The sequence below is a fragment of the Hungatella sp. L36 genome, assembly GCF_014288035.1.
The window spans coordinates 1-57671 of the sequence record NZ_JACOPC010000023.1; the positions used below are offsets into that span (position 1 = coordinate 1).

Annotated in this window: 51 protein-coding genes, 2 tRNA genes and 1 pseudogene (1 of these 54 running past the window's edge); 7 read left to right on the forward strand and 47 right to left on the reverse strand. The window is 47.7% G+C overall.

Annotation, left to right across the window (positions count from 1 at the left end; genetic code table 11):
* Positions 1-160: 160 nt before the first annotated feature.
* Positions 161-1123, reverse strand: a complete 963-nt coding sequence (locus H8S80_RS30910; protein ID WP_070102369.1) for a S1 RNA-binding domain-containing protein — start codon at positions 1121-1123, stop codon at positions 161-163.
* A gap of 561 nt (positions 1124-1684) precedes the next feature.
* Here H8S80_RS30910 and H8S80_RS30915 point away from each other — a divergent pair.
* Both H8S80_RS30915 and H8S80_RS30920 read left to right on the forward strand, forming a co-directional pair.
* On the forward strand, positions 1685-2872 hold the full coding sequence (locus H8S80_RS30915) for a M20 metallopeptidase family protein (protein WP_006774519.1): 1188 nt from the start codon (positions 1685-1687) through the stop codon (positions 2870-2872).
* Between the two features lie 45 nt (positions 2873-2917).
* Positions 2918-3274 (forward strand): hypothetical protein, encoded by a 357-nt coding sequence (locus H8S80_RS30920; protein ID WP_006774518.1) that lies wholly within the window; start codon positions 2918-2920, stop codon positions 3272-3274.
* A gap of 388 nt (positions 3275-3662) precedes the next feature.
* Here the strand turns inward: H8S80_RS30920 and H8S80_RS30925 are convergent, their stop codons facing one another.
* The 21 genes and pseudogenes from H8S80_RS30925 to H8S80_RS31025 all read right to left on the reverse strand — a co-directional run bounded on the left by H8S80_RS30925 (position 3663) and on the right by H8S80_RS31025 (position 24843).
* Positions 3663-3869, reverse strand: a complete 207-nt coding sequence (locus H8S80_RS30925; protein ID WP_002591395.1) for a helix-turn-helix domain-containing protein — start codon at positions 3867-3869, stop codon at positions 3663-3665.
* Complete coding sequence (locus H8S80_RS30930; protein WP_006774517.1) at positions 3859-4299, reverse strand: sigma-70 RNA polymerase sigma factor region 4 domain-containing protein; 441 nt, start codon at positions 4297-4299, stop codon at positions 3859-3861. The genes H8S80_RS30925 and H8S80_RS30930 overlap by 11 nt, the downstream gene beginning before the upstream one ends.
* A gap of 1007 nt (positions 4300-5306) precedes the next feature.
* Positions 5307-6059: an inositol monophosphatase family protein gene (locus H8S80_RS30935; protein WP_039891960.1), complete on the reverse strand. Its 753-nt coding sequence runs from the start codon at positions 6057-6059 to the stop codon at positions 5307-5309.
* Between the two features lie 131 nt (positions 6060-6190).
* Entirely contained in the window at positions 6191-6961 is a 771-nt protein-coding gene (locus H8S80_RS30940; RefSeq protein ID WP_006774515.1) for a TraX family protein, read from the reverse strand.
* Positions 6962-7248: 287 nt separating this feature from the next.
* Positions 7249-7713 (reverse strand): VOC family protein, encoded by a 465-nt coding sequence (locus tag H8S80_RS30945; protein WP_006774514.1) that lies wholly within the window; start codon positions 7711-7713, stop codon positions 7249-7251.
* Positions 7714-7805: 92 nt separating this feature from the next.
* On the reverse strand, positions 7806-8567 hold the full coding sequence (locus H8S80_RS30950) for an MBL fold metallo-hydrolase (protein WP_039891959.1): 762 nt from the start codon (positions 8565-8567) through the stop codon (positions 7806-7808).
* Between the two features lie 99 nt (positions 8568-8666).
* A complete protein-coding gene (locus tag H8S80_RS30955) occupies positions 8667-9200 on the reverse strand; it encodes an IbrB-like domain-containing protein (RefSeq protein WP_002591378.1) in 534 nt (177 codons plus the stop codon).
* Positions 9190-10500 (reverse strand): phosphoadenosine phosphosulfate reductase, encoded by a 1311-nt coding sequence (locus tag H8S80_RS30960; protein WP_006774512.1) that lies wholly within the window; start codon positions 10498-10500, stop codon positions 9190-9192. Before H8S80_RS30960 ends, H8S80_RS30955 begins: the two co-directional genes overlap by 11 nt.
* A 133-nt stretch (positions 10501-10633) precedes the next feature.
* Positions 10634-11175, reverse strand: a pseudogene (locus H8S80_RS30965) (DUF3795 domain-containing protein).
* An 89-nt stretch (positions 11176-11264) separates the two neighbouring features.
* Positions 11265-11858 (reverse strand): VanZ family protein, encoded by a 594-nt coding sequence (locus tag H8S80_RS30970; protein WP_002591375.1) that lies wholly within the window; start codon positions 11856-11858, stop codon positions 11265-11267.
* Complete coding sequence (locus tag H8S80_RS30975) at positions 11851-12969, reverse strand: ABC transporter ATP-binding protein (RefSeq protein WP_117633449.1); 1119 nt, start codon at positions 12967-12969, stop codon at positions 11851-11853. Before H8S80_RS30975 ends, H8S80_RS30970 begins: the two co-directional genes overlap by 8 nt.
* A 16-nt stretch (positions 12970-12985) precedes the next feature.
* The gene (locus H8S80_RS30980; protein WP_117633450.1) at positions 12986-13825 is read right to left on the reverse strand and encodes a carbohydrate ABC transporter permease; all 840 of its coding nucleotides are present in this window, start codon (positions 13823-13825) and stop codon (positions 12986-12988) included.
* A complete protein-coding gene (locus H8S80_RS30985; protein WP_117633451.1) occupies positions 13822-14694 on the reverse strand; it encodes a carbohydrate ABC transporter permease in 873 nt (290 codons plus the stop codon). The genes H8S80_RS30980 and H8S80_RS30985 overlap by 4 nt, the downstream gene beginning before the upstream one ends.
* Positions 14678-15919 carry a hypothetical protein gene (locus tag H8S80_RS30990; protein ID WP_117633452.1) on the reverse strand — a complete coding sequence of 414 codons (1242 nt, stop codon included), beginning with the start codon at positions 15917-15919 and terminating at the stop codon, positions 14678-14680. Before H8S80_RS30990 ends, H8S80_RS30985 begins: the two co-directional genes overlap by 17 nt.
* Positions 15909-17855, reverse strand: a complete 1947-nt coding sequence (locus H8S80_RS30995; RefSeq protein ID WP_117633453.1) for an efflux RND transporter periplasmic adaptor subunit — start codon at positions 17853-17855, stop codon at positions 15909-15911. Before H8S80_RS30995 ends, H8S80_RS30990 begins: the two co-directional genes overlap by 11 nt.
* A gap of 22 nt (positions 17856-17877) precedes the next feature.
* Positions 17878-18489: a hypothetical protein gene (locus H8S80_RS31000; RefSeq protein WP_117633482.1), complete on the reverse strand. Its 612-nt coding sequence runs from the start codon at positions 18487-18489 to the stop codon at positions 17878-17880.
* A 33-nt stretch (positions 18490-18522) separates the two neighbouring features.
* Positions 18523-20652: an extracellular solute-binding protein gene (locus H8S80_RS31005; protein ID WP_117633454.1), complete on the reverse strand. Its 2130-nt coding sequence runs from the start codon at positions 20650-20652 to the stop codon at positions 18523-18525.
* A gap of 219 nt (positions 20653-20871) precedes the next feature.
* Positions 20872-22020 (reverse strand): sensor histidine kinase, encoded by a 1149-nt coding sequence (locus H8S80_RS31010; protein WP_117633455.1) that lies wholly within the window; start codon positions 22018-22020, stop codon positions 20872-20874.
* On the reverse strand, positions 22007-22714 hold the full coding sequence (gene vanR / locus H8S80_RS31015; RefSeq protein WP_002602308.1) for a VanR-ABDEGLN family response regulator transcription factor: 708 nt from the start codon (positions 22712-22714) through the stop codon (positions 22007-22009). The genes H8S80_RS31010 and vanR overlap by 14 nt, the downstream gene beginning before the upstream one ends.
* A gap of 232 nt (positions 22715-22946) precedes the next feature.
* Positions 22947-23528 carry an IbrB-like domain-containing protein gene (locus H8S80_RS31020; protein ID WP_117633456.1) on the reverse strand — a complete coding sequence of 194 codons (582 nt, stop codon included), beginning with the start codon at positions 23526-23528 and terminating at the stop codon, positions 22947-22949.
* Positions 23518-24843, reverse strand: a complete 1326-nt coding sequence (locus H8S80_RS31025) for a phosphoadenosine phosphosulfate reductase (protein ID WP_025531406.1) — start codon at positions 24841-24843, stop codon at positions 23518-23520. Before H8S80_RS31025 ends, H8S80_RS31020 begins: the two co-directional genes overlap by 11 nt.
* A gap of 388 nt (positions 24844-25231) precedes the next feature.
* On the opposite strand from H8S80_RS31025, the gene H8S80_RS31030 reads away from it, so the two are divergent.
* Together H8S80_RS31030 and H8S80_RS31035 are read left to right on the forward strand one after the other, a co-directional pair.
* Entirely contained in the window at positions 25232-26263 is a 1032-nt protein-coding gene (locus H8S80_RS31030; RefSeq protein WP_117633457.1) for a threonine aldolase family protein, read from the forward strand.
* Between the two features lie 62 nt (positions 26264-26325).
* The gene (locus H8S80_RS31035) at positions 26326-27768 is read left to right on the forward strand and encodes a phospholipase D family protein (protein ID WP_117633458.1); all 1443 of its coding nucleotides are present in this window, start codon (positions 26326-26328) and stop codon (positions 27766-27768) included.
* 86 nt (positions 27769-27854) lie between these two features.
* Here H8S80_RS31035 and H8S80_RS31040 read toward each other — a convergent pair whose 3' ends face one another.
* From H8S80_RS31040 to H8S80_RS31085, 10 genes are all read right to left on the reverse strand, one after another.
* The gene (locus H8S80_RS31040; protein WP_025531404.1) at positions 27855-29156 is read right to left on the reverse strand and encodes a S41 family peptidase; all 1302 of its coding nucleotides are present in this window, start codon (positions 29154-29156) and stop codon (positions 27855-27857) included.
* Between the two features lie 23 nt (positions 29157-29179).
* A complete protein-coding gene (locus tag H8S80_RS31045) occupies positions 29180-30382 on the reverse strand; it encodes a murein hydrolase activator EnvC family protein (protein WP_038257747.1) in 1203 nt (400 codons plus the stop codon).
* Positions 30383-30394: 12 nt separating this feature from the next.
* Positions 30395-31306, reverse strand: coding sequence for a permease-like cell division protein FtsX (gene ftsX / locus H8S80_RS31050; protein ID WP_002602301.1), 912 nt, complete (start codon positions 31304-31306; stop codon positions 30395-30397).
* Positions 31296-31982, reverse strand: a complete 687-nt coding sequence (gene ftsE, locus H8S80_RS31055) for a cell division ATP-binding protein FtsE (RefSeq protein ID WP_002602300.1) — start codon at positions 31980-31982, stop codon at positions 31296-31298. Before ftsE ends, ftsX begins: the two co-directional genes overlap by 11 nt.
* Before the next feature lie 211 nt (positions 31983-32193).
* Positions 32194-33282 carry a PucR family transcriptional regulator gene (locus H8S80_RS31060; RefSeq protein ID WP_002602299.1) on the reverse strand — a complete coding sequence of 363 codons (1089 nt, stop codon included), beginning with the start codon at positions 33280-33282 and terminating at the stop codon, positions 32194-32196.
* Positions 33283-33385: 103 nt separating this feature from the next.
* Positions 33386-34498, reverse strand: coding sequence for an ABC transporter ATP-binding protein (locus tag H8S80_RS31065; protein ID WP_002602298.1), 1113 nt, complete (start codon positions 34496-34498; stop codon positions 33386-33388).
* A gap of 335 nt (positions 34499-34833) precedes the next feature.
* The gene (locus H8S80_RS31070; RefSeq protein ID WP_002602297.1) at positions 34834-35418 is read right to left on the reverse strand and encodes a class I SAM-dependent methyltransferase; all 585 of its coding nucleotides are present in this window, start codon (positions 35416-35418) and stop codon (positions 34834-34836) included.
* Between the two features lie 28 nt (positions 35419-35446).
* Entirely contained in the window at positions 35447-36286 is an 840-nt protein-coding gene (locus H8S80_RS31075) for a CvfB family protein (RefSeq protein ID WP_002602296.1), read from the reverse strand.
* Positions 36283-37014: an acyl-[acyl-carrier-protein] thioesterase gene (locus H8S80_RS31080; protein WP_002602295.1), complete on the reverse strand. Its 732-nt coding sequence runs from the start codon at positions 37012-37014 to the stop codon at positions 36283-36285. The genes H8S80_RS31075 and H8S80_RS31080 overlap by 4 nt, the downstream gene beginning before the upstream one ends.
* A gap of 199 nt (positions 37015-37213) precedes the next feature.
* Positions 37214-37285, reverse strand: a tRNA-Gln gene (locus H8S80_RS31085).
* 199 nt (positions 37286-37484) lie between these two features.
* On the opposite strand from H8S80_RS31085, the gene H8S80_RS31090 reads away from it, so the two are divergent.
* On the forward strand, positions 37485-39173 hold the full coding sequence (locus tag H8S80_RS31090) for a methyl-accepting chemotaxis protein (RefSeq protein WP_117633459.1): 1689 nt from the start codon (positions 37485-37487) through the stop codon (positions 39171-39173).
* 22 nt (positions 39174-39195) lie between these two features.
* Here the strand turns inward: H8S80_RS31090 and yicI are convergent, their stop codons facing one another.
* From yicI to H8S80_RS31115, 5 genes are read right to left on the reverse strand one after another with little or no spacing between them, the layout of a single operon-like run.
* Positions 39196-41556 (reverse strand): alpha-xylosidase, encoded by a 2361-nt coding sequence (yicI, locus tag H8S80_RS31095; protein ID WP_117633460.1) that lies wholly within the window; start codon positions 41554-41556, stop codon positions 39196-39198.
* A complete protein-coding gene (locus tag H8S80_RS31100) occupies positions 41553-43703 on the reverse strand; it encodes a glycoside hydrolase family 3 C-terminal domain-containing protein (RefSeq protein WP_117633461.1) in 2151 nt (716 codons plus the stop codon). Before H8S80_RS31100 ends, yicI begins: the two co-directional genes overlap by 4 nt.
* 54 nt (positions 43704-43757) lie before the next feature.
* Complete coding sequence (locus H8S80_RS31105) at positions 43758-44588, reverse strand: carbohydrate ABC transporter permease (RefSeq protein ID WP_373266135.1); 831 nt, start codon at positions 44586-44588, stop codon at positions 43758-43760.
* Entirely contained in the window at positions 44585-45463 is an 879-nt protein-coding gene (locus H8S80_RS31110) for a carbohydrate ABC transporter permease (protein WP_002602290.1), read from the reverse strand. The genes H8S80_RS31105 and H8S80_RS31110 overlap by 4 nt, the downstream gene beginning before the upstream one ends.
* Before the next feature lie 24 nt (positions 45464-45487).
* A complete protein-coding gene (locus tag H8S80_RS31115; protein WP_117633462.1) occupies positions 45488-46810 on the reverse strand; it encodes an ABC transporter substrate-binding protein in 1323 nt (440 codons plus the stop codon).
* A gap of 382 nt (positions 46811-47192) precedes the next feature.
* Between H8S80_RS31115 and H8S80_RS31120 the strand changes: the two genes are divergently transcribed.
* A complete protein-coding gene (locus H8S80_RS31120) occupies positions 47193-48866 on the forward strand; it encodes a cache domain-containing sensor histidine kinase (protein ID WP_243010382.1) in 1674 nt (557 codons plus the stop codon).
* A gap of 117 nt (positions 48867-48983) precedes the next feature.
* Positions 48984-49739, forward strand: coding sequence for a response regulator transcription factor (locus H8S80_RS31125; protein WP_002602287.1), 756 nt, complete (start codon positions 48984-48986; stop codon positions 49737-49739).
* Positions 49740-49874: 135 nt separating this feature from the next.
* On the opposite strand, the gene H8S80_RS31130 is transcribed toward H8S80_RS31125, so the two are convergent.
* From H8S80_RS31130 to H8S80_RS31175, 10 genes are all read right to left on the reverse strand, one after another.
* Positions 49875-49946, reverse strand: a tRNA-Gln gene (locus H8S80_RS31130).
* 139 nt (positions 49947-50085) lie between these two features.
* Positions 50086-51621 (reverse strand): anti-sigma-I factor RsgI family protein, encoded by a 1536-nt coding sequence (locus H8S80_RS31135; RefSeq protein ID WP_029466941.1) that lies wholly within the window; start codon positions 51619-51621, stop codon positions 50086-50088.
* A 34-nt stretch (positions 51622-51655) separates the two neighbouring features.
* Positions 51656-52228, reverse strand: coding sequence for an RNA polymerase sigma factor (locus H8S80_RS31140; protein ID WP_002602284.1), 573 nt, complete (start codon positions 52226-52228; stop codon positions 51656-51658).
* Positions 52229-52305: 77 nt separating this feature from the next.
* Positions 52306-53484 (reverse strand): cation diffusion facilitator family transporter, encoded by a 1179-nt coding sequence (locus tag H8S80_RS31145; RefSeq protein ID WP_181988050.1) that lies wholly within the window; start codon positions 53482-53484, stop codon positions 52306-52308.
* 1 nt (position 53485) lies between these two features.
* On the reverse strand, positions 53486-54238 hold the full coding sequence (truA, locus tag H8S80_RS31150) for a tRNA pseudouridine(38-40) synthase TruA (protein WP_002602282.1): 753 nt from the start codon (positions 54236-54238) through the stop codon (positions 53486-53488).
* Positions 54222-54695: a VanZ family protein gene (locus H8S80_RS31155; protein ID WP_002602281.1), complete on the reverse strand. Its 474-nt coding sequence runs from the start codon at positions 54693-54695 to the stop codon at positions 54222-54224. Before H8S80_RS31155 ends, truA begins: the two co-directional genes overlap by 17 nt.
* Positions 54692-55858, reverse strand: a complete 1167-nt coding sequence (locus tag H8S80_RS31160) for an aminotransferase class I/II-fold pyridoxal phosphate-dependent enzyme (RefSeq protein ID WP_002602280.1) — start codon at positions 55856-55858, stop codon at positions 54692-54694. The genes H8S80_RS31155 and H8S80_RS31160 overlap by 4 nt, the downstream gene beginning before the upstream one ends.
* A 292-nt stretch (positions 55859-56150) precedes the next feature.
* Positions 56151-56747, reverse strand: coding sequence for a cytidylate kinase-like family protein (locus H8S80_RS31165; protein WP_002602279.1), 597 nt, complete (start codon positions 56745-56747; stop codon positions 56151-56153).
* 188 nt (positions 56748-56935) lie between these two features.
* Positions 56936-57622 (reverse strand): deoxyribose-phosphate aldolase, encoded by a 687-nt coding sequence (gene deoC, locus H8S80_RS31170; protein ID WP_117633466.1) that lies wholly within the window; start codon positions 57620-57622, stop codon positions 56936-56938.
* A gap of 21 nt (positions 57623-57643) precedes the next feature.
* On the reverse strand, positions 57644-57671 hold the end of the coding sequence (locus H8S80_RS31175; RefSeq protein WP_117633467.1) for an iron-containing alcohol dehydrogenase. The gene runs 1136 nt beyond the window's last position; the window shows 28 of its 1164 coding nt (coding positions 1137-1164); its start codon lies off the right edge, out of view; it ends in the stop codon at positions 57644-57646.

The window sequence follows — 57671 nt, forward strand, 5'->3', positions numbered from 1 at the left end:
ACAAAAAACTACATAATCAACGTCGTGGCGAATCACTACATTCGCTCTTTTGTTATGTGATTTTTTATTTCAAGTCCATTATACACTATCTTGGCCGATTTGCGAAGTTTCCTAGAAAGTAAAAAAGACAGCATCTGGTACTGTCTCAGGTACAAAATTCCTATTTTCTTTTAATAATTCTTGTGATAATCCCCTCTGCCACTTCCCGCTCATCGTTAATTCTGGTTACCAGAAAGCCGACCTCATCTCCCTGCCCCGGAAGGCTGGCTGTATTACAGGAATGTGCCACCGCATTGACCCTGCAGTCCAGTTGGATAAAATAGGTGCCCTTAAATACATCTGTTATTTTTCCTACATATTTTCCCTGGCGGCGCAGGCGCATTAAATTTTCCTTGTTGACATTGGTCTTTGCCTCTTTGGCACTTACCTCTACCTTCAGATTCTCAATCGAATCTCCGGATATCTTCTTCATCATCACGCTGACAACATCCCCGATGGAGAATTTCTCATTGGCATCTGCCATCCATTCCCAGGACATATCCCTCGCTTTTAAGGAGCATTCCACGCCAAAGACCTCTAACCGGACCGCTTTCTGTGCCACGGCAATAACTCGCGCTTCCACAACACGGCCAGGCACAATCATAGGGGGGCCCTCCTGTTGTCCCAGGTAAAACTGCTGGCGTTTACGAAGCATTGCCTCTTTTCTGGACGCAACCACGCTCCTTGACTTTTCCTCCATCTCCCGGATTATAAAATCCAGTTCTGCGCCCAGCATGTTGTTAGCAAGACGGGTCTGGCGGTTTAACGTATTGGAATTTTCTCTTCCGTCTCCCTCCAAGTTAATCATCATTTCTTCCATGGGGATTAATACACGGTAATCTTTATAGTAGACGACTGCTACTACCCATCCGCCATCCAGGCGCTCGATACCACTTAATCCTCCAGACAGGATTTTCTTTGTGCGGTAGGCATTCACCATCTCATGCCAGGTTATATCCCCGCTCTCCTGCCTTGCCGCTGCTCCGGAAGCATCTACGGTAAGGATTCCCATTGGCTGGACATGTACACGCTTTTCCCTCTCCTGCACCTCCTCTGCCAGACGACCTTCACTGTCTTCCCTCATGCATATACCACCTTTCTTGTTTTTTGAGTCAGAAAAAGCAGCCGGCGAACCAGCTGCTTTCTCTATCCAGATTTTCAAATCCGATGATATCATTATAAAAGATTGAAAATCGCATGTCAATTCATGTCAGGACGCAAATCAGTCTCTTTTTGGTCCTTTTTCGGTGACATCAATCAAAAACTTATCAATGCAGTTTAGAAAGGGTTTGGACAGTTCCTGATATAAATCCTCCTGTCCCTCCAACGTCAGATGGACAATATTTACATTTCTTGTAATCATTCGCATTTAAATGCAGCATTCTATCATCCCTTCCTCCTTGTTATCATTCCCAGTTACTACCTTTATTTATATGTTCTGCTGAATACGGCTCCAACTCGCATACAACTCGTGCTATTCATACATACTATTCCAGACACTTTCTTTTTTAATTCATTGTTTTATTTATCATATGACTTCACATTCTTTTCACTTTTTATGATATACTTCATAAACAGAAACATGTGAAACAAACCATTTTCATATTCTTAAAATTCAGTCAATATTAACCCGGAGGATATTAATATGAAATCAATTTTTGAGTCTGCAAAACAGCTAACCCCAGAACTTATATCAATCAGAAGAACATTACATCAATATCCTGAAATAGGTTCTATCTTACCACGAACCCAATCATTTGTTTTTAGTAAATTGGAAGAGTATGGATATTGTCCTCAGAAAATATGCGAAAGTGCTGTTATTGCCACTATATCTGGTAAGCAGCCCGGCAAAACAATCCTTCTTCGCGCTGATATGGATGCTCTTCCGATTAAAGAAGCTGCTCCCGTTCCATTTGCCTCTGAAAATGGCTATATGCATGCATGTGGACACGATATGCACACAACTATGCTTCTGGGCGCAGCTAAATTATTAAAACAATACCAGCAGGATCTGGTTGGAACCGTCAAACTGATATTTCAACCTGACGAAGAGGGATTCACCGGAGCAAAGGCATTGCTTAAGGCCGGTGTTTTGGAAAATCCCCATGTAGATGCAGGCATTGCTTTCCATGTTGTTTCCGGCATTCCATCTGGAACAGTTATGTGTGGTTCAGGCACCTGCATGGCTGGGTGTACTTTATTTCAGATCCATATAAAAGGTACTGGCTGCCATGGTGCAATGCCGGAAACCGGAGTTGACCCCATCAATATTGCGGCCCATGTTTATCTGTCTCTCCAGGAAATCATTGCAAGAGAAATTGCTCCCACCCAACCTGCCGCACTTACCGTTGGCAGGTTTTCTGCCGGCGAAGCTCCAAATATCATCCCTGAAGATGTGATTCTGGAGGGAACCATCCGTGCAATGGATTGCAAGATATCCAAATATATCTTTGACAGAATTGAAGAAATCTCCATTCAGACAGCTTCTCTCTTTCGCGGACAAGCTTGTGTGAAAGAAATTGCTTCCGCACCACCGCTGCAAAATGACAGTGAAATGGTCAAGGAGCTTGCCAGCTACATGAAGGAATGCTATGAGCCTTATAAAATAGAATTGTTTACACAAGGCGGTATGGGGTCAGAGGATTTCGCCTCTTATACTTATGAGCGGCCATGCTGCTATATGTTAATAGGCGCCGGAACCCCAGAGGAAAATCCGCTATTCGGCAAACCGATGCATAATGACCACGTTGTATTTAATGAGGAGATTCTTTCCCTAGGCAGTGCACTTTACGCATCAAATGCCATAAACTGGCTGCGAAACCATAGCCAATAACTTTTTCTTTGTTTACTGAATATACTAATAAAAAAGGTTATTCATATGCGTACAAAACGATATACCGTTGTCATTGCGGGACTAATACCGGAAATTGCCACTCAGAACATCCTGGTTAAGATTTGGGGAAAGGCCGCCAAAAAAGTATACGCGAGTACAGGCATATATGTAAATGCATGGTTAAGCGAATCTTATTTCCTTTGTGGGGATAAACGAGGACCTGATTTGGATGGTTTGACCGCTAACTTTATAATTATATGGAATCCTGTCGAAGTGGAAAGTTATGAAAAATTCCATGAAGCGTTCACACAGGTTGTAAACGGTGTAAGGGACATATTGGGCAATCCATATGTGTGGATTACGATAGATGACATAGAGTTCTACTATTTTGTAAAATGCTGAAAGCTAGGAGCCGCCTTTGGGCGGCTTTCCTAGTCCCCAAAGCGCTGACTCATTAAGTTGTCTGCCGATTCAGACAGGCGTCCTGTTTGTATTGCACGTAAAATGAGCGTGTAAAGCTAAGTTTTAGAGGCACAAAGATAATTCTTCTTAGTGCTTGTCTAGTCTTTATTATGGTCCTGACTCCCCCTATTGCTATTAAGCTGCTTAAGGGACAAGTATCAGATACCCTTGAAATAAATGTAGCAGCATACATAAAGATAATTGCTATTAAAGGAAAAGGGAATACCCCTGCCTCTGCATGCTGTATTCCCTTACTCTCTGTCTCCTTAAAGACTCATAGTTACTGGTCCTCCTGTCGTTAACTGCGGATTAAGAAGGAAATTCAGTCTTATTTTTGCTCGTTTTCAGTCCCCTCAATAGAAAACTGTTCAATACAGGATACAAAGGTCTTAGAAAGTTCCTGATATAAGTCCTCTGAAAATATTCCTTTGATTCTGGACCTGCTTAACACCATGGGACGGTACATCAAAAACAGTTCCTCCCTTGCCCCCTTGTCTCCCTGCTTAGCCTTCATTAACAGTTCTTTAAAATTCATTGCGTATTTTCCATCCTTTCCTCATTTTTTTCTTCGCATAGTTGAAAACAGAGGCGGCCTTTTTATAGTCCATGCCCAAATGCCTGCCGATTTCTTGATATGTCAGCTGTCTAAAAACCTTCATAAACACTACAAGAATTTCCATATCTGTCAGAGCATCAAGCGCCGTTTCTCCTGACTCACCAATCTGGCTTTCCATATACTGACGAACTTCATCCGGTATCAGTGGAATCTGCTCCGTTTCTTCCCATAAAAATGGCTTACTGTCCGTTATATCACACAACGGTTCTGGAAGCAGCTTCTCTAACGGGCTTTCATGATTGCTTATTTTTATTTCACGGCATATGTAATCTCTCTTGGCACGTTTTAAAGCTGCTAATACATACCCCGTAAAACGGTATCTGATATTATCTTTCTTTTTCACTTTCATAGTCCCTCCGAATGTAGAATTATCTCTTTTCAGAAAGACTATGGTGGGCCACGGACCTTTGTCCTATATATTCCCCTGCTCATGAGGGTGTATACTGTTATTTTGAAAACAAAAGAGGAACAGCTTTGTACTGTTCCCCTTAAAAAGAATTGTTGATATTGGCTTTTTGCTATATCGCATTCTTTAAGTCTTTGGCTCTTTGCTACTCTTCCTTTCTCTAAGTTATATACCTTTATATTTAGGGATAATAGTTTATGTTTAATTTCCGGTTCTATATTAACTTAATAAAATAATGTCCATCATCCATAAAGAGGTAATGTACTTGAAGAGTCCAGACCATCAGCTAATTTATTGGTTTTTGATACGCTGCTTTTTCTACAACACCCGTAAGAAATACCGACAATTCTTAATTAATAGCATAGGCAAAGCCTACAAATCAATCCATAGAGGGATAGCAGTTGGTTTTGTCTCTCAAAGCCTTTCATAACGCCTCCAAAAACAGATTACCAGCCCGCTCTTTGATAAGCCAATTTTAGATAATCATCATAACATTTGAACTGCACACACGGTCTCATAATTCGCTCAGGCTTAATAAATTATCCTAATAGTCATCTGCTCACATTTTTTTAGTCAGTATACTATAGGATTTTCAACGAGGCTCTATCTGTTCAAATTCTCAAAGGAAATGAGACTCAAAGGAACTCCAGTACTCTATTATAATTCTCCTCCTCCCTAAGGACAGAATAGTTTCCACACAACAAAGCACCTGACTACCAGCAGCTAGAATCTTATCCTATCTAAAGTTACATTAGCCATGACTGATAGGATGTTCGCGGCTCTTGCAATTGGTAAACCGCCTCCACATTTAAGTCCGCATTTTCCGAGAATTGAATAGAACATTGTTAGTTCCACCACTTTCTGGACTGGCTTCTGATTTTTCGCTTCGAGATGATGATACCCAGAAGTTAACCTTCTCCTACATCAGGGTACCCAAGTGAACACATAGCTTACAGTAACTTTAACAGTTCTGTATGGATAAATCCATTTGTTCCCACCACACTGCTCCCCTTTTTCGGTTCAAGCGGTTTTCCTGTAAAATCAGTTACCTTGCCTCCTGCTTCCTGAATCATCAGCATGCCGGCTGCATAGTCCCAGGGATTTAGATATATCTCGAAATAGCCTCCCTGTCTGCCGCAGGCGGTATATGCCAGTTCCAGAGCGGCAGAGCCAATCCTGCGGACATCCTGGCACTGACCGAACACCCTGCGGAACCGGGCAAAATTTTCATCGGCCACTTCTCTTTTTGCTGTTCCCAGCCCAATCATTGTGTCGGATAGTTTTTCTGCATTTGATACATGTATGGGCTGCCCATTTAGAAAGCTGCCCTTTCCCTTAATTGCAGAAAACACTTCATCGCGGAAGGGATCGTATATAATTCCCATAATAATATCCCCCTGGCGGCAAAGGGCTAAAGATACAACGCTGTGCTGATAGTCGTGCATAAGGTTTGTCGTCCCGTCAACAGGGTCTAAAATCCAAAAGCTATCCGCTTTTATTTCCTGCAATCCGGTTTCTTCTCCAAGGAATTGAATATCCGGCGCAAGGGCAAACAGTTCCTTTTTTAAGAAATTCTGTACGGCAATATCTACCTGCGTTACATAATCTGCAAGACCTTTCTCTTTTACATGAGCGGCCATTTCACGGTTTTTAATTAGCCCTTGCGTTTTTGTTACTAAACTGATAATTTTCTGAATATCCATATGCGTTTCCTCCATAGGCATCAAATACCTGGTTGCAAAATAGAGATTTGCAAACCATGCTTATTAATTTAAAGGGTTAAGAAAATAAGGTTTGAAAGAACACGACAAACATGAATTGACAAAGCTTAACATTATACCTTGAGAACCAGCCGAACTAGGCCAATAATTAGCAAATGAATCGGATAAAAGGCATAGAATAACCAACGTGGAACCTTCAGGTTTGTATGGGTACAGGGGAAGATAAACAAAGCGGCAAAGGCCATTGCAAAAGTCCAATCAAATGTAAGACCACCCAAGGTGAGATTCCGAAAATCACCGGGGCGGGCGAAAAGCGCTGGCAGAACTGTAAACAGCAGATAGAACATGGCCCCTACTACCGGATTGTTGCGGCAAAGATAGAACACCAGCATCAAAAAAATTCCGTTGCTGGAGTAGTCGAAGTTCCACCATGAAATCACAAAAAAGGTCAGTGCGAACAGCCACCATTTGCGTTCTTTCCATCCATACATCGCCAAAAGGCTTAGAAACAAAGTAAAGAAGATATTCCAGTTAGTAAACTGCGACCAAAAGTCATACGGATGAAAGGCAAAGATATAACAGGGTTGAGAAATCAGTGCAAATATTCCCAAACGGAATAAATATTTCTTGATATCATGAGTATATAGCAGGCCCACTGTCATGCAATAACAGAAAATCGGAAACGCCAGCCGTCCGATCCAACGCAGCACCCTTACCTCCGGGAAAAAGACGCTGCCGATGTGGTCGATGAGCATTGAAACAATGGCGATTAGTTTGAGAAAATCAGTATCCAGATTCGTTTGCAGTCGGGCCTTATTATCTGAAAACGTGGGTGGGGTAAGCAATAGCTCCTTCACCCGCATTAAATTTTGTGTTGTTTTCATATGGTTTCTGTCCTTTTGTTTTCATATTCATTGCAGATAAATCAATTCAAATTTTTCAGTTCAACAAACTGGAAGTTATTATTCTGACAAATTACTTTCTCCACTCCACTACATCATCAATCTTCTTGCGTGGCCTTTCTTTAGGAAATTCATTTGGATATGCAAAACTGGTGTAGTGGTTAAATAACGATCACACCGAAGAATAGCGTTATAAAATGGTATCGTCCTGTCTAACATTTAATTTTACTCTCCTCAAAATTTCAATTTATTTATATGCCCGCTGCACATTAGCTATTTAGAAGTTTTGTTAAATCCTCAATGGATACGTCCATTTTTGCAGAGACTTCTTCCATAGTCATTCCAGAAGCAAGGAACCGCTTTACTACCATCTGCATATCCTCTCCAACCTCTATGAGATGCTCGTCCAAATCGTAGAACCGGATTACACGTTGTCCCCAGCTATGCTCAATGACTTCTCCCAAATATTCGATGTCCGAGTATGCTTTCAGCTTATTCAGGAAACCATCAAAATCCTGTTCCTCAAAGACGATCTCCGCATTGTTGGATTTCTTCAGTACCTTTTCCTTTGGTATACTTACCAGCCAGTCAAAATCCTGCTGTAATGCCAGACCGCAGGTAAAAGCGATATTCCTTCCGTAATCCTGATAGACTTCTACCCCGAACAGTTCCTCATAAAACTTTCTTGCGGCGCTGATGTCCGCTACCGATATTACTGTACATACATACTTCATATAAACGCTCCTCAATCTATAGCTGTTCTTTATTTCTGATAAAGCCTTTTGTATAGCACGCAACTAAATAAAATTATACTGCTTCCTTCTCTTTATAACCATACTGCCCAATCTCCATAGTCAAATGTACCGCTGCCGTGATGTAATTTACCATCTTCCCGTAACTGCCTGAACGCATTTCTCATTCTAATTAAAATCTCCGGCTGAATATCCAAACTATGATGCGCAGGAAAAACCTTTTTGACCGGAAGCTCCGAAATCTTTTCAAGAGAAGCAAGGTATGCGTCCGGGTCTGTTGACGGATAATAGGCAAATAAAGTGTCCTTGTAAACCAGGTCTCCGGTAAACAGATAACCTCTGTCTGATTCCCAGAAACACATATGCCCCGGAGCATGGCCCGGTGTATGCAATACCTGTATATTCCGTCCACCTAATTCAATGTTCTCTCCATCCTCCAGTACCTTTGTTGGCGTTCCCTGGAAAAACTCATAAAAGCCTGTATCGTAACCGTCTGGTAAATCGCAGCGGTCTGCCACCATCTCTCTGATTGTTTCTATTGTCAGAGGAAACTCACCGTTCAGCCAGCTCAATTCTTCCGCATGGGCATAAAAGTCCGGAAAAAACTTATGACCCCCAATATGATCCCAATGAATATGGGTGGCAACGGCCGTAACAGGCTTATTTGTCAGCTTCATTACTTCATCATAAATATTGCAGATTCCCAGACCCGTATCAATCAATAAGCTGCGGCTGGATCCATTTAACAGATAGCAATGCGTCTCCTCCCAATGCCGGTATTCGCTGATAATATATGTATCTTCATCAATCTGATCAATCGTGAACCATTTATCCATTTGCAAGCATACCTCCATAATTAATATCTGATTCCCTTTGCAGAACATCACTTATTTTTCTGCCAAAGGGCGTTTATTACTTTCACTCATTAATATTATTTACTCTTTTTCCGTCTCTTCCTCTACAGGGCGCCACGCCTCTCCAAATTTTATATCCCTGAATAGCGCGGCAAGACCTGTAATCTGCTTGAGACGCAAAATTTCATCTCTATCCATTCCCAAATGCTTTGAGATCCAGGCGTCTGATCGCCCAAACTCATGAAGTTCCTTTACGATGTTGCTCATCAGATCCACATCGTGAGTGCCTCGTGCCCTGTTATGGCGAACGGTGCTGGCCATACGTTTATCAATCGGTTTCTCAATGACAGAAACCGGCAGCAATCCCTGTTCTCTCTCGTAGATATCCGGATGATCCATCATCACCTGATACCGGTGGAAGCCGTCCACAATCAGATAAATATCCTGCGATTTTACATAATAGCATACGACCGGCATCGTATATCCGTCTTCTTTGATGCTCTCATAAAGCAGCCTCATTTCCGGCGGAGCAACCTTATTTGGATTGTAGTTATTGGGCCGTACCTTCTCTATTGGAACAGCTATCACATTATAAACTGGGCTTTTATACTTCATAATCGAATTCCTCTATACTTTTGTATTTACGGCGTATCATATCCAACCGTTTCTGTTGCTGCCGTGTCATCCCAAATCCCATGAAGCGGCAGATATGGTCATTTTTCAAAATGCAGTAACACATCCGCTTCCAACTGGGGATATCCTTTGTGGATTTGATATCGTCCGTGTGATCCGGTATGGGTCCCACAAATACAATCCGTGATTTTTGGTTCAATGTATAATTGGAAACACCGTTTCGTCTAATTTGATACCCCTTCTCCTGAAGCTCCTGAATTACAGACTCGTCCAACCCACCGCCTGTCCCATGCCAGAACTGGATAGAGGTATTGAATTTCTTAGCGTAGTTATTCCGCAGCCTTTTGGGCAGTGTATCCAATAAAAACTTCGTATAAGATTTCCATGTATGCCCCTCTGGCAAAGTAATATTCCGGTAGCCCATCGCTTTGCTCTTTCCATAAATGGAAGCGAAATTTGCGCCTTGTACACGCCCTACAAGCTTGCACCAAATCTCCGGGTCTATGACGCGGTATAGATTCAGGGCATCCTTCGCATAGTCATTAAACGGGGAGGCCACACGCATCTGCGAGGGCTTCAGTCCAGCCATATAATAGAGATCATACAGGCGGTTATAGTCATAACCAAATAAATAGGTGGCGTGCCATACATCATCCGTAGACCAGTCGTATAAAGGGGAGGCACACCAGACATCTTTAAACTGTTTGCTGATCCAGCAGGTATCCTTATAGCCATATTTTTTATTCAAAAACCCGCTGTACCGCTGTAAAGATTCATCTGCCCGATTTCCAAGCAGGCATACTGTTTTTCCGCCGTCATGGGCGTCCCGGTACCAGCGCCCGAATTGTTTTGCCAAATCTTCCTGGTGCATCCGGTAACGATATGTAGTCATTCTATTATTTTCCAGATTGATGACATATTCTTTTTGTGGCATCTCCCGGACCCAGAGTTCCTTCTTCGTATCATCCCATGGATACCAGTACATCTCATAGCTGCTTAATGCGGTTCTGGTGGCCATGGGCAAGCAGACCCAATAAAGCTCAACCTGATCCTGAATCCGTTCAAAGGTGCGTTCCACATACTCAGTCGTCACCGTATACTGTGCCTCAAAGTCCTGATGAAACACGCCAATGGCCCTTTCCGGATAATGCTGATTCCGATAATCCAGAACCAGATTGAGCAGCAAACCGCTGTCCTTGCCTCCGGAAAAAGAGACATAGATATGATCAAACTCCTCAAAGAGAAAATGCATCCGCGCTAAAAACGCATCATAAACATTCATATGCAGATACTCTCTTACCAAAAATACACCTCTCTTCTTCTGTCCTTTCCAAGAACCGGATACATTTCGATGAACTCACTTCGATTCTCAATTCCTCACTATCCATTAATGAACGATGTCTGTATCCAAATTCTCACTTTTTCTTTCGCAGTTTCAAGTCAATATTATTCTTTTCTGCTTCCGCCTTCAGCAACCAAGCAGTAAAAGCGCTTTTTCTTTGAGCGTCAGGTTTTCCAAATCGGATCTGTTCTCAATTTTTCCAAGTACCGCTCTCAGTTCATGAATCTTCAGAAGGTTTACTGCAACACAAAATAAGGTCTTTTTACGGCCATCATTATATCCTGCAAGAAGAGTGCCCAGTATTTCTACCTTTTCTTCCTGCTCTGCATTGTAAGCTTCAATCCCAATCTGCCGGGCCTTCTCTAAATCGCTCTTCTGGTTTCGATGTGAAATAAAAGAATCAAATTTGTCTATCTTCTCGTATTTTTCGCAGGGGTATTCATTGCATTGAAAGCAATACTCTATCCCATTATGTTCCATACTGCACCTTGCTATTTTACATGAGTGATTTTCCTCACCACAACCGAGACAATTTTTATTCAAATACATAGGGCAAAGCCCACAATTCAATCCACAGAGAGAAAATAATTTATTTTGTCGATGGAATCCTTTCATGCTGCCTCCCTAAACGGTTTACACACCTGTGTTTCCCTCTTTCCTTGTTTTTTATCATTGTAACATCTCCTGTGCTGCCAGGCAATTCCCTATAAAGAGAAATTACCTAATACAGACTGAATAAACGGCTGGGAAAAAAACATTACTACGCCAACCGTTACATATAAAAGATATAACTCACGTTCCTTGCAGCCAAGCCAGTTTAATTGTGGAAACCGATTAATAATCAATTTTCCTATTAAATATCCTATCATTGTACCTGCCACATTCGTTATCACATCATTTATATCGGTTGCGCGAAAGGTAAATATCTGCAGTATTTCAATACCCAGTGATGTCATCAGGCCCAAGCCCACTGTTTTCATCATACTTCTGTATTCGGGCCATAAGCATGGAACAAATATACCTAATGGGATAAAAAGCAAAACATTCAGATAGCTGTTCGTTATATCGGTCAACATCCCACGCAGAGGAATAAAGTTATGAGATAAAACGATTCTCATCCCTGCTATATTGGGAAATCCCACTAAAAAGCATATTGCAGCCAGATATAATGAAAAAAGTATATAGGCTGCCGTCTTTTTTATGTTATGAAATATAAATATATGATATAAAAAAAGAATCGGTATCAGTATCGCTGATGCAGCCGCAGTTTCTATCCCTGTTGAATATATTCTATACATAAACATCTCCATATGCACATCCTGTCTCTGTATTAAATAGAAGTATCTTTTCCGGCTTTAGCCGAATATATACCTCCTGCCCGGCCCGGCCTGAGAAATCCGCGCCTGTTACCATCGTCATATCCGGTATATCAGCCCCGGTGAGGAAAACTGCCGCTTCACGCCCGGTATTTTCTAAAATGCTGATTTTCATCCGCACTGCATGAGGATCGTCCGGTGCCGCCGGCACAATGTGTTCGGGACGGATACCTGCCTTAATGGGCCCCTGCAGTCCTCTTGCGTCCAGACCGCTTTTACCCATCGGAATACGGGCATTTCCCAGGGTCAGATAATGTTGTCCGTTATTTGAAATAAGCTCTGTGTCCCACACATTCATATTGGGTGAGCCTATGAACCCAGCAACAAACAGATTCGCCGGATTTCTATATATTTCCTGCGGTGTTCCAAATTGCTGTAAAACACCGCCGCTTATTACGGCGATGCGCGTCCCCATCGTCATTGCCTCCGTCTGATCATGGGTGACATATATGGTTGTTACCCCCAGCTCCCGTTGGAGCGTTATAATCTCCCGGCGCATTTCTGTGCGGAGCTTCGCATCGAGATTGGCTAACGGCTCATCCATGAGAAACAGTCCGGGTTTTCTTATCATGGCCCGCGCAAGGGCAACACGCTGGCGCTGGCCGCCGGACAAGGCCCCCGGTTTCCTTTCAAGCAGAGCATCCAGCTCCAGCTTTTGCGCCACTTCTGCTACCCTTTTCTCCCTTTCCGTTTTGCCGATATGCTGCATTTTAAGGGGAAAAGCAATATTATCTTTTACTTTCATATTGGGATAAAGGGCGTAATTTTGGAATACCATGGCAATATCGCGGTTCTTTGGCGGAACCTTGTTCACAATCCTGCCATCCATAACGACCTCGCCGCTGCTTATACTCTCAAGTCCTGCAATCATGCGCAGCAGCGTTGTCTTTCCGCAGCCGGAAGGGCCTACAAATACAATAAATTCCCCTCTCTTTATTTCCATATCCATATCCTTAACAGCATGAACATCTCCAGGATACCATTTATTCACCTTGCTTATCTGCAGATCGCCTGCAAAATTCCTGTTTTCCATAAATTAATCCCCTGTGTTAATCTTTCATTCCGGAAGATATAATGCCCTGCTCCAGATATTTCTGACCGAACAGGAATATCAAAAGAGGAGGCATCAGTGTAATCAGTGACGCGATTAATGATACCCCGGCATTATCCGCTGTGATGTTTGACATATATAATGACAGCGGCCAAAGCGCCTGGGTTTTTAAAAATGCCTGAGGCGCCTCTATTGCGTTCCAGTATTCCAAAAAACCTAATACCACAGCCGACAGGATTCCCGGCGCGCCAAGCGGAAGCCCAAATCGTAAAAATGTCTGAAATGAGGAAGCCCCATCCACGGCTGCCGCCTCCATGACCGCCTCCGGTATGTCCATAAAAAAACGTGTCATTATGAATACCGGAAGCGTTGATACCGCACCAGGCAGAATGACCGCCCATACGGTATCAATCAGGCCCAGCTTATTCAGGACAAGATAGCTGGAAACCATGGTCACCTGAAATGGCATCAGCATCAGGACAATATACAAAGTATAGAGTATCTTTTTTCCGCGAAAGTGAAACTTAGCAAATGCCCATGCCGCAGGTGCGCCCAAAAGGACATGACCAAGTATGATTGGAAAAACCTGCATGCAGGAATTCCAGAATACCGTAAAAAACTGGGGAGTATCCAATAATAGTTCCACATATGCCGCCACTGTCGGATAACGCGCAATTACAGGCCATACAGCCGTTCCTCCCCTGCCTTCCAGGACTGGCGCAAGATTTTCAGACAGCTCTGCCCCTCCCATAAAGGTACCGGATATCAGCAGCCAAAGAGGCAGCCATATAAAGACCGCAATCAAAACAAGGGGCACGCCAAGAAGCCATTTTTTCATATCCTATCTCCTCTGTTCATAATTTTTTGCAGCAGTAATATTAAAATAAATACCAGAATTGCCATCATCACAGCTCCGGCACACATTTTATCCACATCCAGATTGCCGTACCAGTTATTAAATAAATGCTGAAGCATGTAAATACTGTCATCCGGATAACCTCCCGCAATCAGATAAGCCTCCCTGAACACCTTAAAGGAATTGAGCAGCGACAGCACGGTAATGGTAAATAATGTGGGCATTAGATTGGGAAGTGTAATCCTTACAAACCGCTGGAGGCTTCCTGCGCCGTCTATCTGCGCCGCCTCATATAATGCCGGATTTATGGCGCTGAGTCCTGACAGCCACAGCACCATATCATATCCGAAATTCTTCCACAGATAAGCAAACACCAACACACCAAAGGCTGCCTTACTTCCAATCCAGTCAACCGGAACCATACCCCAAAGTGCAAGGAATGCATTGAGAAGTCCATTTTTATGAAAAATCACCCGCCACAAAAGAACAATCGAAGCAACGGGAATCGCCATGGGCACAAGAAACGAGGTCTTGAAAATGCTGCGCTTTTCCCTGAAGGAGGTCAGCATCAAAGAAACAGCCAGGGAAAAGAGTAACAGAAGCGGTATGCAGACTAAGATAAATCTTGCTGTATTGGCTGCCGCCAGCTTAAACGCATGGTTTTTCAGTACTGCCAGATAATTTTGAAATCCCACAAACCGGTCACTGGCAGCCAGGAAAAAGGAACGGCGCAGAGCGTCCAGCATAGGAATCAGCACCATAATACTTACGAACAGCAGGCTCGGCAGCAAAAACAGCCATGGTACCATTTGTTCCCGGATCGGAACACTGTATTCACGTTTTTTCCTCATCCAAAATCCTCCCTTCACGAACATCGGCGGCAAGCGTTTCTTTCAGACAGTAAAAGAGAAAATCCACACATATCCAAAGACATGGCAGAAGATACATTGCTTTACAAAAGGTCATATTGTGAGCAGAGGCTATCTTGAATGAAATCAGGCAAAGTGTCAGCGTATATGCCGCACAATAGACAATCATTCTTTTGTAAGAGCGTATGGATACCAGCATTGCTGCGGCGGCCGTAAAGGCAGAGGCACACATAGAAAGCAGCACTGCCATAAATGACGAGATCCAAAGCTCCATATCCCGGAAGGCAGGTCCGGCCGCCATCCAGGAGACCATATTTTTCCCCTGCTCCTTAAACAGATTTCCCCAGAACTCAAAATCAGACCACCTTGTGGGGATAAACTCGGAAGGAAACTCAGGCAGGTCTATACAAAACCATAATACGGCGCTTATACCGAAAGCGATTAAAAGATAAAGAGCCAGCAGAAGGGGATAATGGCATAGCCTTTTTCCATGCCCGATCACGCGTCCAAGGATACCAATTGCCAGAATGACCGCAGGAAGCCGGAATATCATGTCAAGTACCCATGCAAATAATGTCAGGTCAAGAATCCGTCCCTCCGGAAAACCTGCCGATGAGAGATACTGACTTGCCCTCTCCCCTGCTCCCGGACCTGTAAATGTCAGCTGCATATTGGATAAGAGTTTTTCCGATTCCGCCTGTGCCTGTAAGAACAGCCTGGGTTCTTCCTCCTCAAATATGCCGCGGACATAGAACTGCTTTCCTTCCACCTTTACCGGCATCCCAATCACATTGGTACTGCCCCACAGGGAGAATGCCAAACCGGTACTGACGGCACATCCAGACGCATCCGATCTGGCCGGATACGCACCGGCAGCCATCATGGAGGAGACAATATCCCCGCAGTCTCCAAAGGCGGCAGCTATATCTGCCTTTATTTTCTTTTTATCTGAAGCCATTATCTCCTGTTCCGGGTATGTCTCCCATAAGGTGACCTCCGGCTGGTTTCCTGCTCCATCCTGCCTTGCATACGTCTGCTGCCTGATAAGCTCTGAGGGGCTGACACCGCCCTTTTCCCATTTAATGCTCACACTTGTACAGTGACCGATGGCCGTACTATAGAAAGAACAGGCGAAACACCAAAGAACCGCTGCCAGTAATGCTGATATTGTCAACGCCCGGTAATGGGCAAACCTGTCAATTTTCAATGCGGACTCTGTCTCCTTCCGATATGATCTTATTCGAGCTTATGACTACCTGATCCGAATACGTAAGCGCGCCATCAACATACATCATCTGACTGTCTCTTTCCTTTACTGTTATATCTACCCTTGCAATGACCCATTCTGTTCCCAGTACGGAGCTTTGTCTGCGGAGTACGAAAACGTGATCCCCGCCGGAATCACTTCTGAGTGCGGTAAGAGGCAGACAATTTTGATACGTCTCGCTCTTTCTGCTCAGAAAAAGCTGTGCCGGCATACCGGAAGAATAACTTCCCTCCGGCAGAGCCGCAGTTACTAAAACCTGGTCCGACTCGTCGGGCGTGCTGATAGACTGAATCTCCACATCTGTTCTTTGTGAGCTTCCATCCAATTTGTAATAAAGCTCTCCCTTGTCCCCGGCTGAAAAGCGGCGCGCTGAATCTTTATCCAGTTTTCCTTCAAAAACAAATCCTCTGTCAGCAGAGGAAAGTATGACTGCATCTTCCCCCTCCTTTGTTTGATCCCCACGTTCCAGCGTCCTTACCACGGTTCCAGGGGCCGGAGCCAAAAGGCAGCCCCCATTATCCAAAATTTCCTGCAATGCAGCACGCGATTTTTCCTTATCTGACCGCTCTGATTCATTGGTAAGCCTGTCAATCTCCTCTTCCTTCTGCAATAGATCAGACTGTCTCCGGGCATCTTCCAATGCTGCCTCCGCGGTCTCAACTGCCCTTCCCGCCGCATAAAGTTCTTCCTCCTCAGAATATTGGTTATCCTCAGACTCACGCCGGGCACGGTTTAACGCTTCTCTTGCAGCATCAATGGCAGCCTGGGCCTCACTGACTGCGGACTCACCTGAAAAATCTTTTCCTTCCCTGACTGCTTCCAGCACTGTTTCTGCTTTATAAAGAGCATCTTTGGCTTTTTCAATTTTACGTTTCCAGCGACTCTTGATGGAGTCCCGGTTATCGTCTGCCCTGTCATAGGACGATGAGGTATAGTCTGCTTTTGAAAGCTCCTTTTTTGCCTGGTTAAATGCCTTTTGCGCAATGGAAAGTTCTTCTTCCGCAGCCTTCAGCTCCTCCGTATAATCCGTGGCATCGTCCGGCTGCTTCCCTGAAATTGCTTCCTTTATTTCGCTGACTCTCTGGTTTGCCTTATTAAGTTCCTCTTTCGCCTGCTCATACGTTTCTAATGCCTGCTGATAACTATCCTCTGCATCATCAAGATTTTCTGATTCCTCATCCAGTGCCTGTTCCGCGGCACGGATGGCGTCCTCCGCATCCTCCCTTACGTTTTCCAGGTTTTCCCTAGCTTCTTTCACAAGCTCTTCTGCCTTCTTAATAAGATTTTTTTCCGCATCTTCCAGTGTTTCTTCGAGTTTTGCATAATCTTCTTTTAATCGTATATCTGTCCTGGCATACTTCGCAGCAATGCGCTCATACGCCTTTTGGGCATCTGCAAGCTTACGCTGTGCCTCAATCACATCATTGCCGCCATTGTCTGCTGAAAGATCGATTCTCAGGTTAAGGATATGGATTTCTTCTTCCAGCTTCTTAATCTGTTCTTCTACGGAAGGTTTATCAAATTCTATCAGTATTTCACCTCTGTCTACCGGTTTGCCCTCCCCTGCATTGACGGACACGACCTTAAGGCCATCCGGAAGGCTAATCCCCTTTTCTGCTGCCGCATGGATAATCCCTTCCATTTCAGCCCTGTTCATTAACGTTTTGCTTGTCATGGAAGACACTGCAACATGGGCAGTTGTAAAAGAATGGGATGCACGGGAAATGATTGTGCATACAAACATAAATGTGAAAAATCCAATCATAAGATATACAGCCATGCGCTGTACACGTTCTTCTATAAGGGGCCTGTATTTCTTTCCGGAAATAAGCATGGCCTTTTGCTGTCTGATTTTTTCCCCAATATGTAAACGCATAGCTGTATCATCTCCTGTCAGGTTAATTGAATACAATCTTAATGATTCTGTCTGCCAGGTAAGAGCCGTCTGCCTGCTGCTTTCCAAAACACAGTACAAAATCGTTATCTCCTATCCCGTCTTTTTCACTGCCCTCCAAAGAATAGCTGCTGCCATCCGATTTCACGGTTCCCCTTTGAAATACTGTGTCTTCTGAATAAGTAACCGTTATACTGCCTCCATCTCCGGAAGATGAAGTGCCATCCGCAAAGGGGGATGTATTAATCACGCACCCGGTATCCGAGCATTCGCCGGCTGTGCCGCTCAAATCAGCAGACTTCATCATGTCATTCGCATCTGCAAACGTATCCATTGTATCTAAGTCCTCATTCCCGGCACCGCCCTGAATTTGCAGAAGCGATTCATTTTGGACCTCCTCCTGCTTCTCAGGGACTTCCCCCTCAGCCTCCTTACTGGCAGTATTTACAGGTTTACTTTCCTGACTCTCTGTCACTTCTATTCTTTCTGTTTCCTTTTTTACATTTGGCTCCGTACCTGCACATCCGGTAGCCAAAAGCATCCCCGCGCAGATAGCTGCATATATCCCCATCATTCCTCTTTTCATAAACTGTCTTTTCTTAAGCTGTCTTTTCATCATATTGAATCCTTTCCATTGCATATAAAAATTTTACATTTGCTCGTTGATATAAAGACTGGCCCGGCTCTGAATTCTTTCAGCCGTTTCCTGAGCGCTCCTTGCCCCTGAAAAATATTCCCCGGCCTCTTCCAATATAAGTGTTTCCAGTGTCTGATTGTCATTCTCCACATAGGCTGCGCTGTTTAAAAGCTGCTTTGTCAGCTCCGCATCTTCTTTTGCAGCCTTGCCATCTTCGTAAATCCATGTCCAGATAGATTTCCCTTCCACCGCCGCCTGCGTGACCTTATCAAACGCCCTTCGATGAATCGGAAGCATCATACAGGACATCTGGTGGTCCTCTGTCAATAGTGTTCTGACGAATTCCCATGCCCCTTCCTTCCGGGTGCTGGACGAGGAGATTCCAACCTTCACTTCAGGTTTGATTGCATGGTATTCACCGCCGTCTCCGGGAAGTCCAAGAAACTTCAGGTTCCCATTGAAGTAATTTCTGTACTTGGTGATGTGGTAAACGCTCAGCACTGCTTCATAGGCCGCTGCATAGGTATCACTCATCTCCGTTCCTCCAAAGCCGTCCTGGCTGCTTTCCTGTATTTTACCGGCAAATTCCAGCATTTTTACAAATTCAGGCGAATCAAAAGAGCACTTACCCAGGTTCCAGTCAATAAAACTGCCATCTGTCTGAAGCATGATTTTCAGGAAGGAAGCACCAGACAGATTGTTTATGGAATTGGCTCCGTAAGTATCAAGGACCTTTTCCAGATCCTGAATGGTCCAGCCATTGTTTCCATCCACAACATCCGCGCCAGCCAGCATAGTGGATATGGCTACTCCGTCTGTAAGATAAGGTAACTTTCCATCCAGGCTGATCGCTTCAAAGACATTTTCAAAATAATCCTCTGTCCGGATTTCCGGATCATTTTCCATATATGGATAAAGGTCTTCCAGGAGCCCCTTGCTTTGATAAATCTGTACAGACAAATTACTCATATCCAGGATATCCGGCATATCACCAGAGATGATCCGTGTATTAAGATTCAAAATGGCATTATCCCATTCCTCGTTGGAAACATTTTGTGCATACGGAAAATACTCTGTCAGCTCAACCTTATACCTGTCGTTTGTTTTGTTAAAATCGGATACGGCCTGGACAAGGCCAGGAGTCGCAGTCAGGCTCACCATACTCAAAAGTTCTCTCTCATCCACACCCTCGGTTAGCACCGCCATTTCATATGACAGTACCTCTGTCTGATTGGATGAGGCTGTCAGGACCACAAAACGCCCATCCGTGCATTCTCCAAGCTGAACTTCTGATGTGCCAAGTCCCATATCCGACCAGTTAAAGACAGGGATGCCCTCCTGTGCTCCCGCAGCATACCCATACAAAACGGAAGAATCAAACCGATAGAAATCTTTGTTCACTCCTCCATACAGTCCTGCTGTTGCTCCCAGACAGATTTTATCTTTACTCCAATCCTGAGTCTCCATGTCCACGGTAAGCAGATCATAGTTCATACGGTCCGAGGAAGTCGCACAAATACCAATCTTTCCTTCGGCAGTCGTTGTGGTTGTCATAAGATTTCCCTCATAATCAAGAGAAAATAAGAAACGGCCGTTATTGTCGAATAGATAGACCAGCGTATTACCGCCTTTTGCAGCTACACAGATATTTCCCTCCATATCAATGCTAAGGAACAAATCTCTTCCAACTGCCGATATGACCGGGCTGTCCATCACACCGGCCAGGTCAACCGATTGGACCTGTGAACCACTGTTGTCAAATTTCCTTAAACTATAACCGCCTGCCTTCTCCAGGCAAACCGCCCAGATACTGTTATCCGGGGCAAAGCCAAAATCCAGAAGCGAGACAGAAGCATCCAGATCCAGATTCTGTTTCAAAAACTTGCCGTCATCAATATCCATTGCTGCCAAATAGGACGTACCATCTTCCTCCAGGCAGCACAGATAGGCCATATCATCTTTGAGCAGAAGCCTTTCGATTCCTGTCACGGTGTCTGGAATATCAAAAAAGTCTGCAACATAGGAAGCCGCAGGCTGCATGGTATCCATGCGGTTCCCACAGGCTGTTACGGTAAAAATCATTGCTGTTGTTCCCAGAATTGTAATAATCCGTCTTATCTTCTTTCTCATAGCCACCTCCATTCTCTAAAATTACCTCCTTTCATATAAATATTGCCTGCTCTATCAGGCAGTTTAAGCATACCATTCATGAGCAGGCAGTTTTTTAATTTGAAATAATTGATTTTCTATGGAATGGTAAAAGAATGATTAAGAAATTCCTAAGGCGAATTGCCTGTTCTATCAGGTAAATCCAGCATACCATTGATGAACAGGCAATTTTCATACTTAAATTGATTTTTTCTAAGATGCTGTGACAGAGATTTTAGATGAATCTGATGGGATTTCAACGATGAAAGCAGTGCGTCCATTACTGCTTTCAGCCTTTATCTGTCCGCCATGCAGTAAAATAATATTTTTTGCAATAGCAAGTCCGAGGCCGGAGCCTCCCGTTTCGCTTAATCTCGCATTGCTTAAACGGCAGAATTTATCAAAAATCACATTGAGCTTATCCTCCGGAATTTCCCCGTCATTTTCAAATTGAATCACAGTCCATTCTGAAAGCTCTCTGGCTGATACTTTGATAACGCTGTTTTCCTCACTATAAGAGATGGCATTTTTCAGGATATTATTAAATACTCTGGCCAGCTTATCAGAATCTCCATATACAGATATATCCTCATCTACATGATTCTCTATAATTTTTCCACATGCATTTAACTGCGGATACAATTCATCTGAAATCTGTGCAATCATATAGTAAAGATCAACCTTTGTCTTTTGAAGCGGAAGAGATTCTGAGTGACTGCGGGTAATCTCAAAGAACTCATTAACCAGAGTCCTGAGCCGGTTCGCCTTTTCCCATGCAGTGTGGATATATTTTGCTTTCTCCTCATCGGGCATATCCGGGGTTTCATCCAAAAGGCTGAGATATCCGATTACAGAAGTCAGTGGGGTCTTGATATCATGAGCCAGATATACCACAAGATCATTCTTCTGCTGCTCTGCCCTCTTGGCCTTATCCGCCCGTTCTGCAAGCGTCCGCTTTACATCAGACAGTTTGTGCTCCACACTCTCCAACTCCGGAGACAGGGAAATGGCTGCCCTTTCTTCCATAAGCTTGTCAATCCCTGTTACTACCTCATCAAAATATCGTTTATATGTATCCAACAGCATATGGAATAACAAAAAAACAAATATGATTATGACCAACGCAAGAATAAACTGCATATTAGCAGTCACCATCTGGAAATATATTAAATCAGCTTCATTCTCACTGATTGAAAGAATGCGTGCAATCCACTCAACAATCGCATCTGCCAGGTGTCCGCGTGTCAGCATCCGCAGTACAAAGACTGCAGCAACTGCTCCCACTGTAATCCATAATCCCCGGATAAACGTAATACGGCCGAGCTTTGAATAGTTGTACTCTGCTTTTTTAAATTTCACCAATTTTATATCCAACCCCCCATACCGTTTTTATATATCTGGGATTTTCCCCGGTATCTTTCATCTTCTCACGAAGATGGCGGATGTGTACAGTAATCGTATTGTTACTCTTGGTATAGTATTCTTCCTGCCAGATTTCATGAAATAATTCTTCGGCACTGACAACACTGCATCTTCGCTCTAAAAGTATCCTTAGTATGGAAAATTCTGTAGGAGTCAATGACAGCGTCTCTCCATTAAGCCGACATTCATACGTCTTAATGTTCATCGTCAATCCGGCATATTTAAAGATTTCATTCGCTGCCGGAACCGCTGAGCCCACATTGTATTTCTTGTAACGGCGAAGCTGGGCCTTTACCCTTGCTACAAGCTCAAGAGGCAGAAACGGTTTTGTAATATAATCATCTGCTCCAAGCGTAAGCCCGGTAATTTTATCCGTCTCTCCATCCTTTGCCGTAAGCATGATTACCGGATATGTGTACTCCTTACTTCGTATGGACTGACATATCGAAAGTCCACTGATATCCGGAAGCATGATATCCAATATAGCCAGGTCAAAGTCCGTACTCCCAATACAGACAAGCGCTTCCTCCCCTGAATAAAACTTATATACATCCATATTTTCATTTTGAAGATATACTTCAATCAGATCCGCAATTTCCTTCTCATCATCAACAACAAGTATTTTTTCAAGCAAAGCATGACACTCCTTTCAGTTTAAATCATCTATATTATACCGAATTTGTGGCACCAATGTGTTTATATATACTGGATAAATGATTAATTATTTCCTAAGATACACATAATTACCATTTAAATCTCATGTAGGAGAAAAAGAAAAAGACGGCCTGAAAATTAATTCAAAACCGTCTGTGGAGTTTGAATGGTTAAAACTCATATCCAGTTTTTTACCAATGCTATCATTCTATTCACTGGTAATCTGTATCTGTTTTCCCACTGCCAGAGGGCTCTTCATCTGGAACCGAATCCTCCCCGGGCCGCCATGCCTGTCCAAACTTCACATCGCGGAACAGGGCAGCCAGGCCAGTAATCTGTTTGAGCCTCAAAATCTCATCCCGGTCCATCCCCAGGTGTTTGGAAATCCATGCATCGGAACGTCCTAACTCGTGCAGCTCCTTAATGATATTACTCATTAAGTCCACGTCATGTGTTCCACGGGCGCGGTTATGACGGATGGTACTGGCCATACGGTCGGACAGCGGTTTATCGATTATCGAAACCGGCATCATCCCCTTCTCACGCTCATAAATATCCGGGTAATCCCGCATTACCCGCCAACGATGAAAACCATCTACAATCACATATTTATCATTGCTTTTTACATAATAACAGACGATCGGCATAGTATAACCGTCCAACCTGATGCTGTTGTACAGCAGCTGCATTTCCGGCGGAGCCACGTTGTTCGGGTTATAGGTATTGGGTACAATCTTTTCAAATGGTACCGCAATGATGCTGTATACTGGGCTTCTGAATTCCCTATTTACCATTTATCATCCCTCCGTACTTGTATTTAATAATATCCACACGTTTTTGTTCCTGCCTCGTAAGCCCAAATCCCATAAATCGACAGGTATGGTCATTTTTCAAAATACAGTAACACATTCGTTTCCAGCTTGGTATATCTTTCGTGCTTTTGATATCATCGGTATGATCGGGAATCGGTCCAAGAAAAATAATACGGGAATTTTTGTTAATTGTATAGTTAGAGATACCATTTCTCCGAATGTGGTATCCCTTTTCCAGAAGCTCAAGGATTGTTTCCTCCGGTAATCCACCTCCGGTCTCATGCCAGAAATGGATGGAAGTATTAAACTTTTTCACATAATTATTCCGCAGTCGGGCAGGCAATGTATCCAGCAGAAAATGAGTATAAGATTTCCATGTATGATCTTCCGGTAACGTAATACTGCGATACCCCATCGCTTTTGTCTTTCCATAAATCGCACCAAAATTTGCTCCGCGCACCCGCCCCACCAGTTTCGCCCATATTTCCGGGTCGATGACGCGGTATAGATTCAAAGCATCTTTGGAGTAGTCGTTAAAAGGCGATGCTACCCGCATTTGGTCTATTTTTAATCCTGCCTTATAATACAGATCATATAAATTATTGTAATCATAATTGAAGCGATAATTAGCGCACCATACGTCAGAATTTGACCAGTCGTATAAGGGTGAAGCACACCATACGTCTTTGAACTGCCTGGAAATCCAGCACTCGTTTTGATATCCGTATTTCTTATTGACAAAACCGCTGTACCGCTGTAAAGATTCATCCGCCCGCAGACCAAGCAGGCAGACCGTACTGCCATTCCCATGCTCCTCCTTGTAAAACCGGCCAAACTGCTTTGCCAAATCTTCCTGATGCATCCGGTAACGATAGTGGGTAAAAGGCTTCGCCAAATTAATGACATAGGGATACTCCGGTATCGGACGCACCCATATATCCTGTTTGGTTTCATCCCAGGGATACCAATACATCTCATAACTACTCAGTGCTGTCCTGGTAGCCATAGGAAGGCAGACCCAATAAAGGTCTATGCCAGATTCGTTTTCCAGTCGCTTAAAAGTGCGGGTAATATAGTCCGTAGTCACGGTATACTGCGCCTCAAAATCCTGATGAAATACGCCAATCACGCGATCTGAAGCATACTTATTCCGGTAATCCAGCAGCAAATTCAAAAGAACACCACTATCCTTGCCGCCGCTGAATGAGATATAAATATTTTTAAATTCCTGAAATAAAAACGCAAATCTCTTCTGCAGTGCATCGAATACATTCATATTAATGTATTCTTTTCTCATGTCTCTAATAAACTCCTTATCTTTCATATATAAAACGTACAATAGCGCCTGTTGGGCCGCCATATATCCTTCTAACGTTACCAGACTATGACTGCCACTATCATTTTGTCTTGTCTCATTTATCATGTACCTTACTAAAATAATAATATGGAGAGCAGAAAAATTCAACATAATATGTACTCAATTTGTGAATAATTTGATGGATGTAGTGCTGCCCTGATGCCGGTTCGGCAGTTAAGGAGTTCATCAAGCCCCATACTTCCTTCCCCAAACGCTACGATCGCGTCCACCTTTTAAGCCCCCCTCCGCTTTTCCTCTCCCACCTTGCAATTCCCCCTCATTTGGTATATGATTAGTCTCAGACTATCAGATACAGGGAGGACTGTTTATGTACAGTTTTAACAACGATTACAGTGAAGGCGCTCATCCAAAGATCCTGGAAGCGATGATGAACTGCAACTTAGCACAGAACGGCGGATACGGACTCGATATTCACTGCGAAAATGCGCGCCGCTTAATAAAAGAAGAGATTGGACGAAACGATGCGGATGTCCATTTTATCACCGGCGGAACCCAGACGAACTTAATTACCATCGCCGCCGCGCTTCGCCCGTGGCAGGCTGTTATCGCCACAGACAAGGGCCATATCAATGTTCACGAAACAGGAGCCATCGAGGCTACCGGCCATAAAGTTCTGGCCATGCCGTCTAAGGATGGCAAATTAACCCCGGCAGACGTTTTAAAGGCGCTGGATACGCATACCGATGAGCACATGGTTCAGCCTAAGATGGTCTATATCTCCAACTCCACGGAGATCGGGACCCAGTATTCAAAAGCCGATTTAGAGGCCCTGCACCATATCTGCCGCCAGAATGATCTCTATCTTTTCCTGGATGGAGCCCGCATGGGAGCGGCACTGACCAGCCCGGTCAATGATCTGACCCTACGCGATATTGCGGAGCTGGTGGATGTATTTTACATAGGCGGCACCAAGGCCGGCGCACTGTTCGGTGAGGCGCTCATCATCTGCAGAGACGAATTAAAGCAGGATTACCGCTTCATGATCAAACAGCGCGGCGCCATGATGGCGAAAGGCTGGCTTCTGGGAATTCAGTTCGAAGAGCTGTTCCAGAACCATTTATTCTACGATATGGCGGCACATTCCAACGATATGGCATCCATCTTAAGAAAAGGGATTGAACAGTGCGGTTACGCCTTTTTCTCGGAATCCATGACAAACCAGCTGTTCCCCATCCTTCCGGATGCGGTCATCGAAGCCTTAAGCGCGGATTTTCTCTTTTCCATTCAGGAACGCGGCACCAACGGATCCAGTGCGATTCGTCTCGTCACTTCCTGGGCCACGAGAGAAGACGCCTGTCACGCCTTCGTCGCAGCCCTTCAAAACTGCAAAAACAAATAACTGCATCTAACGATACTACGGAGTGTAGTACCAGGGCATGTTTAAAAAAGGATTGATGTGTTATGAAACGGCGTATTTTCGTCATCCTGAGATGGGCTCTGCTGCTCTATCTGCTTTACCTGGCGGCAGGGGCCCTGCTTCCCTTCGTACATACAAAGAAAACGGGAGAAGAATTTAAAAATAATTTTGAACCAGCCTCTTTTTATTCAGAGACAGAAAGTGTTGACAGGGCCCGCGTCGTAGAGACCAGCATGGATGCCCTGGAAAGCCGCGTTTTAATGATCCATCAGGCGGAGAAACGCATCGTGCTCTCCACCTTCGATATCCGGGACGGCTCCAGCTGCCGGGATATCTTCTCTTCCCTGCTGGAGGCCGCGGACCGTGGCGTAAAGGTCCAGATTCTGGTGGACGGATTGTACGGAACCCTTCATATGCAGGGAAACCCGATCTTCTACGCGGCAGGGACCAATCCGAACATTGAGATAAAATTTTATAATATTCCCAACCCGCTGAAGCCGTGGACCATCAACGGACGCATGCATGACAAATATCTGCTTATTGACGATAAGCTCCTGCTGCTGGGCGGCCGCAACACCTTTGATTACTTCCTTGGAGAATATAACCTGCGCAATCTAAGCTATGACCGTGACGTGATGATCTATAACACGAAGCATGGCCAGGAGGAGGCATGGTCCTCCAGCGTTCTGTCGGAAGCAGACGAATATTTCGAGGCGATGTGGCAGTCCAGGTACTGCAAAACCGTGTTTAACGCCCCCTCTGCGTCCATGAAGAAGAAACTGCCTGCTGCAAGGGCGGAGCTGGCCGAGTATTACCAAACCCTGAAAGAAGCCATGCCGGAGCTGGTTCTGGCCGGTCACGACTACGGACCGGAGACCGTGGCAATCAACAAGGCCACCCTGATCTCCAATCCCACCCACATTCTTGCCAAGGAGCCCTGGGTCTGGTACCAGGTCCAGTACCTGATGGCACACGCAGAGAAACAGGCTTATATCCACACTCCATACGCTGTCTTCAGCAAAGACATGTATGAAGGAATGAAGGAAATCACCGATTCCGTACCGGAGGTCACCATGCTTTTGAATGCGACTTCCGTAGGCGACAATTTTATGGCCTCCTCCGATTACACAAGAAACCGCGGAAAAATACTGGATACAGGAGTCTCACTCCGTGAATATTTCGGAGATCACTCTTCCCACGGAAAATCGATCCTGGTGGACGACCGTCTCTCTATCGTGGGGTCCTATAACCTGGATATGAGAAGCACCTATGTGGATACAGAGACCATGCTGGTCATCGACGGAGAAGCGTTCAACCGACAGCTTAAGGCCTGCATCGACGATCTGGAAGCCGATTCCCTGGTGGTACAGGCAGACGGCACCTATGTCCCGGACCCGGACGTTCCGGTGATTCCGGTCCCTCCGAAAAAGAAATGGATCTTTGCCGTTACCTCCCGTCTCTTCCAGCTGTTCCGTTACTTAATATGAAGTTAATGAAAAAAGGATCAGAATCCGGGGCTTTCATGCCTTCGATTCTAATCCTTTTTTCTTTGTTTTCTTATATTTCGAAACAGTTATTTATCCAGCGCCTTCAGAGCCGCCTGAATCTGGTTATCTTCCTTCACATCCACCGTAATCTGATTCTTTAACTCTTCTTTCAGCTCCACTTCCACGTCCGGTTCAATTCCCTTACCGTGTAAATCGAAGCCTGACGGTGTATAGTAGTGAGCCGTAGTCATCTTGATGGCAGTTCCATTGTCCAGAGGAATCAGATTCTGCACGATTCCCTTGCCAAATGTCTTTGTTCCCACAACTGTCGCCCTGCCGTAATCCTTCATGGCTCCCGTAAATACCTCGGAAGCGCTGGCGGACTCTCCATTGACCAGAACAGCCAGCGGAATATCGAGAGAATGGCCGTCGGAGGCGTATTCCTGCCCTCCCTTGCCATTCTTGTCGGCCATATACACAAGCAGCGTCGCTTCCGTGTTGGTACGCACCAGATCCTTATCACCCTCGATAATTAAATCATCCGGAAGGATATAATCCAGCATATCCACCACCGTATCCAAAACGCCGCCCGGGTTGTTCCTTAAATCAACCAGGAGCTTCTTCATGCCCTGTTTCTCCAGATCATCGACCGCGGCCTTAAACTGATCGGCTGTCACTACATCGAACTGGCTCACCGCAATATACCCTACATGGTCTTCCAGCATCTGGTATTCCACCGTCTGTACTGTGACATTGCGGCGTTCCATCTTCAAATCGACGTATTCGCCCTCATCCTGCCGGAAGACAGTAAGAGCCACTTCGGAGCCGTCTTTTCCCTTGATATAATCCTTTACCAGAATATCCATATCCATTCCGGTAACTTCCATGTCGCCTACCTTATAGAGAACATCGCCCGGCCTCATGCCTGCTTCCGCCGCCGGAGTATCCTTAAATACCTTGATCACTGTAATAATTCCGGTGCTTCTGTTCTGGCTGATCATGACACCGATTCCATGATACTCGCCTTCCGTATCCTCGCTTAACTTCTGGTACTCCTCAGCGGTGTAATACGTCGTATACGGATCGTTTAAGCCATACATCATGCCCTTGTAGATCCAGTCTTCCACCTTCGTGGCATCTTCATCGAAAAGATAATATTTATCTATAATCTGTTGAAGCGTAGTGATCTTCTTCGTGATCCGGTTTAAATCCAGCGAACCATCCTGGTTTTCTGCCTGATTCGATTCGGCCGCCTGCTGTGGCCCGTCGATCGCGGTTCTCCCAATCAGAAATATTCCGAGGGACATGCCCACGATGATCAGTCCTGCAAATGCTGTCAGAAGTGCGCCGACCAGGGCGCCTTTCCAAAATTTATTTTTGTTTTCCAATGTTATTCTCCTTGTCTTTCGGGTTATGGACTTACATAGTTTATGGGATTAACGTAACTTCCATTCACCCGGATGCCAAAATGAAGGTGGGGGCCGGTAGAATAACCTGTAGAGCCCACCTTAGCAATTACCTGCCCCTGTGTCACCTCCTGCCCTGCAGAAACGAGAAGTTCCGAACAGTGCATATAAACGGTGGAGACACCTCCTCCATGATTGATCATGATATAGTTGCCGGCAGAATAACTGTATGTAGATATGGTTACGGTACCTGAAGCCGCCGCCAGAATGCTGCTGCCCGTGGATGCGCCGATATCGATGCCCTGATGGCTGGACGACGCGCCTTCCGTCGGAGATTCCCGGTCTCCAAACGAGGAGGTGATCCTGCTGCTGGCCGGACATGGCCATATGAAGTTAATATTCCCAATACTAACGGTATTATACTTCTGCCCTGCCTCTAATGCGGCCTTCTTCGCTTCCTCTTCTTTTCGTTTGAGTTCAGCCTCAATAGCCTTAATTTTATCTTCCTGCGCAGCGATGTCTTTTTCCAAATCCGAGAGACTTCCCTCGCTGGCTGCGATCTTACTGTTATAGGATTTCAGTTCCGCTGTCTTTTCATTCATCAGACGCTCAGCGTCCTTCTGCTTTTCTTCCGTATTAGTCTTAAGCGTTACCAGCTCCTCGTGTTCTGCCTTTAGGTCTGCCTCTCTGGCAGCCACCTCTTCACTGGCCGCTTCATACTGATCCAGCATTTTTCTATCATATGCCGCAATCTGACTGATATATTCCGCACGATTAAAAAGCTGGGTGAGATCGGCCGACTTAAACAACAAGTCTAAATAACTGGTCTCACCCTTTTCATACATATATTGGATTCTAAGCTTCATGCTTTCATACTGACGTCTCTCATCTTCCTTCGAGGCGGCCAGCTCTGCCTCCGCCTCCTCGATCTCCGCTTCCTTCGCCGCAACGCGGGAATTAAGGGCGGTTACCTGCTTGTTTAAGGAATTCAGTTCCGCATCCAATTGATTTACATAAGATGCGGTGTCAGATTTCAACACTTCCAGTTTTTCAATCGTCTTCTCTATTTCTTTCTTTTCGTTTTCCAGATTTGACTTGCTTTCTCTGGCCGCATCTACATCAGTCTTTGTACCATAGGAAGGAAATATACAGGATACGGTAAGGACTGCGGTCATGACGGCCGCCTCTATCCGTTTTCTGTATTTCATATGCAGTTCCCCTTATACCTTTAAATGTTTACGAATTGTAAAGAAACTTACAAAAAATCCGATTCCGACGCCCAGCGCCAGCGCGGTTCCCGCCATATACGGGAATATCTGCTCAACCGGCAGAAACTGGAACAGGCCGGACAGGATGCTGAACTTCTCCACCACATATCCCACCGCGTTCCGGTAAAGATAATAGATGGCAACGAGGGGAATCAAAGCTCCAAAGATTCCCAAAAGCACCCCTTCTACTACAAACGGCGCACGAATCATATAGTTCGTGGCTCCGATTAATTTCATAATTTCGTTCTCATGCTTCCGGAATGCAGCCGCAACCGAGATCGTATTGCTGATCAGGAAAATGGCAACCGCCAGGAGAACACCGATAATCATCACGGACAGAACACCAATTACCTTATTGATGCTGGTAATTCCTTCCGCCGCGGTGCTGGAATAGTTCACCCTTCTGATAATGTCCTGACTCTTCAGCCAGGTAACAAATTCCTCCTGATTTTCCAGATCATTCAGGAAAATATCGTAAGAAGCAGAGTTGGCAAGCGGATTGTCGTCACGGAAGCCTTCCGCCAAATCCATCTTATCCTCTCCGAAATAATCACCTTTTATCTCTTCCCATGCTTCCTCGGCCGACTTGAACTTGATCTCTTTTACTTCCGGTCTTGCTTTCAAAGTCTCGCCGAACTGGGCAATTGTCTCATCCGTTGTACCTTCATTAAAAAATACGGTGATTCCCACCGTGCTTTCCGTATTCTTAACCACATACTGCACATTGACTACGATGGAAAAGAACAGGCAAAACAAAAAAATACACGCAGAAATCGTCGCGATCGAAGCAAGCGAAAACAGAATATTTCTGCATATATTATTTACGCCCTGTTTCAGGCAATACCAAAATGTACTAATCCTCATGTGTATATCCGCCCTTTTTCTCGTCGCTTACGATGGTTCCACGATCCATGGTGATAACCCGCCTCTTCATGCGGTCTACGATTTCATGGCTGTGGGTAACTACGATTACCGTGGTCCCTCTTTTGTTGATCTCATCTAACAGCTTCATGATCTCCATAGAGTTGTGGCCATCTAAATTGCCCGTAGGCTCGTCGGCTAAAAGTATCTCCGGGCGGTTAATCAGTGCCCTTGCAATCGCAACTCGCTGCTGTTCGCCTCCTGACAGCTGCTGCGGATAAAATTTGTATTTCGATGAGAGTCCCACCATGGTCAGCATGGTTGGAACCGATTCTCTGATGCTCCTTGCGGAAGCGCCGATGACACGCTGCGCAAATGCCACATTCTCATAGACATTGCGGTCCTTTAACAGCCGGAAGTCCTGGAATATCATGCCCAGCCTCCTGCGGTATTTTGGAATGTAGCGCCTGGGCATCTTCCCTAGGTTCATATCGTTAACAATAATCTTGCCGGACGTCGGTTCCACCTCTTTTAAAAGAAGCTTTAAAAGCGTAGATTTTCCAGAGCCGCTCCGGCCGATGATGAAAACGAACTCCCCGTCCTCAACTGTGATGTTGATGTTACGCAGAGCCTTGTTTCCGGTTTCGTATGTTTTATTTACATTCCACAGTTCGATCATCTTTATCCTCTGAAGTCTTTTAATTTCCTTTGTCGCGACCCACTCCCCCGCAGTGCAAACCTCGATTCCGCTTCGCTTCATACCCGATGAAGCGGGGCACGCTGTCTCGGTTTCCGGGCTTTGCCCTATGAAAAGAGCCAGCAGGAAATCCGCTTTTGTGCCAGCACAACGCTGATTTCTTACTGTCTCTTTTCGCACTGCTCATGCATCACTAATAGTCCTGGTTCTCCATGTACTTCATGTACTTGACAACCATTAAGGCTATCTTAAACGTAATTGCATCCTCAAATACTCTCAAATCAAGCCCTGTGCTCTTCTGTAACTTATCCAGCCTGTATACAAGCGTATTTCTGTGAATGTATAACTGTCTCGATGTCTCGGATACGTTTAAGCTGTTCTCGAAAAACTTGTTGATCGTGGTGAGTGTCTCTTCGTCGAACTCGTCAGGGGATTTGCCGTCGAAGATTTCTTTGATGAACATACGGCATAACGGAAGCGGAAGCTGATAGATCAGTCGTCCAATTCCCAGTTTGCTGTATGCGACTACATTCTTGTTGCTGTAGAAGATCTTACCTACATCCATCGCCATCTTGGCTTCCTTGTAGGATCTGGATACTTCCTTGATTTCTCCGACGATCGTACCGAAGGCCACATGAACCTGGGTCATGGCTTCTGTGTTCAGCATGTCCAGAATGGTGTTTGCCGTCTTCTCCAGTTCCTCATACGTCTCACCGTCCCGGACTTCCTTGACCAGGATGATGTTCTTCTCATCTACCGCAGTAACGAAATCCTTCGTCTTGGCAGCAAATAAGTTGCGGACTGTCTCTAATGCGTTGACATCCTTCTCGTGCTGTGTCTCAATGATAAATACGACACGCTTGATGTTCGTCTCAATATGAAGCTTCTTGGCGCGGTTGTAGATATCCACCAGAAGCAGGTTGTCCAGAAGCAGATTCTTAATGAAGTTATCCTTATCAAAACGCTCCTTATAAGCAACCAGAAGACTCTGAATCTGGAAGGCGGCAAGTTTGCCAACCATATATACGTCGTCACTGCCTCCCTTGGCAAGAAGAATATATTCTAACTGGTGCTCATCAAAAACCTTGAAAAACTGGTATCCCTGAATTACCTGGCTGTCAGCCGGAGAATCCACAAATGCCAGGATAGAACTCTCATAGTCTTCTGCGTCAGGAAATGTTGTTGCCAATACCTTTCCTTCCGTATCACAAATGCATAAATCAATTCTCGTAATTCCTTTTAATCCTTCAATTGTCGTTTGAAGTATTTGATTCGAAATCATGGCACACTCTCCTTATCGTAAATTTTCCCTTATTCTATATTAAAGCAAAAACTAAAAAAAAGCAAGCGAGTATAGCACTCGCCTGCTTAAATTTTCATAAAATTTAGTTTAAGACTACCAGTTCTGTGTCCTTATCGAATACATGGATCTTTGTTAAGTCAAGAGCAAGCTTCACTGTATCGCCAGGTCTTGCTGTTGTACGAGGATTCACTCTTGCGGTAAAGTTTGCATCGTCAACATCGAAGTATAAGTAAACTTCAGCACCTAAAAGCTCGTAAACTCTGATGGTTGCATCGATAATGCTGTTCGGAGAAGATGCAAGGAAAGCTTCCTCGTCATGTAAATCTTCCGGACGGATACCTAAAACAACAGTCTTGCCAACATATCCAGCGCCCTCTAACTTCTTCGCTTTTCCTTCCGGAAGTGCAATGGTGTGTCCGCCGAATGTAAGAGTAACGTCGCTTCCGTTCTTTGCAACGGTTGCTTCGATTAAGTTCATCTGAGGAGCTCCGATAAATCCAGCAACGAACTTGTTGCCTGGCTTGTCGTATAAGTTCTGAGGAGAATCAACCTGCTGAACAACGCCGTCCTTCATAACTACGATTCTGGTACCAAGTGTCATAGCCTCTGTCTGGTCATGTGTAACGTAGATGATGGTTGCCTGCAGTCTCTGATGTAATTTGGAGATCTCAATACGCATCTGGCCTCTCAGCTTTGCATCCAGGTTGGATAACGGTTCGTCCATTAAGAAGACTTTAGGATTACGTACGATAGCACGTCCCATAGCAACTCGCTGTCTCTGTCCACCGGATAATGCCTTCGGCTTTCTGTCTAATAAATGCTCAAGGTCAAGGATTCTTGCTGCTTCATGAACCAGCTTGTCGATCTCGTCCTTTGGTGTCTTTCTCAGTTTCAGACCGAATGCCATGTTATCGTAAACGGTCATATGTGGATACAGAGCGTAGTTCTGGAATACCATTGCGATATCTCTGTCCTTCGGCTCAACGTCGTTCATTAATTTGCCATCGATGTAAAGTTCACCGGAAGAAATGTCTTCCAGACCAGCGATCATACGAAGGGTTGTGGACTTACCACAGCCGGAAGGTCCTACGAAGATGACAAACTCTCTGTCTGCAATCTCCAGATTGAAATCCTTTACAGCTTCGAATCCGTTCGGATATTTCTTTGTGATGTTCTTCAATGATAAACTAGCCATCGCTTAATCCTCCTAATTTTAAATAAAAATATGTGTTTGTTTTTCTCCTCGGACCCCGCAGCCCCTTGTGCTGCCGTCCTTTTCATTTCCTGACCTTATCATACATGAATGGTCTTATCTTTACCATATGGCATTTAACCAAAATCCAAATCTGCCTTTTGGCTAATTTGTATATTCAATAAAAAAAATGACTGAAACGCCAAAATATAGAAAGATCCGGCTGGGCATTTCTGTCTAATATCTCTAACCTGCGGCATCTCCAGACCGGATTTGGGCGGAAACGACAAAACAGCGCCGAATTTCTTCGCGCTGTCTTGTTCATATTTTCGTAAGATTTACTGTTTTCTGACCAGGACATTCAGCCACCGTGTGTCAGAATGACCAGAACGGACATCCTCGGTTTCCCAGATCTTTACCACGTCAAACCGGTCGTTGTCTTTCAGTACTTCCTCCATGGCATCCTCTGTGTAATCACAGAAATACCGCTCTCCCCGGAAGCCCTCAAAGTCTCCCAGCTTAAAGGACATATAAAGAATTCCGCTGTCTTTCAAGGCCCTTGCTATCTTTTTAAGAATGGCAGACAGTTCCTTTTCCGGAACGTGAAGCAGGGAAGCGCAGGCCCAGATTCCGTCAAACACGCTGTCGAAATCCATCTCCTCAAACGTCATGTTGAGTACTTCCAGCCCTGTGTGAATCTCGGCCAGTTTGCACATCTCCTCTGATGCGTCCATGGCTGTCACATCGTATCCCAGTTCGTAGAAAATCAGGCTGTCCCTTCCGGAACCGCATCCGAGGTCAAGGATCGTATCCCCTTCCTCCAGCAGATTTAAAAACTCCGTTCTTATCTCCGACATATCCTGATCCACTGTCTCTTCGAACACCTTTGCCGCATACTTATTATAATAGTCTATCGAGTCCAAAACAATCCTCCTGTTATTCCTTTCCACTCTATTTCAATATCTCTATGGTTTTCTCGGTAATCTTTACTTTTCCATCTTTTAAAAGATGGCCTACCGCGCGTTTAAACGCGTTCTTGCTCATCTGAAACTCGCGCTTGATTACTTCCGGCGCCGCTTTATCCGTAAATGGAAGCACTCCGCTGAACTGGTCTCCGATCACTTCCAGCACCCGCGCCGAATCGTCGTCCATCTGTAAGTACGCCTTCTGTCTCGGGCTTAAATCCAGCTTGCCGTCTTCCCGCACCTTGGTGACCCGGGCCGAAACCGTGTCTCCCTCATGGTAATCGTCAAAGAGCTCCTTCTTCGGAATCAGTCCATAGTACTTATTGTCGACTGCCACAAACGCACCCAGAGTCTCATTGATCTCGTAGATCGTTCCAGTCACCTGATCGTCCTTCTTATAAGGCGACTCACTGCTCATGTAAGCGTAAACCCGCATGGTGGCCGCCAGCCTCTGGCTCTTATCCACGTACAGCGCCACCAGAACCGATTCTCCCTGGCGTACCTTATGTGTCTGTTCCCGGAACGGCAGAAGCAAATCCTTCTCCAGTCCCATATCGAGAAACGCTCCGATCTTGGCCACTTCCTTTACCGGAAGCATCGCGGTCTCTCCCACTGAAAGCTTCGGGATTCCCGTGGTCGCAATCAGACGGTCCTCCGAGTCTTTATAAATAAATACGCTGATTTCATCGCCCGGCTTCGCTCCTTCCGGAACCTGTTTCTTTGGAAGCAGCACGGAAGCTTCTGAAGCCACGCCCTCTCCCACATATACACCGAACTCCTTGACCCTCTGTACCGTCAGGGTCTGCACTTTTCCCAGTTCTATCATCTTACATCCTCTCTCGTTTTTCCCCGCAGCCATATCACTGCATAAGCGGCTCCCTGCTCGTCACAGAGAGAAACCGTGTATCCTTCATCCGTCCGGCTGACATGCGGATAAACCACATCGCCGCAGACGGCTGCTTTCTTATATTCCACCCGGAGTTCTCCCACCTCGATTTCAGACGGCAGCACCTCCCTGGCTATCTCCACATACTGGGCATTGTTCACATGATGATTCGTATCGATGTGGTGTTTTGCGATCGTCACGCACTCCGCTTCCTCATATTCAGCGGGCACGGTAATCTTTCGCGGTGCATACTCCATCTCCAGGCGCTTCTCGTCGCCTCGGCCGTATCCCCGGATATTCTCTTCCTTCACCTTCACAGGCCGCCCCAGCTCCGTGTCAAACAGAAACCATACGGAATTGGCTCTCACCAGGTAATTCCCGGCCGGATCACAGATAGTAAAATTACGGTATCCGTAAAAGCCCTTGAAATCATAGGGCCATGTACCGATGACCACTTCTTCTCCCAGCGCAGGGTACCGGTCGATCACGATCTGCCAGGAAGAAAGCCACCACGCCTGATGGTGTTCCGTCAGATAGGAAATTCCCAGCCCGATGTCTTCCGACTGAAACGTCGAACAGTCCTGTAAGTAATTCATGATACCTGTAAGAGTCAGTTTACCGTATTCATCCGTCTCACTGTACCGTATCCTGCTGCCAAATGTGTACATGCTGCACCTCTCATCAAAATTAAGTAACATTATAAAGCATTTTGCCTGTCTTGTCCAGAAGAAGGAGCGATTCTACTGCAGAAAAAGAAGCAGTTCCTTATGGATTCCTGCTTCTTTTCAAGTTTCTGCAATTTATAAGACGCTATTCTCACAAAATACTGCAAAACCCGCAGGAACTTTCCTGCGGGTTTTATCAAGACTGGGCTACAAGGATTCGAACCTTGAAATGACGGAGTCAGAGTCCGTTGCCTTACCATTTGGCGATAGCCCATTAACACAGCAAGATGTAGTATACACGATGTCTGTCCGATAGTCAAGCACTTTTTTTTACTTCTTTTTATTTTTTTTGTTTTAAATTTGCTCAATATTTTAGTTGTATTTTCTATTTTTAATGCTATTCTTATATTATCGGAACTTTTGATATTTTTCATATAAATTGAATTACATTTTAAGGGGTAAAGGGGTTACAAATGAAAAATCTGCGTATCAAAACAAAACTGCTTATGCAAACGACCTTTTTGTTGTTGGGTCTGACCGCACTCGGCGTAGTCTCCCTCGTGTTCATGTATCGGATGAATGAGCGCAACACGGCTATCAACGATGACTGGCTGCCTTCCGTTGTCACGGCAGAAGAACTGGACACACTCACCTCCAATTTCCGCATCAGGGAATATGGACACATCATCGCCTGGGAGCCGGATATCATGGCATTGCGGGAAGAACAGATGGCAGACCTTCTTCTTGAAATCGACGCCAAATTTGCCGAATACGATCAGCTTGGCAGCAGCGATGAGGAAAAGCAGATGCTCGCCTCCGCCAGACTGGCCTGGGCCGATTACCTGCAGCTGCACAACACCGTAGTCGAACTAAGCCGCAGCGGCGAGATGGAGCAGGCCATGGTGATCGCACGGGCCGATTCCCAGAAGCTGTTTGACGAAGCCACCGAGATTTTCGAGGAGCTGGTCGAATACAGCAAGACAAACGCCCAGACTGCAAGCCACGAAAGCACGCTTCTCTATTCCAGAGCGTGGATGCTTCTGATCTCGATCATTGTACTCCTGATCGCCGCGGGATTTCTGTTATCCCTTGCCACAGTGAAAGCCATCCTTACCCCTGTCAACGAACTCGACAACGCCGCCGCCCGAATCGCGGACGGCAACTTAAATGAAGTGATCACGTATGACTCGAAAGATGAATTGGGCTCCCTGGCCGTAAATTTTAACAAGACAGTAACACGGCTTAAGGATTATGTGAATTATATTAAGGAAATCTCTGCCGTGCTCAACCAGATTGCAGACGGTGACCTGGCGTTTGAACTGACCTACGACTACGCCGGTGAATTCAGGAAGATCAAAGAGGCCCTGGAACATATTTCCGGGTCACTAAATGGAATTATCGGACAGATCAACCGTGCCTCCGATCAGGTAGCGAGCGGTGCGGAACAGGTAGCCACCGGCGCCCAGTCCCTCTCTCAGGGCACCTCCGAACAGGCGGGTTCCATCGAAGGGCTGGCTGCATTTGTCGGAGACATCTCCGGACAGATCCGGGGCAATGCCTCCAACGCGGAGCAGGCCAGTGAGAAAGCCCGCAGGGTCGGCGATCAGATGTACGCCAGCAATCTGCAGATGCAGCGCATGATCGCCGCCATGGACGAAATCAGCAGCAGCTCCCGAGAGATCGGCAACATCATTGAAACCATTGAATCCATTGCGCTCCAGACGAATATTCTGGCACTTAACGCCTCCGTGGAGGCGGCCAGAGCCGGTGTTGCCGGAAAGGGCTTCACTGTCATTGCAAATGAGGTCAGAAACCTTGCCGGGGATACGGCAGACGCTTCCAAAAATACCTCCGCTCTCATCGAGAGCTCCATGAAGGCGGTAAAAAACGGCGCGGCGATTGCCTCCGAGACAGCCGCCGCCATGATGGAAGCCGTAAACGGTGCCGTGGAGGCAGCCGAGACCGTGGACCTCATCTCCAAAGCCTCCTTAAAGCAGGCGGAGGCCACCTCACAGATCACCATGGGAATCGATCAGATTACCGCCGTAATCCAGAGCAACTCCGCAACCGCCGAGGAGTGTGCCGCGGCCAGCGAAGAGCTGTCCGACCAGGCGAACCTTTTAAACGGACTGGTCGAGCAGTTCCGGCTGAAGAAACGTTGATAGTCTGAAAAGAGTAAACGCATTATGCAACTACCACTTCCACCCTTTCGTCTCCCAGAACCTCAAACGTAAAGCCTGCTGAAACGTCTGCTGGAACGTCTGCTGAAACGTCTGCTGAAACGTCTGCTGAAACGTCTGCTGAAACGTCTGCTGAAACGTCCGCCGAACCGCCCTCGGAAGCAGCAGCCGCGGTTCTTTCCACCCGAAGCGTAATCGTTCCATCTGCCCGGCTGGCCGCTGCGGTCATCACCACGTGGCCTTCTAAGTCCGTTACGCCGGTCTCCGCGGTCATTCCATCCTCCGGGAGATACAGAAGGAATCTGACTCCCTCCGCAAACGCGTAATCCGGTCTGCTGCTCTCCTGTCCGACCGCCACAATGCTGCCGGGGCGCACCATGAGCGGCAGGGAGAAGTAATCGTGTGTCTCCTTCTGCCATCTGCCTCCCGCGACGGTCTTTCCGGTAAGCAAGTTCACCCAGGTTCCCTCCGGTAAGTAGTATTCCACCTCGCCGGATTCCTTGAATACCGGGGCCACCAGCAGGGAATCACCCAGCATATACTGCTTATCCAGCGGCTCGCAGGCCCGGTCCTCCGGAAATTCCACGAACATCGGGCGCATCATCGGGATTCCCTCTTCATGGGCTTTTACCGCCTGACGGTAGAGATACGGCATCAGCGCACATTTCAGCTTTACAAACTTCCGAAGCACGTCGCAGGCTTCATCGTCGAACAGCCACGGCACGCGGTAGGAGGAAGAGCCATGGAGACGGCTGTGGGAGCTTAAAAGGCCAAACTGGCACCATCTCTTGTAGATATCGGCCGGCGCCGTATTTTCAAAACCGCTGATATCATGGCTCCAGAAGCCGAAGCCCGCACAGGCCAGAGAGAGGCCGCTCCGGATGGTTTCCGCCATGGACGGATAGGTCGCCGAACAGTCACCGCCCCAGTGAGCCGGGAACTGCTGTCCTCCCACGGTCGCAGAACGGGCGAACAGCACGGCTTCCCCTGTTCCTCTCTCCTGTTCCAGAAGCTGGAATACGGTCTGATTATAGAGAAACGTATAGTAATTGTGCATCTTAACCGGATCGGAACCGTCAAAATAAGCGATATCCTTCACCGGGACTCTCTCACCGAAATCCGTCTTAAAGCAGTCTACGCCCATATCCAGCAGCGTCTTTAACTTGCCCTGATACCAGGCGGCCGCGTCCGGATTGGTGAAATCCACCAGTCCCATACCGGCCTGCCACATATCGGTCTGCCATACATCCCCGTTCGTCTTTCTGATTAAGTAGCCGTGCTCCATGCCCTCATGGAACAGCGGAGATTTCTGTCCGATATACGGATTGATCCACACACAGATCTTTAATCCCCGGTCGTGATACCGTTTCAGCATACCGGCCGGATCCGGAAATGTCCTGGGATCCCACGTAAAATTACACCATTCATACGCTTCCATCCAATAGCAGTCAAAATGGAACACGTGCAGCGGTATATCCCGGTCCGCCATGCCCTGGATAAAGCCGGAGGTCGTCTCCTCATCGTAATTGGTCGTAAAGGAGGTGGTAAGCCAAAGGCCAAAGGACCAGGCCGGAGGCAGCGCCGGTTTGCCGGTCAGCTCCGTATATTTGGATATGGTTCCTTTCGGGGTGGAACCGTTAATCACGTAGTAATCGAGCCGTTCCCCTTCCACGGAAAACTGCAGGCGTTCCACCTTTTCGCTGGCAATCTCATAGGCGGCATCCCCCTCATGATCCAAAAGCACGCCATACCCCTTGTTGGTAATATAAAACGGAATATTCTTGTAGGTGATTTCACTGGCCGTTCCGCCATCCTCATTCCACATTTCCACCATCTGGCCGTTCTTCACAAACGGGGTGTACCGCTCACCAAGTCCATAGATGCACTCGTCCACATCGATGGCCAGCTGCTCCACCATATAGGTTTTTCCCGTATCCCGGTTGGTCATATGGGCCATGTTGCGGAATCCGGTGTTGGTCAGTTCCCGGTCTCCGTCGAGGAAACGGATTCCCCAGCCGTTCGGCCTCTTATCGATAACCGCAGATGTGCGGCCGCTCTGATAGCGGATCTCCTCCTCTGTTTCCTCGATTGTCACATGGGGGGCGGTCTCCTTAATCCCGGCGAAGGGGCCGCGGTAAGCGGTTCCCTCAAAATGCCTCACGGAAACCTTAATCACATCTTCCATTGGACTGGAAAGACAGATGGTGAGCATCCCCAGATTCAGGCAGTCTCCTCTTCCCGCGATATGCTTTCCCGGCGCATAGATTATGAGTTCATCCCCATGTATCCGGCTGTCTGCGAATTCTGCCGCGTAAAGCGGAGTGATTTCCTTTTTGGTACACCAGTAACCTTCTGTGAATTTCATCGACATTTTCCTCCTAATGCATCGTTTTCTTTAATTTCAACGGTCTGAACAAGCCGCACGTCACCAACGGACCGCCCCACGCAGACCGAATACTCATCCTCCGGCACTTCGAACGCCATTTTCTCCTCATTGTAGTAAGAAAATGCTTTCCATGGAAGCCGGAAATCCACGGCGCGCTCCTCGCCCGGCTGAAGGCGGACTTTCACAAATCCCTTAAGCTCCCTGGCCGGCCGTTTGACAGTCTTTCCGGCTGCACCGACGTAAATCTCCACGACCTCCGCTCCAGCCGCAGAGCCGCAGTTTCTCACTGTCACAGTACCATAGATGCCGTCTTCCCGCCGCTCCAGCTTTAAATCCCCATAGGAAAACTCCGTATAGGACAATCCGTGACCAAAGCAGTAGCGGACCGCTTTTCGCTCCGTCTCGTAATACCGGTAGCCAACGTAGACGCTTTCCCGATAGGCAACGGTATCACCGCCCGGAAACTCTCCGATGGAATGGGCCGGGCAGTCCTCCAGCCGCTTCGGGATGGTAAATGGAAGCCTGCCGGAAGGATTCACCCTGCCGAGAAGGACCTCTGCCATGGCCAGGCCGCCTTCCATTCCATTGTAGCTGCTGTATACAATGGCCTTCGCCCGGTCGGCAAAGACCTCCATGTCCACCGGAGAACCTGCTATGACTGCGATGACCGTATTCTCATTGGCATCCAGGACAGCGGAGATCAGTTCCTCCTGTCCGTAAGGAAGCTTCATATCCGTCCGGTCGCATCCCTCCAGATCGAACTCGTGATTCAGCCCGATAAACAAAACGGCGTTTTCACAGGATTCTGCCAGGGCTGCGGCTTCCCTTATGAGTTCTCTGCGGCGTTTCTCCGCCGCATCGCTTCCGTCTCCCTTATATGACGCCTTATAGGCCCGTTCCTCCAGGCTCTCCGCCTGCCAGTTTTCCTGTTCCGCCGACTTTTCACCGTCGCTCTGGTAGCCTGGAGCATACTCTACGCTGACGGCTCCGCCCAGCTCCATCTTCAGTCCCATAAGCGGTGTAAGCTCGTAAAGCGCCTTGATCGCCGCGCTGCCGCCGCCGCTGGAATGCATCTTCCCTGCATTTTCCCCGATTACCGCCAGGCGTTTCACTGGCTTCAGCGGAAGAATCCCGCCTTCATTCTTTAACAGCACAATCGCCTCTTCGGCACATTTGAGGATTGCCTCCTGATGATCCCTCGTGTTATAGGAGCCTCTCTTTCTGACGCCGTCCAGCATATGGAGCCGGTCCATGAGAACCAGGATATTCTTAACCTTCTCGTCCAGCAGCGCCTCGGGGACCTCTCCGGATCGGACCTTTTCCGCCAGCGGATCCGCCATGCAGTACTGATCAAAATCACTGGTCACCGACATCTCGATGTCCAGTCCGTTTTCCGCGGCCTGCATCGTGTCGTGGACGCCTCCCCAATCGGATATGACCACGCCGTCAAAGCCCCATTCCCCGCGGAGAATGTCCTGCAGCAGGTAATGGTTATGGCAGCAGTGTTCTCCGCGGAACCGGTTGTAGGCTCCCATCAGCGTCTTCGTCTTTCCCTCTTTCACCGCGGCCTCGAAGCCGGGGAGATAGAGCTCTCTGAGCGCCCGCTCGTCCACGGCAGCCTCCACATCGAGCCTGCGTGTCTCCTGATTGTTTAAGGCAAAATGCTTCACACAGGCCGCCGTATCCTGCTCCTCAATGCCCCGGATAAGCGGAACTGCCATTTCCGAGATCAGATGGGGATCCTCACTCATGTACTCAAAATTTCTGCCGCAGAGTGGGGAACGAATCAAATTGATTCCCGGAGCCAGGATCACGTCCTTTCCACGTCCCCTGGCCTCCTGCCCCAGCACGCATCCCATGTCTGCCGCCCGCTCCCGGTTCCAGGTGCAGGCGATGGCCGTATTGCTGGGCAGGTAGGACACGTAATCGTCCGTCGTCCCCTTAGGCGCCCAGTTGTCGTCCTGCAGTTCCTTTCTGACCCCCATGGGGCCGTCCGACATCCAGAGCGGCGGGATTCCGAGGCGCTCCACGCCTTTCGTATGGAAAATCCCCTGTCCATGAATCATCCCGATCTTCTCTTCCAGGGTCATTTCCCGGATCAGATCCCAGATCTTCTGCATTGTCATTCGTTCCTCCTCCTTGCAGGCTTATTTTTTTCAGCCGTCTTTAACGGCTCTGTTTTAACCTTTGACAGATCCGGCCGACACACCGCCCACTATGTATTTCTGCCCCAGAATAAAGACCAGCAGCACGGGCGCCAGTGTCAGCATGATATCCGCCGCCACCAGGTTCCAGGAATTCTGGAAGGCCCCGAAGAAGTTATAGACGGCAAGCGTCATGGGCCATTTTCTGGAATTGTTTAAGTAATACAGCGGCATGGTAAAATCGTTCCATACTGCCATGAAATCCAGCACAAACAGCGTGGAAACAATCGGTTTCAACAGCGGCGCAATCACCTTTAAGAAGAGCTGCCACGGCTTGCATCCGTCGATGACCGCCGCCTCGTCAATCTCACGCGGAATCGTCGCCACAAAGCCGTAGGCCAGAAACAGGCTCAGCGGTATGTTGATCGCGGCATATAAGAGAATGATGCCGATTCTGGTGTTGACCAGATGAAACGCCTGCATAACCTTCATCAAAGCCACATTGTTGATCGGCATGGCGATGCCGGAGATGATAAAGTAATATAGAAAACGGTTGACGCCCTTCTGGTTTCTGGATATGACGAAGGCTGCTGCCGCAACCAGTCCGACTACGATGATTACGCTGCCGGCCGCATAGAGGAGTCCGTTGAAGAAGGAGGACACCAGTTTTCCCTGTTCGATGACGGTGGCATAGTTTTCAAATACCCATTTCGTCGGGAGTGACAGCGTCATCCGGTTGGCCTCGGCTGAGGTCTTAAAGGAATTTAAGAACAGCACCACCAGCGGGATAATGACGATCAGGCTGATTACGATCGAGATCAGGTTTCCGGCCACACGGCCGATGGTTCTGCCGGTTCTTCCCATCATGCTTCCACCTCCTTATTTTCCATGGATTTGATGATAAAGTAAAGCAGCGCCAGCACAAAGAAAAACAGGACGCTGGACAGCGTGGTGCCCATGGCTAAATCTCCCTTGGAGAATTCCTTGTAAACAGCTGTATTGATTACGCCTGTAGCGTTTCCCGGGCCTCCGTTTGTCAGGGAATAGATCATATCGAATACGCGCAGACCGTATGTAACATTTAAAACCGTTACATTGACAAGAACCGGCTTTAATAAGGGCAGCGTGATATCCCACAGCTTCTGGAAAAAATTGGCGCCGTCGATGCTGGCCGCCTCGTAGTACTCCGGCGAGATGGACATCAGCCCGGCGATGACGACAACCATGATGTAGCCCATGCCCTTCCAGGTATCCACGGTCATGACCGTCGGGAACACCAGACTTAAATCGGTCAGCCAGTTTTTAGCCAGCCCGTCAAGCCCGATTCCCCTCAGAAAATTATTTAGGAAGCCGGTGGTTGGATGGAGCATGCTCCGGAACACGAGGCCGACCACCAGATACGACATGACCTGTGGGGAAAAGATGATCATGCGCTGGAAATTCTTGCATTTGATAAACTTCTGGGTCAGAAGAAGGGCCAGCGCAAGGCCGACAACCGTCTTCATGACCGTGGTAACAACCGTGAACAGCACGGTGTTGCCGATATATTTTAAGTACTCGGAATTGCCCTGAAAGATCTTTTTATAGTTGGTAAGGCCGACAAAATTGATCTCATCACTGAAATTGTTCCAGTCTGTAAACGAATATGCGATACCCAGCAGACCTGGAAGGAAGCACAGCAGGAAAAAGAGGATCGCCGCGCCGCTGGCAAAGTACCAGGGATATAATTTGTTTCTGTTCATAACCGTACCTCCTTTCCGCTGCCGTTATTTTACCCAGCCCGGGTCCTTCTGCAGCTCCGCCTGTTCAGTACGCCGTCTCATGATCGTATCCAGCACATCCTGGGGCGTCATGGCTCCGGTATACATTGCCTCCAAATCTTTTCCAACATCCATCCACTGGCTGTCGATGTAGTTCACAGAAGTCTGCACCACGTTGGCTTTTGTGAGGGAATCTAAGAACTTCTGGTCCTCATCGGAGTATTTGCTCTTAATCTCCGGCCAGCAGAGCGCACTTAATTCCGGCTGTCCGTCGAGACGCTTCTGAAGGTTTTCCGGTTTCGCCAGGAACTCGAAGAACTGTTTTGCCTCTTCCACGTATTTGCTGTCCTTGTTGATAAAGTAGGCATTGCTGGCGGGATTGACGCCGACCGCTTTGTTGTCATCCCACGGCATAACGAACGCCCCCAGCTTCTCTGTCGCCTTGAAGTCCGGATAATCGGCTTCGATCTCACCGCGGAATCCCAGCTCGGCAATGGTCATGGCGCACCGCTCCGTGGCTATGGCCTCTTTTGCATTCTCCCATGCGTTGCTTAAGTAGTCATCTCCGAAGTATCCGGCTTTTGCGCACTCATCTAATTCTGTGATGATGTTCAGTAAGTGGGGAATGGAGTCTAAATCCACTTCATTCGCATTTAACTTGTTGTAGACCTCAGGATCATCGGCCAGCCATAATCCGCCGGTCTCAAACAGGGGAAGTACCTGATGCCAGCCGTTTGTGGTGGCTTCATAGACTGGTGTCGTTCCGGAATCCTGAATGGTCTGGCAGACCGCCCTGAATTCTTCGTATGTAGCAGGCGCCTCCAGTCCAAGCTGGCTGAATATGTCTTTATTATACAGATAGAAATACATCTTCGCTCCCGGGAAGGTGATGCCGTATACCTTGTCATCCACGGAGACAGCCGAACGGGCGCTGTCTTCCATGCGGCTCACCCACTCCTGTCCGGTCAGCTCCGCACTGTACTGGTCCATGTGAATGCTGGAGGCCAGACCGATGGGCGTATCCACACAGATGATATCCGGCGCCTCCCCGGAATCCAGCTTCACCTTAATTAAGTCTCTCCACTGGGCGTCGGGGGAAATCTGGAAGTCGATTTTGATTCCGGTCTCAGCTTCGAATTCCTTTGCTAAATCCTGGACGATTCCCGATGTCGGAAGGCCGCTCTGGTGGCTGCCAAAGGTCAGGGTTACGCTCTTCTTCCCATCCTTTGCCGCACCTGTATTGCTGTCTGATCCACAGCCCGTCACCACTGCCGCCGCCATGACCGCCGCCATAGAAAGGCTTAATGCTCTCTTTATCATCTTTTTCATATCTGTTCTCCTTTTCTCAACTGATTCTCACTCTTTTTCCACACTTGTCTTTTGTGCCTATATTTTATCGATAAAATACATTTCATTTAGCGTAAATTCATCATAACATAAGAGTCATTTTTACAAAATAGACAATTCCGAACTACCATTTGCATTTTTTTGAACTACATTGTATAATAGCACTCACGAAGGGAGGTGCGTTCTTATCAAAAAGACGACAAAGCATTATTCCCAAAAGATGTATCTTTTTGTCATATATGGCCTGTTCATCCTGCTTCTGCTGGGGATTTTTTTCTTTTTCACCTACACGCATTACAGGAAAAATGCTCTGGAAGAAGCGAGAAAAGATTTAGAAAACATGTGCGCCTCTGTAGAAGATTCTGTGGAAACCCAGTTAAACAACATATCGACCATTTCCATGAATATCGTATACTCCAACGCGGTAAAGTCCAATTTCAAAGAGTTCTCAGCCTCCTATCGGAGGAACGGAACGGACCCGCGCCGTCTGGCGGCCTCCCGTGAGAAGGCTCTGGCCATCCACGATATTGTCACCGCGATCATCGGCGCCTATCAGTCGGCCTCCGATGTCCGGATCTACACCATGGACGGTTCCGTGGCCGGATACTGGCTGCTGCTCTCTTCCGTAGACTTGGATTCGCTTCCCTGGTACGAGGAGACCATGGCGCAAAACGGCCACATGTATATCAGCAACCCGGAAGTGCAGAAGGATTTACCCGCAAGGGGCGGCAATAAGGATTCTCAGAAGTTCATATCCCTGGTGCGTCTGTTTCTCGACACCGCGGGACAGCCGGAGGGCATCGTCGAGGTCATACAGGACTGCGATACCATCTTCTCCCTGGCGACCCAGCTGGAAAACCAGAACCCTGACAGCCGTGTCTACATTTACAATTCCAGAAAAGAGCTGGTCTACCCCTACAATGATACGAAAGTTGTGCCCGATTACTACGGGCTGATTGAGCGCAGAGGCCTTCCGGAAAATACCGGCAGGCTTTTAAAAACCGATACAGGCGAGAACCTTCTCTTTACATACCGGACCACGCCGGACTATAACTGGACCGTGATCTTAACGAAGCCGAAAGCGGCCATCTACGAGCCTCTTAACACCTTCCGGGTAATGTTCGCCCTGATCGGTATTTTCTCCATTTTACTCACCCTGCTGATCTGTTTCTATATCTCAGAACGGCTGACGGCACCGCTTCGGAAGCTGACGGCGGCCACCGGCAAGATTACCATCAACCGGGTGCTGGACGAGAATAAGGTGAATCTAACTTCCGCGGACAGCAATATCACAGAGCTTTCCATGCTTTGCGAATCCATCCGCAGTATGTATGAGAAGCTCCGCAGCACCTCCCAGGAAGTGCTCTTATCCCAGAGCGAGGAGACGAGAGCCAAGCTGCAGGCCACACAGTCGCTGATCAATCCGCATTTTCTCTATAACAGCCTGACGAATATCAGCGTCATGGCCGAGGAGGAGATGAATGAGGACATCATTCAGATGTGCCAGGCCCTGTGCGATTATTTCCGGTATATCTCCTCCTCCAGCGAGATGATCGTTCCGTTAAAAGAGGAGATCTTCTACACCAAACGGTACTTAGAGATCATGCAGATGCGTTATACCGAGGAATTTCATTACACCTTTGCCATTGAGGAAGAGGCCGAAAACATCTGCATTCCCAAATTGATCATCCAGCCGCTGGTGGAAAACGCCTTCAAATACGCCTTCGACAAACAGCCGCCCTGGGAGCTCACCATCTCCGCTTCCATCGAACACGACCGCTGGCTGCTGAGAATCCAGGACAACGGCGGCAATCTAAAAGATGAGAAGAAGCAGGAGCTGCTCCGCCTGTACCGGAACTTAAACCTCAATGAGGAGTTGAAATCCATGCAGATCGGAGGCATGGGACTGAAGAACGTATATCTCCGGCTGAAACTGCTTTACGGAGAGAAGGCAGTATTTGAAATTGAAAATACACTGCCGCTTAAGACGATCTTTATCCTTGGCGGGCCTGTTTACCATTCAAAGCCGCTCCACTAAGTTCGTGAAAAACCTCACTATACCCGATAAAGCGGGGCACGCTGAGTGGAGATGACAAGTATCGCACGTAAGAGACCAAAATACGGTCTCTAAGTGCTCATAACGAGGAGGAATACCATGAGCAGCATCCCCCATTATAAGTATCTGGTCGTGGAGGACGAAAGCCTGATACGCAAAAACTTAATAAAAAAGATCACAGCCCTGGAACTGCCGCTTACCCTGATTGGGGAGGCGGCCAATGGAATGGAGGCCATCGTAAAGGTGGAAAAGGACTGTCCCGACCTTGTCATCACAGACATCCGCATGCCGCAGTGCGACGGCCTGGAGCTGTCCCGGTATCTGCACAAGAATCATCCGGGAGTGAAGATCATCATTCTCAGCGGCTATGACGACTTTTCCTACGCTCAGGCCGCCATCAAGTTCGCAGTCAGGGATTATCTGTTAAAACCGGTGACCGCGCAGGCGCTCTCCGAGTCGCTTCAGAAGCTGCTGATCACGATGGGGACGGAGACCGAGGAACTGGAGACCTACCGGACCAGGAACAGCGCCCTGGATCAGAAGTCCATCTGCGAGCTTTTGGAAAAATATCTTCAGGAAAACTATCCGCACGACGTCTCCTTTCAGGAGCTGGCCGAGAAATTCGGATTTACGCCGGAGTATTTGGGGAAAATATTCAAGAAATATACGGGGGAAACTCCGTCCAAATACTTGACGAAGCTGAGAATGAACGAAGCCAAGCGGCTGCTCCTTAACAATCCGGACATGGAGATCCAGATGATCGGAGAGCTGGTCGGCTATAAAGACGGCTTCTACTTCAGCCGTGCATTTAAGAGTTATACGGGAATTCAGCCGAGTGAATTCAGAAACCGCTGATAAGTACACGTTCAGAATAGAATAAAGAATCCGACAAGCCGGATTCTTGCGCCGGAGCGCGGTTGCTTTAGGATCACTTTCCTATTACACAAAAAAGCTTTTAAGCACAAGATCTTATGCTTAAAAGCTTTTTAACTGGGCTACAAGGATTCGAACCTTGAAATGACGGAGTCAGAGTCCGTTGCCTTACCATTTGGCGATAGCCCATCAACACAACGGTTGTATTATACTATACGATATTCTCCTCGTCAAGCCCTTTTTCCATATTTTTTCTATTTTCTTTATTATTCCTTCAAATCAAACAGCTTAAACCATATTTCGTGTGCGGCAAATGACAGGGTTCGCGTCACGCCGCAGACGTCGCAGCAGCCGGCGGTTGGGTCTGTGGTTCGGCCGGCGCTTCCGTCGGAGGCTCAGTGGCCTGGGTGCTCTCCGTCTCCGGTACCGATTCTGTTTCGGCCGGTGATGTGGCAGAAGCCTCAGACGATTCCGTCGTCTGAGGCTGTGTTTCCGTTTCTTTTGTTTCTTCAGTTTCCGGCGGCACTACCGGTTCCTCGTTGGCATCGCCATCCCCGATTACCGGAGTCTCGAAGGTTCCCTTCACCGTCGTCTGCTTCCCGTTCTTCGGGGATATTCCGCCGAGAACGAACGTATATGAGGTTCCGCCTTCCAGGCCGCTTACGTAGATCTCACAGGTGGAGCTGTCCGTATCGCCTACCATGGCGGAATACGTGGTTCCGCCCTCATCCTTTACCGATACGGTGGGGTTCTTCCACTTTACCTTTGTCTTAAAGTTGACTGTCACCACACCATTCTCATAATCGACGTAATCGATCTTGATCTTCGCATCTGAGACCGGCACCTGCGCTTCCGTCGTCGGCGCCTCTGTCGTCATCACCGGCAGATCGGTGGGAGCCGGCGCTGTCGTCTGCGGAACCGGAGCCGCTGTCGTCTGATTCCCCGTCTCGGTCTCGGATTCCTCCGCCGTCGTCGTTTCCTCTGTCGTCGCCTCTGTTGTCACAGGCACTGTCGTGACCGGCTGCGTGGTCGTCTGGGCGGTGGTGGTCATATCCTCGCTCACACCCGCGTGGCCTCCTACCGCATAGGAACGCTCCGTAATCTCCTTTGCAATCTCCTCCATGGTCAGGGGAGCCAGCTTCTCCATGTCCTCCATGGTCAGAGCCGGATTCTGATCGATCAGTTCTTTCAAAAAATATGCTTTTCCATAGGATATTCCGTAATCGTCCGCCAGCGCCTTCACATGATCCTCTTCGATGACCTGCTGGTCGTATACCACGGCTTTCACCTGATTTTCTTCCAGGGAACTCTGAATATCATTCACGACCGACGACCGCAGGGCTGATGCCTTGCTGACGCTGTCGTTGGAGACTGTTACAAGAATGGCGTTGTCCAGATCATCCAGGTAGCCATGGGTCACCATGGAACCGATCACCGCGTTCACCGCCACATTGAGATCAACACCCTTTAGATTCATGTCTTCCATAATGGCTTTCGCGTCTTCGTTCAGCGGCTCTGCCTCCAGCACCCGGTTCTTCCGGTTCACGGACAGCTCCACGCTGGGATTGACATCGATGCCGATTACGGAGTCCACTTTTCCGTTGCGGTACGTATATGTGCCTCCGGCGACTGCCACCATACAGAGGCACGCCGCGGCCAGAGCTGCAACCACGCGCATCCGCTTTCGCATCACGGTGATGGAGCTCACGGCTCTTCCCGCCTCCTCATGCAGCTCCTCCGCTGCCATCTGGGGTACACTCAAATCGATTTTATCCAATACATTCGGAGTCAGGTCCATGACCGCAGACTTCAAATGCGCTTTTATCTGTTCTCTGTTCAGTTGTCTGTCGGTTTTGTGAAACATGAACACTTCCTCCTCTCTTTTTATTCCTTGATCTTTATGTCAGATAATTTTCTAATTTCTTCATTGCACGGTTATATTTAGACAGGACGGTAGCCAAAGGCATGCCTAATGAAGCTGCGATCTCCCGGTGCTTCATCCCGGCAGTCGCGTGCAGAAGGACAATCTCCCTCTCCTCTTCTTTCAGGATCTTGAGCGCCGCGGCCAAAACCAGCTTATCCGCCGCCTGTTCAATCTCCGGGCATACTTCCCCTGTCTCTTCGCCTTCCAGATCCTCAAATGCGATATCGGACTCATGCTTCTGATTGCGAAACTTCATGTAGCATAGATTCCTGGCTATGGTAAACATCCATGCCAGCGGCTTCCCCTGGGACTTGTAACCCGCAGCGGAAGTCCATACCTTTATATAGGTCTCCTGCATGATCTCTTCGGCATCCTGGGGATTCTTTACAATAGACAGGATAAACCCGTAAATTGACCGGTCTGTATTCTGATATAATTGTCTGAACGCTTCCTGGTCTCCCGTTCCAACCTTATTAAGGAGCACCTCATCGCTTAACCGGCCGTAGTCTTCCGGCCCATCAAGGCTCATCATACCCATAAACAACATGGAGTCGATTTCCTTTCTACTAAGTTAATGCAGGATGCTGTCTTCTTATTGCATATTATGGAAATTTTTTTGTTTCCTTATTCTTCCACACCAAAGCCGCTTTCTGTCGTCATGACCAGACAGCACCTGCTATCCCGCTCTGCTACCTTCTCTGTTATCTCTGTCCTGATCTGTTCTCTCGCCGCCCTGTCGTAATCCCTGGGAACGACCAGATCGAAGATCAGATTGATCTGTTTTTCACCTTCAACCATACGAAAATCGTGGAAACTGCATTTGGAATCGATGCTCTTAACGATAGCTTCCACCATTTTCTTAAATTCCGTTACCCTGCAGTCCTTCGTCTCAATGGGATCCATATGGATCACAAGGAAAATACCGAAGCGGCGCTGTGCCTCCCGCTCCACATAATCGATGATTTCGTGGGATTTTTCAATGCTTACATCATTCGGTACCTCCGCATGGATCGACGCCATGCTTCTGGAAGGCCCGTAATTATGTACGATCAGATCGTGACTTCCCACAATTCCGTCAAAGCTTTCAACAAATTCCGTGATCTCCTGGTAAAGCTTCGGATCGATGGGCTCTCCGATCAGGGGAGCCAAAGTATCCTTGGCAATCCCGACACCTGCCCACATGACGATAAGCGACACGATAAGGCCCACGATTCCATCGATATTGAGCCCCCAGATTCCGTAAACCAGAATGGACAGTATGGTCGCTGAGGTTGTGCCCACATCGCCCATGGAATCCGCCGCGGTCGCCATCATGACAGAGGAATGGATCCTCTTTCCCAGCTTTCTGTTAAACATTCCCATCCACAGCTTCACGCAGATGGACATGAGAAGAATAACTATGGAAATATACTTAAACGTCATCTCTTCCGGATGAAGAATCTTGCCGAGAGACGTCTTAAACAGCGAAAAACCCACCTGGATGACGATAAAAGCCACGATAAACGCCGCGATATACTCCACCCGGCCGTGTCCGAAGGGATGATCCTCATCCGCCGGCTTGCCCGCCATCTTCACGCCGATAAAGCCGATGATGGAGGAGGCCGCATCCGATAAGTTGTTAAATGCGTCAGCCATGACGGAAATGCTGTTGATCAGCAGTCCGATAAACAGCTTCGCAGCAAATAAAAGCACATTGCAGCAAATGCCCACGGTGCTGGCCATCAGGCCATACTCCGTTCTCACGCCGATATCTCCCGTATTCTCGTAATCCTTAACAAAAGTCTTCACTAAAAAATCTGTCATGTTACTCCCTGTCCTCATACATAACCCGCTCCAGAAACAGACCTTCCGGCGGCGCCGTAAAGCCGGCTGCCTGTCGGTCCAGTTTCAGCAGGATTTCCTTCATTTCCTGTGGACTGCGCTCTCCGAGCCCAATCTCGATCAGCGTTCCCGTGAGAATTCTGACCATATGATATAAAAAACCGTTTCCCGTATAGCGGATCAACAGTTTTGTTCCTTCTTTTTCAAATGTGATATCCGAAATCGTCCTCACTGTGGACTTTTTCATCTTTTTGTTGCCGCAGAAGCTCTTGAAATCGTGTTCCCCCAGAACACAGGCCGCCGCTTCCTCCATCCGTTTCACCGACAGAGGCTTTCCGAGCCCGTAACAGTACTTCCGCTCGAATACATCCTTCTTCGGTCCCATCTCAATCCTGTATAAATACGTCTTTTTCACAGCATTCAACCTGCTGTGGAACTTGTCCGGCACCGTCTCCACAGAGAGCACGGCGATATCCTCCGGCAGGTACTGATTAAAGTATGCCCTGATCTGGTCTTCCGTCATACCGGTATCTGCATGGAAATTAGCCGTCTGGGCCAGAGCATGGACTCCGGCGTCTGTCCGCCCCGATCCGTGCACCTCCACCGGCCGTCCGGTGAGCTTCAGTAAAATCCCCTCCAGCTTACCCTGAAGCGTGTTTCCTGTATTACCCTGTTTCTGCCAGCCGTCATAGCGGCTTCCGTCATACTGAAGAACTATCTTATAATTTTTTATCACGTTTTTTTACTCCCGTCCTGCTTAAAATCCGTCCAGCTGCCATAAATACCACGGTTCCGAAGGCCGCTCCCGCACAGTCCAGCCAGACATCGCTGATCTGTCCTGACCGGCCGGCCACAAAAAGCTGTATCGTCTCATCGGTAAACGGCACCAGAAAGCTTACAAGCACCTGAGACAGAACGCGCCTGTCCAGTGACAGGGCAAACGTCCGAAAACAGAGGCAGAGCAGTATTCCCAGCGCGGCGTATTCCGTAAAATGCGCCGTCTTGCGGATCACATGCTCCGTAATGATAGTGCTGTCCACGCCTCCCGCTGTCAGAACCTGCTGTACCAGCTTAAGCACCGCCCCGCTGTCCGCGGAGGAGAGGTCGGCCGTCTTCATGGAATTGGAGAAAATAAACAGCACGTAAAGCACCGCCGCGGCACTCCAGAGATACTGTCTCCTCTTCGCTGTCATCGCAGCATACCGCTTTCATCAACCAGCCTCGCCGCTTTTTTAAGCACGTCCTCATCCTGGACGAGGGCCAGCCTCACATATCCCTCGCCGGAAGGTCCGAAGGCGCTTCCCGGAGTGACCAGAAGTCCTGCCTTTTCGGCCAGTTCCATGGCAAAGGAGGTGGAATCGGAAAAATTATCCGGTATCTTCGCCCACACGAACATGGTGGCCTCCGGCTTGTCCATCTTCCATCCGATCTCCGTCATCCCGTCACACAGGGCGTCCCGTCTGCGCTCATAGGCCTTTCTCGTGGTCTCCACACAGGCCTGGTCTCCCGTAATCGCCGCGACCGCCGCCTTCTGGACAGGCAGAAACATGCCGTAATCCATATTGGATTTCAGCATCTTCAAGTGGCTCACCACCTCTTCATTGCCCACACAGAAGCCGATTCTCGCGCCTGCCAGCCCGTAGGTCTTGGACAGGGAGTTAAATTCCACGCCAACCTCTTTTGCACCTGGAAAATGAAGGAAGCTTCCGCACGTCTTCCCGTCAAATACCAGCTCGCTGTACGCGTTGTCGTGCAGGACGATGATGTCATACTTTTTCGCAAACGCGATGACCTCCTCGTAAAAGCAGTCCGGCGCCATGACCGTGGTCGGATTGTTCGGGTAAGAAATGACCATAAGTTTCGCCTTTTTCGCCGTCTCTTCCGGAATCTCGCTCACATCGATGATGTATCCGTTTTCCTTTCTCTGAGGCATATAAAAAAGGGTGGCACCCGCCAGAAGAGGACCATCCGCAAAAACAGGATAACAGGGATCGGGAACCAGAACGACATCTCCCTCATCGGCAACAGACAGCGCAATATGGGCCAGTCCTTCCTGAGATCCCAAAAGCGAACAGATCTCCGTCTCCGGATTCAGGCTCACGCCGTAGCGCCTCTCATACCACTGGGCTGCCGCCTCCAAAAGCTCCTTCTGGTCGCTGATGGCATAGACGTAATTCTTCGGATCCGCAGCCGCCTCGCACAGGGCATCGGTAATATGTCTGGCCGGCGGTATGTTAGGCGCCCCCACGCCTAAATCGATCACGGTCTCTCCCCGCTCTTCCTTCTGTCTTTTTATCTCCAGTAATTTAGAAAATATTCCTTCTCCGAATCGGTCCATTCTCTCAGCAAACTGCATCGATTTCTTTCCACCTCGCACTTCCATCAAGATTTTATCAAAATCCATAATGTATATTATTATAGTACAAAGGTGGACATAATACAAGAAAAGTTTCAGGAGGGCGGCCAGCCAGCGCCGCATCCGTTTCTGCCGGTGTCTTTGCATGACTGGAGTATTTTTCTATACATATACGAAAATTCCTCAAAAGACGGCTGCCCGACTTCTGAGGAATCTGATATCCATATTCACGGCCGCGCAGCTCTGCGTACTGCATCGGGCCTGTCCCGCTCCGGGGCGTATCGTATTTCTTCTACTGCACCGATTCCAAATAGGCCAGGACCGCCTTCAGGCAGCCGTCCACGCCCACCAGACCGCTTTCCAGAGAAAGGTGGTAGTTCTGGGCCTTTCCCCACTCATTACCGGTGTAATACTGATAGTAATCCTTCCGTTTCCGGTCGACCTCGCGGATTCTGCTCTCCATCTTCACAGGATCGACGCCTGTCTCCAGGGAATTCATACGTTTGATCCGGTCCTTCATCCTGGCGTAAATGAACAGATTCACACTATTCTCCAGAACCATGTCCGCGCACCGTCCAACGATCACACAGGGGCCCTGGTCCGCCAGCTTCCGGATCACCCTGGACTGCGCCAAAAAGATCTGATCCGACATGGGAACCTGATAGATGGAAGAAAATGGCGAGTAGAAATGGCGGTCCAGCGGATCTTTTATGAACGGCATGTTCTCATCATAATGAAGAAATGCGTCCTCCGACATGTCGCTCTCCTCTGCAGCCATGGAAATCAATTCCTTATCGTAAAACGGAATTCCCAGACTCTCAGCCAGTTTCACTCCCAGTTCACGCCCGCCGCTTCCAAATTCACGACTGATTGTAATCGCTCTTTCCATAAACCATTCCTCCTTGTCCTGAGCACTCAAAACGGCTGAAACAGGCCGCATGTGTACGATGTATGTGCTAAAACTCATACCTGCATTGTACCACATCCGGCCGTTTCTGTACACCATTTTGCATACCGTTTCTGTGTGCCTGTCCGGGAGTCTTTATAAGAGTCTCTTCAGGTTATGACAAACATACTTCAGGACCCGCGCTGCCGCGCTTTCAGTTCCTCCACGATCGAAACACTGGCCGTCGATCCGATCCGGCTCACCCCCATACCGATCATCTCAAGCGCCGTGTCAAGCGTTCGGATTCCCCCCGCCGCCTTTATCTTCACCGCATCTCCCACCATCCGCTTCATCAGCATAATATCAGCTGCCGTGGCGCCGCCGCTCCCAAAGCCAGTCGAGGTCTTGATAAAATCAGGCCGCACCTCCAGGGCAATCCGGCAGAGCGCCTCCTTCTCCTGATCCGTCAAATAGCAGTTTTCAAAGATGACCTTGGAGATTACTCCCGCCTTTCTGCACGTCTCCACGATGGAAGCCATCTCCCGCTCCACGTATCCGTAGTTCTTCTCTTTCAGCTCCGTCAGGTTTACGACGTAGTCGATCTCATCGGCCCCGTTTCGGATGGCCTCTTTCGTCTCACTGGCCTTGTCGTTGATCGTCGTCTGCCCCAGCGGAAAACCGATGGCGGCTCCCACATGGACATCGGAGCCGGAAAGCAGCTCCCTGCACAGAGCCACCGGGGCCGGATTGATGGCTACCATCCGGAATCCGTATTCCCTGCTCTCCCTGCACAGCTTCTCAAAATCGGCCCGTACCGCATAGGCCTTCAGCTGGGTATGATCAAAATACCCGGCCAGTTCCTTTGGCGTTATCTTCATGTCTGTCTCCCTCCTCATTCCTTACCTGGCCAGCTCCAGAATCTCCATC

What these genes read in the sequence shown, in the direction of transcription:
- H8S80_RS30930 (WP_006774517.1), bottom strand. Translation starts at nt 4,299, where the DNA reads ATGAAAGTGAAAAAGAAAGATAATATCAGATACCGTTTTACGGGGTAT.
- deoC (WP_117633466.1), bottom strand. Translation starts at nt 57,622, where the DNA reads ATGAAGATAACGCCAAAGGAACTGGCCGGGTATTTTGATCATACCCAG.
- H8S80_RS31005 (WP_117633454.1), bottom strand. Translation starts at nt 20,652, where the DNA reads ATGGAGGTGGCTATGAGAAAGAAGATAAGACGGATTATTACAATTCTG.
- H8S80_RS30945 (WP_006774514.1), bottom strand. Translation starts at nt 7,713, where the DNA reads ATGAAGTATGTATGTACAGTAATATCGGTAGCGGACATCAGCGCCGCA.
- H8S80_RS31165 (WP_002602279.1), bottom strand. Translation starts at nt 56,747, where the DNA reads ATGGAAAGAGCGATTACAATCAGTCGTGAATTTGGAAGCGGCGGGCGT.
- H8S80_RS30980 (WP_117633450.1), bottom strand. Translation starts at nt 13,825, where the DNA reads ATGAAAAAATGGCTTCTTGGCGTGCCCCTTGTTTTGATTGCGGTCTTT.
- H8S80_RS31075 (WP_002602296.1), bottom strand. Translation starts at nt 36,286, where the DNA reads ATGATAGAACTGGGAAAAGTGCAGACCCTGACGGTACAGAGGGTCAAG.
- H8S80_RS31115 (WP_117633462.1), bottom strand. Translation starts at nt 46,810, where the DNA reads ATGAAAAAGATGATAAAGAGAGCATTAAGCCTTTCTATGGCGGCGGTC.
- H8S80_RS31105 (WP_373266135.1), bottom strand. Translation starts at nt 44,588, where the DNA reads ATGATGGGAAGAACCGGCAGAACCATCGGCCGTGTGGCCGGAAACCTG.
- H8S80_RS30975 (WP_117633449.1), bottom strand. Translation starts at nt 12,969, where the DNA reads ATGGAAAACAGGAATTTTGCAGGCGATCTGCAGATAAGCAAGGTGAAT.
- H8S80_RS31100 (WP_117633461.1), bottom strand. Translation starts at nt 43,703, where the DNA reads ATGACAATGCAGAAGATCTGGGATCTGATCCGGGAAATGACCCTGGAA.
- H8S80_RS30960 (WP_006774512.1), bottom strand. Translation starts at nt 10,500, where the DNA reads ATGAATGTTTATGATGCGTTTTTAGCGCGGATGCATTTTCTCTTTGAG.
- ftsX (WP_002602301.1), bottom strand. Translation starts at nt 31,306, where the DNA reads ATGAGGATTAGTACATTTTGGTATTGCCTGAAACAGGGCGTAAATAAT.
- H8S80_RS31000 (WP_117633482.1), bottom strand. Translation starts at nt 18,489, where the DNA reads ATGAAAAGACAGCTTAAGAAAAGACAGTTTATGAAAAGAGGAATGATG.
- H8S80_RS30940 (WP_006774515.1), bottom strand. Translation starts at nt 6,961, where the DNA reads ATGAAAACAACACAAAATTTAATGCGGGTGAAGGAGCTATTGCTTACC.
- yicI (WP_117633460.1), bottom strand. Translation starts at nt 41,556, where the DNA reads ATGAAATTCACAGAAGGTTACTGGTGTACCAAAAAGGAAATCACTCCG.
- H8S80_RS30950 (WP_039891959.1), bottom strand. Translation starts at nt 8,567, where the DNA reads ATGGATAAATGGTTCACGATTGATCAGATTGATGAAGATACATATATT.
- H8S80_RS31090 (WP_117633459.1), top strand. Translation starts at nt 37,485, where the DNA reads ATGAAAAATCTGCGTATCAAAACAAAACTGCTTATGCAAACGACCTTT.
- H8S80_RS31080 (WP_002602295.1), bottom strand. Translation starts at nt 37,014, where the DNA reads ATGTACACATTTGGCAGCAGGATACGGTACAGTGAGACGGATGAATAC.
- H8S80_RS30925 (WP_002591395.1), bottom strand. Translation starts at nt 3,869, where the DNA reads ATGAATTTTAAAGAACTGTTAATGAAGGCTAAGCAGGGAGACAAGGGG.
- H8S80_RS30915 (WP_006774519.1), top strand. Translation starts at nt 1,685, where the DNA reads ATGAAATCAATTTTTGAGTCTGCAAAACAGCTAACCCCAGAACTTATA.
- H8S80_RS31045 (WP_038257747.1), bottom strand. Translation starts at nt 30,382, where the DNA reads ATGAAATACAGAAAACGGATAGAGGCGGCCGTCATGACCGCAGTCCTT.
- H8S80_RS31020 (WP_117633456.1), bottom strand. Translation starts at nt 23,528, where the DNA reads ATGGTAAATAGGGAATTCAGAAGCCCAGTATACAGCATCATTGCGGTA.
- H8S80_RS31065 (WP_002602298.1), bottom strand. Translation starts at nt 34,498, where the DNA reads ATGGCTAGTTTATCATTGAAGAACATCACAAAGAAATATCCGAACGGA.
- H8S80_RS31160 (WP_002602280.1), bottom strand. Translation starts at nt 55,858, where the DNA reads ATGCAGTTTGCTGAGAGAATGGACCGATTCGGAGAAGGAATATTTTCT.
- H8S80_RS30910 (WP_070102369.1), bottom strand. Translation starts at nt 1,123, where the DNA reads ATGAGGGAAGACAGTGAAGGTCGTCTGGCAGAGGAGGTGCAGGAGAGG.
- H8S80_RS30985 (WP_117633451.1), bottom strand. Translation starts at nt 14,694, where the DNA reads ATGAGGAAAAAACGTGAATACAGTGTTCCGATCCGGGAACAAATGGTA.
- H8S80_RS30955 (WP_002591378.1), bottom strand. Translation starts at nt 9,200, where the DNA reads ATGAAGTATAAAAGCCCAGTTTATAATGTGATAGCTGTTCCAATAGAG.
- H8S80_RS31145 (WP_181988050.1), bottom strand. Translation starts at nt 53,484, where the DNA reads ATGACAGATTTTTTAGTGAAGACTTTTGTTAAGGATTACGAGAATACG.
- H8S80_RS30920 (WP_006774518.1), top strand. Translation starts at nt 2,918, where the DNA reads ATGCGTACAAAACGATATACCGTTGTCATTGCGGGACTAATACCGGAA.
- H8S80_RS31140 (WP_002602284.1), bottom strand. Translation starts at nt 52,228, where the DNA reads ATGTTGTTTATGGGTATGATGAGCCTTGATGGGCCGGAAGACTACGGC.
- H8S80_RS31110 (WP_002602290.1), bottom strand. Translation starts at nt 45,463, where the DNA reads ATGAACAGAAACAAATTATATCCCTGGTACTTTGCCAGCGGCGCGGCG.
- H8S80_RS31125 (WP_002602287.1), top strand. Translation starts at nt 48,984, where the DNA reads ATGAGCAGCATCCCCCATTATAAGTATCTGGTCGTGGAGGACGAAAGC.
- H8S80_RS31025 (WP_025531406.1), bottom strand. Translation starts at nt 24,843, where the DNA reads ATGAGAAAAGAATACATTAATATGAATGTATTCGATGCACTGCAGAAG.
- H8S80_RS31035 (WP_117633458.1), top strand. Translation starts at nt 26,326, where the DNA reads ATGAAACGGCGTATTTTCGTCATCCTGAGATGGGCTCTGCTGCTCTAT.
- H8S80_RS31030 (WP_117633457.1), top strand. Translation starts at nt 25,232, where the DNA reads ATGTACAGTTTTAACAACGATTACAGTGAAGGCGCTCATCCAAAGATC.
- H8S80_RS30970 (WP_002591375.1), bottom strand. Translation starts at nt 11,858, where the DNA reads ATGTATAGAATATATTCAACAGGGATAGAAACTGCGGCTGCATCAGCG.
- H8S80_RS30935 (WP_039891960.1), bottom strand. Translation starts at nt 6,059, where the DNA reads ATGGATATTCAGAAAATTATCAGTTTAGTAACAAAAACGCAAGGGCTA.
- ftsE (WP_002602300.1), bottom strand. Translation starts at nt 31,982, where the DNA reads ATGATCGAACTGTGGAATGTAAATAAAACATACGAAACCGGAAACAAG.
- H8S80_RS31060 (WP_002602299.1), bottom strand. Translation starts at nt 33,282, where the DNA reads ATGATTTCGAATCAAATACTTCAAACGACAATTGAAGGATTAAAAGGA.
- H8S80_RS31135 (WP_029466941.1), bottom strand. Translation starts at nt 51,621, where the DNA reads ATGTTTCACAAAACCGACAGACAACTGAACAGAGAACAGATAAAAGCG.
- H8S80_RS31155 (WP_002602281.1), bottom strand. Translation starts at nt 54,695, where the DNA reads ATGACAGCGAAGAGGAGACAGTATCTCTGGAGTGCCGCGGCGGTGCTT.
- H8S80_RS30995 (WP_117633453.1), bottom strand. Translation starts at nt 17,855, where the DNA reads ATGCGTTTACATATTGGGGAAAAAATCAGACAGCAAAAGGCCATGCTT.